The 56,917-nt window shown below is 69.0% G+C and carries 55 protein-coding genes (2 of these 55 only partly in view); 29 read left to right on the forward strand and 26 right to left on the reverse strand.

All coding sequences use genetic code 11. From position 1 onward, the window contains the following. The 5 genes from COA17_RS13470 to COA17_RS13490 all read left to right on the forward strand — a co-directional run. On the forward strand, positions 1–23 hold the final stretch of the coding sequence (locus COA17_RS13470; RefSeq protein WP_096613116.1) for a Crp/Fnr family transcriptional regulator. Its footprint begins 748 nt before the window's first position; the window shows 23 of its 771 coding nt (coding positions 749–771); the start codon falls outside the window, past its left edge; the stop codon is at positions 21–23. 85 nt (positions 24–108) lie between these two features. Further along, positions 109–948: a diacylglycerol/lipid kinase family protein gene (locus tag COA17_RS13475; protein ID WP_096613118.1), complete on the forward strand. Its 840-nt coding sequence runs from the start codon at positions 109–111 to the stop codon at positions 946–948. Further along, complete coding sequence (locus tag COA17_RS13480; protein WP_066491731.1) at positions 945–1,724, forward strand: metallophosphoesterase family protein; 780 nt, start codon at positions 945–947, stop codon at positions 1,722–1,724. Before COA17_RS13475 ends, COA17_RS13480 begins: the two co-directional genes overlap by 4 nt. Before the next feature lie 45 nt (positions 1,725–1,769). Beyond that, positions 1,770–4,076 (forward strand): ribonuclease R family protein, encoded by a 2,307-nt coding sequence (locus COA17_RS13485; protein WP_096613120.1) that lies wholly within the window; start codon positions 1,770–1,772, stop codon positions 4,074–4,076. A 20-nt stretch (positions 4,077–4,096) separates the two neighbouring features. Continuing rightward, entirely contained in the window at positions 4,097–4,402 is a 306-nt protein-coding gene (locus COA17_RS13490; protein WP_066491725.1) for a hypothetical protein, read from the forward strand. Positions 4,403–4,641: 239 nt separating this feature from the next. Here COA17_RS13490 and metK read toward each other — a convergent pair whose 3' ends face one another. Beyond that, the gene (gene metK, locus COA17_RS13495; RefSeq protein WP_066487201.1) at positions 4,642–5,859 is read right to left on the reverse strand and encodes a methionine adenosyltransferase; all 1,218 of its coding nucleotides are present in this window, start codon (positions 5,857–5,859) and stop codon (positions 4,642–4,644) included. 45 nt (positions 5,860–5,904) lie between these two features. Continuing rightward, entirely contained in the window at positions 5,905–7,458 is a 1,554-nt protein-coding gene (gene lnt / locus COA17_RS13500) for an apolipoprotein N-acyltransferase (protein ID WP_096613122.1), read from the reverse strand. 101 nt (positions 7,459–7,559) lie between these two features. Between lnt and COA17_RS13505 the strand changes: the two genes are divergently transcribed. After that, complete coding sequence (locus tag COA17_RS13505; RefSeq protein WP_096613124.1) at positions 7,560–7,991, forward strand: VOC family protein; 432 nt, start codon at positions 7,560–7,562, stop codon at positions 7,989–7,991. Then, on the forward strand, positions 7,988–8,290 hold the full coding sequence (locus tag COA17_RS13510; protein WP_066489258.1) for a polyhydroxyalkanoic acid system family protein: 303 nt from the start codon (positions 7,988–7,990) through the stop codon (positions 8,288–8,290). The genes COA17_RS13505 and COA17_RS13510 overlap by 4 nt, the downstream gene beginning before the upstream one ends. Before the next feature lie 137 nt (positions 8,291–8,427). Here the strand turns inward: COA17_RS13510 and COA17_RS13515 are convergent, their stop codons facing one another. Together COA17_RS13515 and COA17_RS13520 are read right to left on the reverse strand one after the other, a co-directional pair. After that, positions 8,428–9,756 (reverse strand): PQQ-dependent sugar dehydrogenase, encoded by a 1,329-nt coding sequence (locus COA17_RS13515; protein ID WP_096613126.1) that lies wholly within the window; start codon positions 9,754–9,756, stop codon positions 8,428–8,430. A gap of 207 nt (positions 9,757–9,963) precedes the next feature. Continuing rightward, positions 9,964–10,791, reverse strand: a complete 828-nt coding sequence (locus tag COA17_RS13520; protein WP_217991016.1) for a class I SAM-dependent methyltransferase — start codon at positions 10,789–10,791, stop codon at positions 9,964–9,966. Positions 10,792–10,870: 79 nt separating this feature from the next. Between COA17_RS13520 and COA17_RS13525 the strand changes: the two genes are divergently transcribed. The 3 genes from COA17_RS13525 (at position 10,871) to COA17_RS13535 (ending at position 12,781) form a co-directional block, all read left to right on the forward strand. Then, the gene (locus tag COA17_RS13525) at positions 10,871–11,290 is read left to right on the forward strand and encodes a helix-turn-helix domain-containing protein (protein ID WP_096613128.1); all 420 of its coding nucleotides are present in this window, start codon (positions 10,871–10,873) and stop codon (positions 11,288–11,290) included. A 226-nt stretch (positions 11,291–11,516) separates the two neighbouring features. Beyond that, complete coding sequence (locus tag COA17_RS13530; RefSeq protein WP_176484910.1) at positions 11,517–12,278, forward strand: helix-turn-helix domain-containing protein; 762 nt, start codon at positions 11,517–11,519, stop codon at positions 12,276–12,278. A 50-nt stretch (positions 12,279–12,328) separates the two neighbouring features. Further along, entirely contained in the window at positions 12,329–12,781 is a 453-nt protein-coding gene (locus tag COA17_RS13535; protein WP_176484911.1) for an SgcJ/EcaC family oxidoreductase, read from the forward strand. Positions 12,782–13,140: 359 nt separating this feature from the next. Here the strand turns inward: COA17_RS13535 and katG are convergent, their stop codons facing one another. The 16 genes from katG to COA17_RS13610 all read right to left on the reverse strand — a co-directional run bounded on the left by katG (position 13,141) and on the right by COA17_RS13610 (position 25,928). After that, on the reverse strand, positions 13,141–15,375 hold the full coding sequence (gene katG, locus COA17_RS13540; protein ID WP_096613130.1) for a catalase/peroxidase HPI: 2,235 nt from the start codon (positions 15,373–15,375) through the stop codon (positions 13,141–13,143). Between the two features lie 149 nt (positions 15,376–15,524). Beyond that, positions 15,525–16,436: a hemolysin family protein gene (locus tag COA17_RS13545; RefSeq protein ID WP_096613132.1), complete on the reverse strand. Its 912-nt coding sequence runs from the start codon at positions 16,434–16,436 to the stop codon at positions 15,525–15,527. A 10-nt stretch (positions 16,437–16,446) separates the two neighbouring features. After that, a complete protein-coding gene (gene ybeY, locus COA17_RS13550; RefSeq protein WP_096613134.1) occupies positions 16,447–16,959 on the reverse strand; it encodes an rRNA maturation RNase YbeY in 513 nt (170 codons plus the stop codon). Next, positions 16,956–17,084: a type II toxin-antitoxin system VapC family toxin gene (locus tag COA17_RS19060; protein WP_141397100.1), complete on the reverse strand. Its 129-nt coding sequence runs from the start codon at positions 17,082–17,084 to the stop codon at positions 16,956–16,958. The genes ybeY and COA17_RS19060 overlap by 4 nt, the downstream gene beginning before the upstream one ends. A gap of 85 nt (positions 17,085–17,169) precedes the next feature. Next, a complete protein-coding gene (locus COA17_RS13555; RefSeq protein ID WP_096613136.1) occupies positions 17,170–17,457 on the reverse strand; it encodes a hypothetical protein in 288 nt (95 codons plus the stop codon). A 1-nt stretch (position 17,458) separates the two neighbouring features. After that, positions 17,459–18,457: a PhoH family protein gene (locus tag COA17_RS13560; protein ID WP_066485794.1), complete on the reverse strand. Its 999-nt coding sequence runs from the start codon at positions 18,455–18,457 to the stop codon at positions 17,459–17,461. 169 nt (positions 18,458–18,626) lie between these two features. Continuing rightward, positions 18,627–19,484: an AsnC family protein gene (locus COA17_RS13565; RefSeq protein WP_070321585.1), complete on the reverse strand. Its 858-nt coding sequence runs from the start codon at positions 19,482–19,484 to the stop codon at positions 18,627–18,629. Positions 19,485–19,618: 134 nt separating this feature from the next. After that, on the reverse strand, positions 19,619–20,962 hold the full coding sequence (gene miaB / locus COA17_RS13570) for a tRNA (N6-isopentenyl adenosine(37)-C2)-methylthiotransferase MiaB (RefSeq protein ID WP_096613138.1): 1,344 nt from the start codon (positions 20,960–20,962) through the stop codon (positions 19,619–19,621). 49 nt (positions 20,963–21,011) lie between these two features. Further along, the gene (locus COA17_RS13575; RefSeq protein WP_066484598.1) at positions 21,012–21,449 is read right to left on the reverse strand and encodes a hypothetical protein; all 438 of its coding nucleotides are present in this window, start codon (positions 21,447–21,449) and stop codon (positions 21,012–21,014) included. Positions 21,450–21,486: 37 nt separating this feature from the next. Continuing rightward, positions 21,487–22,248, reverse strand: a complete 762-nt coding sequence (locus tag COA17_RS13580; protein ID WP_231738494.1) for a lysophospholipid acyltransferase family protein — start codon at positions 22,246–22,248, stop codon at positions 21,487–21,489. A 13-nt stretch (positions 22,249–22,261) separates the two neighbouring features. After that, positions 22,262–22,681, reverse strand: coding sequence for a Fur family transcriptional regulator (locus COA17_RS13585; protein WP_066484597.1), 420 nt, complete (start codon positions 22,679–22,681; stop codon positions 22,262–22,264). A 75-nt stretch (positions 22,682–22,756) separates the two neighbouring features. Then, positions 22,757–23,236, reverse strand: coding sequence for a ribosomal protein S18-alanine N-acetyltransferase (gene rimI, locus COA17_RS13590; protein WP_066484596.1), 480 nt, complete (start codon positions 23,234–23,236; stop codon positions 22,757–22,759). Next, positions 23,233–23,868 (reverse strand): tRNA (adenosine(37)-N6)-threonylcarbamoyltransferase complex dimerization subunit type 1 TsaB, encoded by a 636-nt coding sequence (tsaB, locus tag COA17_RS13595; RefSeq protein ID WP_096613140.1) that lies wholly within the window; start codon positions 23,866–23,868, stop codon positions 23,233–23,235. Before tsaB ends, rimI begins: the two co-directional genes overlap by 4 nt. Before the next feature lie 52 nt (positions 23,869–23,920). Next, positions 23,921–24,514, reverse strand: a complete 594-nt coding sequence (locus COA17_RS13600) for a malonic semialdehyde reductase (protein ID WP_096613142.1) — start codon at positions 24,512–24,514, stop codon at positions 23,921–23,923. A 49-nt stretch (positions 24,515–24,563) separates the two neighbouring features. Further along, positions 24,564–25,136, reverse strand: a complete 573-nt coding sequence (locus COA17_RS13605; protein ID WP_096613144.1) for a NifU family protein — start codon at positions 25,134–25,136, stop codon at positions 24,564–24,566. 75 nt (positions 25,137–25,211) lie between these two features. Further along, positions 25,212–25,928 carry an aspartyl/asparaginyl beta-hydroxylase domain-containing protein gene (locus COA17_RS13610; protein WP_096613216.1) on the reverse strand — a complete coding sequence of 239 codons (717 nt, stop codon included), beginning with the start codon at positions 25,926–25,928 and terminating at the stop codon, positions 25,212–25,214. A gap of 178 nt (positions 25,929–26,106) precedes the next feature. On the opposite strand from COA17_RS13610, the gene COA17_RS13615 reads away from it, so the two are divergent. Then, positions 26,107–28,992 carry a M16 family metallopeptidase gene (locus tag COA17_RS13615; RefSeq protein ID WP_096613218.1) on the forward strand — a complete coding sequence of 962 codons (2,886 nt, stop codon included), beginning with the start codon at positions 26,107–26,109 and terminating at the stop codon, positions 28,990–28,992. A 134-nt stretch (positions 28,993–29,126) separates the two neighbouring features. Here the strand turns inward: COA17_RS13615 and COA17_RS13620 are convergent, their stop codons facing one another. From COA17_RS13620 to COA17_RS13630, 3 genes are read right to left on the reverse strand one after another with little or no spacing between them, the layout of a single operon-like run. After that, positions 29,127–30,911: an AMP-dependent synthetase/ligase gene (locus COA17_RS13620; protein WP_096613146.1), complete on the reverse strand. Its 1,785-nt coding sequence runs from the start codon at positions 30,909–30,911 to the stop codon at positions 29,127–29,129. Positions 30,912–30,961: 50 nt separating this feature from the next. Next, positions 30,962–32,659 carry a gamma-glutamyltransferase gene (gene ggt, locus COA17_RS13625; protein ID WP_096613220.1) on the reverse strand — a complete coding sequence of 566 codons (1,698 nt, stop codon included), beginning with the start codon at positions 32,657–32,659 and terminating at the stop codon, positions 30,962–30,964. Between the two features lie 48 nt (positions 32,660–32,707). Further along, positions 32,708–33,730: a quinone-dependent dihydroorotate dehydrogenase gene (locus COA17_RS13630; protein ID WP_096613148.1), complete on the reverse strand. Its 1,023-nt coding sequence runs from the start codon at positions 33,728–33,730 to the stop codon at positions 32,708–32,710. Positions 33,731–34,039: 309 nt separating this feature from the next. Here COA17_RS13630 and COA17_RS13635 point away from each other — a divergent pair, with 309 nt between their 5' ends. From COA17_RS13635 to COA17_RS13705, 15 genes are all read left to right on the forward strand, one after another. Next, complete coding sequence (locus tag COA17_RS13635) at positions 34,040–34,480, forward strand: SUF system Fe-S cluster assembly regulator (protein WP_096613150.1); 441 nt, start codon at positions 34,040–34,042, stop codon at positions 34,478–34,480. A 1-nt stretch (position 34,481) separates the two neighbouring features. Continuing rightward, a complete protein-coding gene (gene sufB, locus COA17_RS13640) occupies positions 34,482–35,945 on the forward strand; it encodes a Fe-S cluster assembly protein SufB (protein ID WP_070321748.1) in 1,464 nt (487 codons plus the stop codon). Next, the gene (locus COA17_RS13645) at positions 35,942–36,178 is read left to right on the forward strand and encodes a hypothetical protein (protein ID WP_096613152.1); all 237 of its coding nucleotides are present in this window, start codon (positions 35,942–35,944) and stop codon (positions 36,176–36,178) included. The genes sufB and COA17_RS13645 overlap by 4 nt, the downstream gene beginning before the upstream one ends. A 4-nt stretch (positions 36,179–36,182) precedes the next feature. After that, on the forward strand, positions 36,183–36,926 hold the full coding sequence (gene sufC / locus COA17_RS13650; protein WP_096613154.1) for a Fe-S cluster assembly ATPase SufC: 744 nt from the start codon (positions 36,183–36,185) through the stop codon (positions 36,924–36,926). 226 nt (positions 36,927–37,152) lie between these two features. After that, positions 37,153–38,223 carry a SufD family Fe-S cluster assembly protein gene (locus tag COA17_RS13655; RefSeq protein WP_096613156.1) on the forward strand — a complete coding sequence of 357 codons (1,071 nt, stop codon included), beginning with the start codon at positions 37,153–37,155 and terminating at the stop codon, positions 38,221–38,223. Then, a complete protein-coding gene (locus tag COA17_RS13660; protein ID WP_070321749.1) occupies positions 38,220–39,431 on the forward strand; it encodes a cysteine desulfurase in 1,212 nt (403 codons plus the stop codon). The genes COA17_RS13655 and COA17_RS13660 overlap by 4 nt, the downstream gene beginning before the upstream one ends. Further along, positions 39,428–39,892, forward strand: coding sequence for an SUF system Fe-S cluster assembly protein (locus tag COA17_RS13665; protein WP_066484642.1), 465 nt, complete (start codon positions 39,428–39,430; stop codon positions 39,890–39,892). The genes COA17_RS13660 and COA17_RS13665 overlap by 4 nt, the downstream gene beginning before the upstream one ends. Then, positions 39,892–40,245, forward strand: coding sequence for a HesB/IscA family protein (locus tag COA17_RS13670; protein WP_066484640.1), 354 nt, complete (start codon positions 39,892–39,894; stop codon positions 40,243–40,245). The genes COA17_RS13665 and COA17_RS13670 overlap by 1 nt, the downstream gene beginning before the upstream one ends. Positions 40,246–40,386: 141 nt before the next feature. Continuing rightward, on the forward strand, positions 40,387–41,382 hold the full coding sequence (locus tag COA17_RS13675; RefSeq protein ID WP_176484912.1) for a YihY/virulence factor BrkB family protein: 996 nt from the start codon (positions 40,387–40,389) through the stop codon (positions 41,380–41,382). Positions 41,383–41,439: 57 nt separating this feature from the next. Next, positions 41,440–43,860 (forward strand): glycogen/starch/alpha-glucan phosphorylase, encoded by a 2,421-nt coding sequence (locus COA17_RS13680; RefSeq protein ID WP_176484913.1) that lies wholly within the window; start codon positions 41,440–41,442, stop codon positions 43,858–43,860. After that, positions 43,857–46,025 (forward strand): 1,4-alpha-glucan branching protein GlgB, encoded by a 2,169-nt coding sequence (gene glgB, locus COA17_RS13685; RefSeq protein WP_096613162.1) that lies wholly within the window; start codon positions 43,857–43,859, stop codon positions 46,023–46,025. The genes COA17_RS13680 and glgB overlap by 4 nt, the downstream gene beginning before the upstream one ends. A 17-nt stretch (positions 46,026–46,042) precedes the next feature. Then, positions 46,043–47,302: a glucose-1-phosphate adenylyltransferase gene (glgC, locus tag COA17_RS13690; RefSeq protein WP_096613164.1), complete on the forward strand. Its 1,260-nt coding sequence runs from the start codon at positions 46,043–46,045 to the stop codon at positions 47,300–47,302. A gap of 64 nt (positions 47,303–47,366) precedes the next feature. After that, positions 47,367–48,818, forward strand: coding sequence for a glycogen synthase GlgA (glgA, locus tag COA17_RS13695; protein ID WP_096613166.1), 1,452 nt, complete (start codon positions 47,367–47,369; stop codon positions 48,816–48,818). Beyond that, positions 48,815–50,434, forward strand: a complete 1,620-nt coding sequence (locus tag COA17_RS13700; RefSeq protein ID WP_096613168.1) for an alpha-D-glucose phosphate-specific phosphoglucomutase — start codon at positions 48,815–48,817, stop codon at positions 50,432–50,434. The genes glgA and COA17_RS13700 overlap by 4 nt, the downstream gene beginning before the upstream one ends. Beyond that, a complete protein-coding gene (locus tag COA17_RS13705; protein WP_096613170.1) occupies positions 50,431–52,161 on the forward strand; it encodes a glycogen debranching protein in 1,731 nt (576 codons plus the stop codon). The genes COA17_RS13700 and COA17_RS13705 overlap by 4 nt, the downstream gene beginning before the upstream one ends. Here COA17_RS13705 and COA17_RS19425 read toward each other — a convergent pair. Continuing rightward, positions 52,124–52,438 carry a PilZ domain-containing protein gene (locus tag COA17_RS19425; protein ID WP_176484914.1) on the reverse strand — a complete coding sequence of 105 codons (315 nt, stop codon included), beginning with the start codon at positions 52,436–52,438 and terminating at the stop codon, positions 52,124–52,126. The genes COA17_RS13705 and COA17_RS19425 overlap by 38 nt on opposite strands. A gap of 340 nt (positions 52,439–52,778) precedes the next feature. Here COA17_RS19425 and COA17_RS13715 point away from each other — a divergent pair, with 340 nt between their 5' ends. The 3 genes from COA17_RS13715 (at position 52,779) to COA17_RS13725 (ending at position 56,530) form a co-directional block, all read left to right on the forward strand. Next, entirely contained in the window at positions 52,779–53,258 is a 480-nt protein-coding gene (locus COA17_RS13715) for a hypothetical protein (protein WP_096613172.1), read from the forward strand. Between the two features lie 109 nt (positions 53,259–53,367). Continuing rightward, a complete protein-coding gene (locus COA17_RS13720) occupies positions 53,368–55,542 on the forward strand; it encodes a TonB-dependent hemoglobin/transferrin/lactoferrin family receptor (RefSeq protein WP_096613174.1) in 2,175 nt (724 codons plus the stop codon). A 13-nt stretch (positions 55,543–55,555) separates the two neighbouring features. Next, on the forward strand, positions 55,556–56,530 hold the full coding sequence (locus COA17_RS13725) for a DUF6607 family protein (protein ID WP_096613176.1): 975 nt from the start codon (positions 55,556–55,558) through the stop codon (positions 56,528–56,530). 115 nt (positions 56,531–56,645) lie between these two features. On the opposite strand, the gene COA17_RS20095 is transcribed toward COA17_RS13725, so the two are convergent. Then, positions 56,646–56,768 carry a hypothetical protein gene (locus COA17_RS20095; protein WP_281253328.1) on the reverse strand — a complete coding sequence of 41 codons (123 nt, stop codon included), beginning with the start codon at positions 56,766–56,768 and terminating at the stop codon, positions 56,646–56,648. Further along, on the reverse strand, positions 56,768–56,917 hold the final stretch of the coding sequence (locus COA17_RS19070; RefSeq protein ID WP_141397102.1) for a site-specific integrase. 1,098 nt of this gene lie beyond the right edge of the window; only the last 150 of its 1,248 coding nucleotides appear in the window; its start codon lies beyond the right edge, outside the window; it ends in the stop codon at positions 56,768–56,770. The genes COA17_RS20095 and COA17_RS19070 overlap by 1 nt, the downstream gene beginning before the upstream one ends.

A 56,917-nucleotide genomic window follows, 5' to 3' on the forward strand; every position in this document is an offset into this window, starting at 1 on the left:
CGATCGTGGCGCCGTCGGCGTAACGCAGGGGGCGGCGGCAGCGCCGCCTTTTCTGATCGGCGCGGGTCCGGCGGTGCAGCCGTTCCCGACCGCGCGCGTTGGGCGCGCATGACCCGTTTCTGGCTGATCGCCAACGCCCGCTCCGGTTCGGTGTCCGACACGACGCGGGAGGGCGTGGTCGCGGCGCTCGAGTCGCGCGGCGCGCTGGCAGGGCGCACCGACTTTCCGACCGAGCCATTGCCCGAACCGCGGGACCTGACCGCGGCGGGGGTCGATACCGTCGCGGTGCTGGCCGGTGACGGCACCATCAACGCGGCGGCGCGGCGCTACGCCGACTGGCCGGGCGCGCTGCTGATCCTGCCCGGTGGCACGATGAACCTGCTGGCGCGGGCGCTGCACGGCGATGCGGCGCCTGTGGCGATCGTCGAGCTGCTCGATCAGGCGCGGGCGGTCGATCTGCCGGTCATCGCCGCGGCGGAGCATCGCGCGTTCGTCGGCGTCATCCTCGGCCCGGCGACGGCATGGAACCGCGCACGCGAGCGCTGGCGCGCGGGCCGCTGGCGCGGCGCGTTGCGCGCGGTGCGCGCCGCCTGGCACCGCTCGCGCGGGCGCGGCATCGCGATCGAGGGGGTTGCCGGGCGCCCGCAGGCGGTGTTCGTCAGCGCCGGCGACGATGCGCTGCGGATCGCCGCGGTCGATGCGTCGGACGGGCGGATGCTCGCGGAACTCGGCTGGGAATGGCTGACCGGCGATTGGATCGCGGCGGGGGCGGTCACCAGTCTCCACCGCCCGACGATGCGGGTTCACGGCCGTCGCCCGGTCGCCGCCTTGTTCGACGGTGAACCCGCGCTCTTGCCAGCGGGCAGCGTTCTGCGCTTGGAACGATCGCGCCCGATGTTCCTTCAGACCCGCCCGATCCTGCTTCAGACCCGAAAGCCCGCCGCATGACCAAGCTGTTCCACGTAAGCGACGTCCATTTCGGCGCGGAAGACCCCGCGGCGATCGCGTGGTTCGCCGATTGCGTCGCCGGCGAGCGCCCCGATGCGGTGATCATGACCGGCGACCTGACGATGCGCGCCACCACGCGCGAGTTCGAGGCGGGCGGCGCGTGGTTGCGCAGCCTGGGCGTGCCGGTGACGCTGGAGGTCGGTAACCACGATTTGCCGTATTATTGGGACCCGATCCGCCGGCTGTTCGCGCCCTATTCGCGCTATGCCGCGGTCGAGAAGATGATCGAACGGCCGCTCGACGTCGACGGGATCACCGTCGTCCCGCTCAAGACCACCGCGCGCGCGCAATGGCGGTGGAACTGGTCGAAGGGGCGGGTCAGCCCCGGTTCGCTGCGCCGCGCGCTGGCGATCATCGCCGATGCGCCGAAGGATCACCTGATCTTCGTCGCCGGGCACCACCCGCTGATCGAGGGCGGGACGACCGGGACGGCGCGCACCCGCAACGGCGACGTCGCGCTGGCGGCGCTGGCGGATGCGGGCGCACATGCGGTGCTGTCGGGCCATGTCCACGATCCGTTCGACATCCCCTATGACCGCAACGGCTGGCGCGTGCGGATGATCGGCGCGGGCACGCTGTCGAAGCGGACGCGCGCCACCCCGCCCGCCTTCAATGAAATCCGCGTGACCGGCCGCACGTTCGAGACGTTCGTGCGCCATATGGGGGAGGCGTCGCACCCGATCAGCGGCTCGACCACCGCCGGGGCGACGGCATGACGGGGGCGGTGGCGTCGGCGCGCGCCATCGCCTATTGCCGCTGACGTGCCCAAGAAACCGCCGCCCGGCCTGCCCACGCGCCAGCAGATCCTCGATTTCATCGCCACGTCCGATGTCCCCGCCGGCAAGCGCGAGATCGCGCGCGCCTTCGCCCTGTCAGCGCAGGAGAAGATCGCGCTCAAGGCGCTGCTCAAGGACATGGCGGACGAAGGGTTGATCGACAGCGCCCCCGGCCGCGCCTTCCACGCGATGGGCGGCCTGCCCAAGGTGACGGTGCTGCGTATCGTCGACGTCGACGACGGCGGCAACGTCTGGGCCGCGCCGGAACGGTGGGACACCGACGTGCCCGCGCCGCGCATCCGCGTGCGCGAACGCAAACGCGGCGCGCTGGGCGTCGGCGAGCGCGTGCTGGCGCGCACCGAGGAAACCGGCGGCGGCTGGACCGCGCACCCGATGAAGGTGCTGAAACCCAGCGCCGAACAGATGATCGGCGTGCTGCGCGGCGACGGCGAGCGGATGTGGTTGCAGGCGGTCGACAAGAAGGAGCGGCGCGAAGTCGCCGTCTCCGATGCCGGCGGTGCGGATGCGGGCGAGCTGGTACTGGCGGAAAAGGCCGGGCGCCCGCCGCGGATCACCGCGCGGGTGGTGCAGCGGCTGGGCGATCCGTTCGCGCCGCGCAGTTTCTCACTGATCGCGATCCACCGGCTGGGCATCCCCGACGTCTTCGCCGCGGAGGCGCTGGAGGAAGCGGCGCGGGTCGCGCGCCAGCCGCTGGGCGCGGGCCGCGAGGATCTGACCCACCTGCCGATCGTCGCGATCGACCCGGCGGATGCGCGCGATCACGACGACGCCGTCTGGGCCGCGCCCGATGACGATCCCGCGAACGAGGGCGGGTGGAAGGCGATCGTCGCGATCGCCGACGTCAGTTTCTATGTCCGCCCCGGCAGCGCGCTGGACCGCGAGGCGCGCCGTCGCGGCAATTCGGTCTATTTCCCCGACCGCGTCGTGCCGATGCTGCCGGAAATCCTTTCCGCCGACGTGTGTTCGCTGAAGGAAGGGGAGGATCGCGCCGCGCTCGCCTGCCATCTGCAGGTGTCGAAGGCGGGGGCGCTCACGGCATGGCGCTTCACCCGCGCGACCGTCCGGCTGGCGGCGAACATAGCCTATGAGGACGCGCAGGCGGCGATCGACCGTCATGCGTCATCCCGGCGAACACCGGGATCTCCCCCCGCCACCGACACGCCCACGGCGCCCGATCCCGGTGTTCGCTGGGATGACGGGCTTGTCGACACGGCGCTCATCCCCCTGTGGGACTGCTGGCGCGCCCTCGCCAAGGCGCGCGATGCCCGTGCCCCGCTGGAACTCGACCTGCCCGAACGCCGCGTGGTGCTGGACGAGCAGGGCCGCATCATGTCGGTCGCCGCGCGCGAGCGGCTCGACGCGCATCGGCTGATCGAGGATTACATGATCGCCGCCAACGTCGCCGCCGCCAAGGCGCTGGAGGCGAAGAAGGCGCCGGTGATGTACCGCGTCCACGAACCCCCCGCGCGCGAGAAGCTGGTCGCGCTCAAGGATTATCTGGAGACGTTCGGCGTCCCCTTCGCGCTGGGGCAGGTGATCCGGCCCAAGACGTTCAACCATCTGATCGAGCGGGTCGGCGACGCCGATTTCCGGCCGGAAATCATGGAGCAGATTCTGCGTTCGCAGACGCAGGCCTATTATGCGCCCGCCAACCACGGCCATTTCGGGCTGGCGCTGGGCAGCTATGCGCATTTCACCTCGCCGATCCGCCGCTATGCCGACCTGATGGTGCACCGCGCTCTGGTGTCCGCTTATGCGCTGGGACCGGGCGGGCTTGGCGGGGACGAGGATTTCGAGCGCGTCGGCGAGACGATCAGCGCGCTGGAACGCCGCGCGATGGAGGCCGAGCGCGAGACGATCGACCGCTATGTCGCCGCCTTCCTGGCCGAGCGTGTCGGGCAGATCGTGCCGGTGCGGATCACCGGGGTGACCAATTTCGGCTTCTTCGCGACGGTCGAGGGGATGGGCGGCGACGGGTTGATGCCGGTGCGTGACCTGGGCGGCGAATATTTCCGCTTCGACGAGGGCGCCCGGCGGCTGGTGGGCGAAACCAGCGGCGAGGAATATGCGCAGGGCCAGCGGCTTGACCTGCGGCTGGCGGAGGCCAATCCGGTGTCGGGCGCGCTGCGCTTCGAACTGCCCGAGGGCCGCTACGGCACGCCCGCCGGCGGCGCGCGCGGCGGTACGCGGCGCAGCGAGGGCGCCAAGCCGCCCCGCGTGCTCAAGCGGCGCGGGCGGCCGGGCAACATCCACCATCAGGGGCGGAAATAGCGTAGAAGGAATCGCAGGCGATGTCGGGGACGGTGGTGGCGGCAATGGTGGCGCGCGCGCGCAAGCGCATCGAATGGCATTTCGTGTCGGCGGGCGCGACCCGCAAGGAAAGCGCGATCGCCTTCGAACGGCCGGCGGGGCGGCTGGAACGGCGCGTCTTCGACCGGATGGTGGCGTTCGGCGCGATCGAGAAGACCCCGGCGGGCACCTTCTGGCTGGTGGAAAAGCGGCTGGGCGATTTCCGCAAGGAATCGCTGGCGCGCGTGCTGGGCATCCTGGCGGTGGCGGGTTTCGCCGCCGCGGGCGCGATGCTGATCGGGGGGTAGGGGGCTGATCGGGGGTAGGGGCGGGCCGTCGTCCGGACCGGGTTCGTCACCCCAGCGCCGGCTGGGGTCTCCCCGTTGGGAAGCGCCACGCCGCCCCGGCAACAGACCCCGGCTTTCGCTGGGGTGACGATCATGGCTAGGACGGGCTGACGGTAGCGGATTCCCACCCACCGCAAAAGAAAGGCCTCCCCCGACACCCGCCGGGAGAGGCCTCATCCGCTATCGGAACGACAGGCCGATCAGGCGACCTTCGCCTTCAGCGCGTCGACCAGGTCGGTCTTTTCCCAGGTGAACAGGTCGCCCTCCGGCGTGCGGCCGAAATGGCCGTAGGCGGCGGTCTTCGAATAGATCGGGGCGTTGAGCTTCAGATGCTCGCGGATGCCCTTGGGCGTCAGGCGGACGAGCTGCGGCAGCGCCGCCTCCAGCTTCGCTTCCTCGACCGTGCCGGTGCCGTGCAGGTCGACATAGACCGACAGCGGCTCGGCGATGCCGATCGCATAGGACAGCTGGATCGTGCAGCGCTTGGCCAGCCCCGCCGCGACGACGTTCTTCGCCAGATAGCGCGCGACATAGGCGGCCGAGCGGTCGACCTTGGTCGGGTCCTTGCCGCTGAACGCGCCGCCGCCGTGCGGGGCCGCGCCGCCATAGGTATCGACGATGATCTTGCGGCCGGTCAGCCCGGCGTCGCCGTCCGGCCCGCCGATCTCGAACTGGCCGGTCGGATTGATGTAGATCTTCGTCGCATCGTCGATGAAGCCGTCCGGCAGCACGTCGGTGAACACGCCCATCACGTAATCGCGCAGCACCGCATATTTCGCGGCGTCGGCGTTCTCGCCCTTCTCGCAATAGCCGGGGGCGTGCTGGGTCGACACGACCAGCGCGGTCGCCTTCACTGGCACGCCGCCTTCGTACTGCAACGTCACCTGGCTCTTGGCGTCCGGCTCCAGGAACGGCGCGGCGCCCGAATGGCGGTCGGCAGCCATCCGCTCCAGGATCTTGTGGCTGTAATATAGCGTGGCGGGCATCAGGCCCGGCGTCTCGTCGGTCGCGTAACCGAACATGATGCCCTGGTCGCCCGCGCCCTCGTCCTTGTTGCCGCTTTCGTCGACGCCCATCGCGATATGCGCGGACTGGCCGTGCAGTTCGTTGAGGAAGCGGAATTCGTTCCAGTGGAAGCCCGACTGTTCGTAGCCGATGCGCTTCACGGTCGCGCGGACGGTCGCCTCGATCTCCGCCTCGATCCCCGGCGCCCACTGACCGTCCTCATACACGCCCTTGCCGCGGATCTCGCCCGCCAGCACGACCAGCTGGGTGGTCGTCAGCGTCTCGCACGCGACGCGCGCCTCGGGGTCCTTGGACAGGAACAGATCGACGATCGAATCGGAAATCTGGTCCGCCACCTTGTCCGGGTGACCTTCGGAAACGGACTCGGAGGTGAAGATGAACGACTGACGCATGGGCGCTCCGGCAGGTGATAACGATATAAAGATGCCTTTATGTCTCTATCGCGAGCGGCGGCGGATGGCAAATGCGATCGCCACCAGCATGGCACCGACGATCGCCGCCATCGCATTGCCCAGTTGCGCGAACGGCGTCGGCGCGCGCGCGGGCGGGATCGGTAGGTCGATCGCCCCGGCGCGATGGTGCGGCACCACGCCCAGCACCTCGCCGTCGGCGGAGATCACCGACGAATTGCTGTTGGGTGTGGCGCGCACGATCGGCAGCCCTTCCTCGATCGCGCGCAGCTGCGCCTGGCGCAGGAACTGCGGCGGACCCCAGGTGCCGAACCACGCCTCGTTCGACGGGTTGAAGATCAGCCGCGGGCGATGTGCGCGGTCGGTGACATGGCCGGAAAAGATGATCTCGTAACACACCTGTACCCCCAACGGGCCGAAGGTCGTCAGGTCCAGCGTGCGCGGGCCGGGGCCGGGGATGAAATCGATATCGCCCGGCACCAGCCGCGACAGCCCCAACGGGCGCAGCAGCCATGGCATCGGGAGATACTCGCCATAGGGGACCAGATGCGCCTTGTCGTAGCGCCAGCGGATGCGCCCGCGCGGGTCGATCAGGAACACCGAATTGGCCGCGCTCTCGACCTCGCCGGCGGAATCGAAATGCAGCGCGGTGCCCCCCGTCATCAACAGGTCGCGCGGCCCCAGCACCGACGCCATCCGCGCGCGTGTGGCATAGGGGCTGGTCGCGCCATAGATCCACGTCGGATAATCGTCCTCGATGAAGTCCCGGATCACGCCTTCGGGCCACAGCACCAGCCGCGGCGCGGCACCGGGGCGCCCCGACAGCCGGGTGAGCCGCGCGAGCATCATCGCCTGATCGCTCTCGCCGCGCTGGTCCTGCGCCACATTGGGCTGGACGGTGACGACGCGCGGGTCGGTCGGCCCGTCGCGCGTATCGGAATCGGGGACGTCGCCGACGCCGCGCACCACCTGCACCGCCAGCAGCGCGACCAGCGCGGCGGCCAGCGGCCAGCGCCGCCGCGTGACCAGCAGCAGGAGCGCGCCGGCGGTGACGACGAACAGCCCGGACAGCGCATAGGTGCCGATATCGCGCCCCAGCAGCGCGACGTCGTTGACGGGAAGCCCCAGCCAGATCACGCCCAGCGGATCCCAGGCATAGCCGGTGAACACCCAGCTGCGCAGCCATTCGGTCAGGATCCACGCCGCGCCGAACAGCAGCACAAACGCGGTGTCGATCGCGGGGCGCCGGAACCGCCACGCCAGCGCGGCGGCGATCGCGGGATAGACCGCCAGATACAGCGCCAGCGCCAGCGGCGCGACATAACCCAGTACCGGCGGCATCTTGTCCTGAAAGTCGAAAGCGTGCTGGAACCAATTGTCGTTGATCGTGAAATGCCCGACCCCGAACGCCCAGCCGCGCCACGCCGCGCCGCGCCACGTCGGCGCGTCGTGCACCAGCCACATCCACCCCGCCAGGCAGGCGAGCGTCAGCCACCACCAGTCCAGCGGGGCGAAGCCGCACGCGGCGGCGGCGCCCAGCAACAGGGCGGCAAGGGCGGGGTAGCGGCGGAGCACGGTCATCGGCGGGGGTGATGTCCTGATCGGGCGGCGCCGACAAGCCGGCGTCGCGGAAAGGTGTCGCAAGGGGTGACGTCCGCCTGGCGCAGGCGTATCACAACCGCATGACACTGCGCCCGTTCCATCTCGCCTTTCCCGTCCACGATCTGGCCGCCGCGCGCGATTTCTACACGCGCGTGCTCGGCTGTACGGAAGGGCGGTCGAGCGACCAGTGGATCGACTTTGATTTCGGCGGGCACCAGATCGTCGCGCACCTCGATCCGGCGGCGCGCGCGGTGGCGGTGGAAAATGCCGTGGACGGCCATCACGTGCCGGTCCCGCATTTCGGCATCGTGCTGACGATGGACGACTGGCAGGCGCTGGCCGCGCGGGTGGAGGCGGCGGGCGTGCCGTTCGGCATCGCGCCCTATGTGCGGTTCAAGGGGTTGCCGGGCGAGCAGGCGACGATGTTCTTTCGCGATCCCAGCGGCAACGCGCTGGAGTTCAAGGCGTTCGCCGACGACGCGATGTTGTTCGAAACGGAGACCCGCCGATGAGCCAGCCGATCGAAGTGGACCTGCCGCACCAGTTGGGCGTCGCGGCGGCGCGGCAGCGGATCGAGGGCGGGTTCGGCAAGCTGGCCGACTATGTCCCCGGCGGGCATGTCGCCGAACATCGCTGGGACGGCGACACGCTGCACTTCATCGTCGAGGGGATGGGCCAGCGGATCGCGGTCAGGCTGGAAGTCGCCGAACGCAACGTCCATGCGGTGTTCGACCTGCCCGGCTTCCTGGCGATGTTCGCCGAACCGCTGCGCCAGAAATTGCAGAAGGACGGGCCGAAGCTGCTGGAGTGACCCGTCATCCCGGCGCAGGCCGGGATCTTCCGGTTGTCGGAGGGTCGTTCACGTCGGAAAGACCCCAGCCTTCGCCGGGGTGACGGCGACCGAACGTCATCCCGGCGAAAGCTGGGATCTCCCCGTTGCGACGCCCCCTATTTCTCAGCGCTCACCCGCCAGATCGCGTTGCCGACGTCGTCCGCCACCAGCAGCGCGCCCGTCTTGTCGGTGATGACCCCCACCGGGCGGCCATGCGCCTTGCCGTCGGCGTCGACGAAGCCGGTCAGCACGTCGACCGGCTTCGATCCCGCGACCGGCCAGCCGGCCGGCGTGAACGGCACGAACACCACCTTGTAGCCCGACAGCGGCGAGCGGTTCCACGATCCATGCTCGCCGATGAACGCGCCGCGCACGAAACGGTCGCCCAGCCTGGCGTCGGCGGCAAAGGTCAGCCCCAGCGCGGCGACGTGCGGACCGAGCGCATAGTCGGGGCGCTTCGAATATTGCTGGAGCTCGGGGTTCTTCGGCTCGACGCGGTTGTCGACATAGCCGCCCCAATAATACCACGGCCAGCCGAAATGGTCGCCCAGTTCCACCGCGGTCAGATAATCGGGGACCAGGTCCGACCCCAGCATGTCGCGCTCGTTCACCACCGTCCACAGCCGGTTGGTGCCGGGCACCAATGCCATGCCGTTGGGGTTGCGCAGCCCGGCGGCGAAGACGCGATAGGTCTTCTCCTTGGGCCATACCTGCAGGATCGCGGCACGGTTGCGTTCGGCGGCCAGCCCGTTCTCGGCGATGTTCGACGACGAGCCGACCGACACGTACAGCGTCCTGCCGTCCTCCGCCGGGATGACGTTGCGCGCCCAGTGGTTGCCGCCGCCGGGCAGCTTGACGACCAGTTCGGGCTTCGCGGTGATCTTCGTGGCGCCCTCGGTATAGGGCACGCGTACCAGCGCATCGGTGTTGGCGATGTACAGCTGCCCGTCCAGCAACGCCATGCCGAACGGCGAGTTCAGCCCGGTCATGAACGGCGTCTTCAGCTCCGCCACGCCGTCGCCGTCGGCATCGCGCAGCAGCGTGATGCGGTTGGCGGACGGCACGCCCGCGCCGACCCGCCCCATCAGCACGCGCATCACCCAGCCGGTGATCCCGCCGCCCTTGCGCGGGGGCGAATTGGTCTCGGCGACCAGTACGTCGCCATTGGGCAGGCGGTACAGCCAGCGCGGATGGTCCAGCCCGGTCGCGAAGGCGGCGACGCGCAGCCCCGCGGCGGCGGTCGGGGTCTGCCCCTGTGCCCAGCCGATCGGCTTGGCGGTCTTCACCGTCGGGATCACCTGTTCGCGCGGCGCGGTGATGTCGGGCCGCGCCCCGGCGACCGCCGCTACGTCCTGCCGCGCCTTGTCCGGCCAGGCGAACCACGCGAAAACCGCGATCGCGATGACGAGGAGCAGGGCGAGCACCCGGAGGATGTGTTTGCGCATGGCGCAGGTCTACCGCGTCGCCGGGGCGGGGGCCATCCCCCCTCCCGACAATCGCTGTGCCGGGTCGCGGTAACGCCATCCGCTACCGGCTGCCGACGATGGGCAAATCCGGTCCGCGTGCGCCGCGCATGACGCCTTTCGCGATGGGCTGGGACAATGCCGCGGTTACCGTGCCCCACCGGATGGCGGTTCCCGAGCAATGGATGATTAATCGGGAGGGTTGCGCGCGCGCACCAACCAGCAAGCGCAATCGAAAGATGCCGCGCCATCGGTCACGAACCCGGCGAACGCTTCGTCAAGCGCGACCTCGACCGTGGCACGCAGCCCTTCTTCAAGGTCGGGAAGCGTCATGCCGACCCGCCCCATGCGCCGGACGTAGGTCGAAAGATCGCCGGCCGGCAAGCGGCACGGCACGTCGATCGGGCTGATGTCGATGGCATCCCATCCAGCGTCGCGAAGGATGTTCTCGACGCGCGCCGCATCCGCGAAGGCAAACTGACCCGGCGCATCGGAATCGGCCGGGGCTGTCCATCCGAGTAGCGGTGCCGCCGCCAACTCTCCTGCCATCATGAAGGGGTTCTCGGACCGGCTTCGCCAAACGACGCCGGTCAGCGTTCCGGCGGGACGGATGGCGCCCCGGATATTGGCAAAAGCGCTTGTGGGATCGTCGAAAAACATGACTCCAAAGCGGGAGATCACGGCGTCGAACGTATGCGGGGCAAAGTGATGCCGTTGCGCGTCGCCCTCCAGGAATTGCGCATTGGCCAGTCCCTCCGCTTCCGCCCTCCGCCGCGCCACGTTCAGCAGGGGGAGGGAAACATCGATCCCCGTGCAGCGACCCGCCCCGCGTCGCCGGGCGAACGCCAGCGTCGTCGCGCCCGTGCCGCAGCCGATATCCAGAACATCTCTGATCCGATCGGTCAGGGTGGCATCGATGATGATCTCCCCGAATGGAAGGAACAGGCGATCCAGGAGCGGCTGGAGATCCGCCCATGCGTGACCGCGCCGCGCGTTCCACACAGGCTCCTTATTCACCTTGCCGCTCCATCGCCGATCCTTGTGGACAGATGTGATTCGCGCCATCATGCCACCTCAAGTCAACTTGAGGTCAAGCATGTCGTTGATCGATATCGTCGAGGTCTGTCGTCGTACCGGCCTGAAGGCGTCGACATTGCGATATTACGAGGAGGTCGGGCTGATCGAGTCGCTTGGTCGGCGTGGTCTGCGCAGGCTCTTCGCTCCCGATGTCACGGATCGGCTGTCGGTGATCGCCCTGGGCCGCGCGGCGGGCTTGTCGCTGGCGGAGATCGGCGGGATGGTCGGAGCGGATGGCACCATCACGGTCGATCGCGCCCTGCTCGTCAAGAAAGCGGACGGAATCGATCAAACGATCAAGCGGTTGAAAGCGGTGCGCGATGGCTTGCGGCACGCGGCAGCCTGTCCTGCCGCCCAGCATGACGCTTGCCCCACTTTCCAGCGTCTTCGGACGGTCGCACTCGGCCGCATACGCCATGCGACATCCCGGCCGACCTGATGTTGTCGATAGGCCCGAACACGAGCCTCCATCGGGATGGCGATGGCGCACGGAATGCGGGGCGTCATCGCAGCGGGCCGTTTTTTCCGAAACCCGTTCGCAGATGGATTGTCCTCGAATGTCGACCGGAGATGAGGGATCGTGTCGAGCGGGGCGAGGTCCTCCCGCGGAGCAACATGCAATGAAGACCGGTTTCGTCCGCCCGGCATCGGATCTGATCGAGGTCGTGGCCGGCTTTCGCCAGCGCGTCTCGCTATCGTCTGCGCCACCGTTGACCCTGGCGCTTCCCGCACGCCCCGAGCTGTTCGTCGAATTCTATTTCGGCAATCCCTATCGGACCCGATCCGGTCATGCTCCGTCCACCGTGCTTGTCGGCCCCACGACGCGCTATCATACGGACATCGAGATCGCCGGGACGATCGATACCTTTACGATCAAGTTCCAGCCCAGCGGAGTGCACCGGCTTTTCGGTCTGCCGGGGCCGCTCCTGGTCGATATGGCGGAAGAGGCCGGCGCCGTTGAGGCGGGATTTCGCGACTTGCGCGAACGGTTGCAGGTTACGCCGCATTTCCCCCGCCGTATCGACATCGCGCAGGCTTGGCTGCGCACACGGATGCTGTCCGCGCGATCCCCGGATGTGATCGACCGGGCGGCCCGACTGATTCGACGATCGGCGGGATGCGTTCGTCTCGACCACTTGGCGGCACAATGCGCGATCGACCCGCGCAGCTTCCGCCGCCGGTTTGTCGAGGCGGTCGGCGTGTCCCCCAAGCTGTACAGCCGTATCTCCCGCTTCCATGCGGCGCTGGAGCTGAAGGGGCAACAGCCGACGCTGACGTGGACGCATGTATCGCAGCGGTTCGGCTATTTCGATCAGTCGCATCTGTTGCGCGACATGTCCGCCTTTGCCGACGGCATGGCGGTTCCCGGTCGATACCGGTCAAGAGACACGGATGCCGCTGCCGATATTTCCTATTCCGGCCGCTAGGCCGGTGTCATCCCTCTCCACGGCCGTCCCGCCGCATGGAGACCCGATCGATGCCCTCACCGTCCGCCACACCCGCCGATATCGTCGCATGGCTGGAGGCCCATTGCCGGGCGTGGAACGAGGATGACGTGCCCGGAATGTTCGCCACCGCCGCGCCGGATCTCCACTGGGTCAATGTGGTCGGCATGCACTGGCACGGGCGGGACGCATCGATCGCAGCGCATGTCGCCTTTTTTCGCCAGATGTTCGCGGGGGTGCCTTTGACGCTCGCGGCGATCGAAAGCGTGACGGCCGTCGATGTGAATGTGCGGGTCGTCGTCGTGCGATGGCAGGTCGGCGATTATGTCGTGCCGACCGGAGAGGTCATTGCCGGGGAGGAAAACCGTATGAGCCTGGTCTTCTCCGGTTCGGACGACGCGCTGCGGTTGCGGCACGTCGCCAATGTCCGCATCGATCCGATCGCCGCCCGGCACGACCCGGTGCACTCGATGAATGCGGGGTAAACCGCCATGCAGCGGGATACGGATTGGCGTCGCCCGCGCCCCATTCACCTTGGATCGTGACCCGCCTTCTGGTGTGGCGCAACGGGGTAGCGTCGGGGGGCCACGAAGGGCGCCATTCCCGGTACGCGCACGGCGCCCGCACCGCAAAGGAAACGCGCTGCCGCCCCCGTTTCGGGTGGCGACAGCGCGTGAGGGGTCGGGGAAGGCCGCCGGCGTGGGGGGCACGCCGACGACCCCCGGCCGGACAGCGTTCGGGCGACCCGAAGGGCTTGCCTGGCCGGTCAGCGAGGGAGGAACAGGCCGCCGACGCGGCGTCGGCCTATCCCTCCCAATTCGTCAATGACTTGCTAGCCGATCGATCAGCGCTTGGCCAGATCAAATCGGTCAGCGTCCATGACCTTGCACCATGCCGCGACGAAGTCGGTCACGAACTTTTCGTGGGCGTCGGCGCTGGCGTAGACCTCGACCAGCCCGCGCAGTTGCGAGTTCGAACCGAACACCAGATCGGTGCGGGTCGCCGTCCACTTCTTCTCGTCGGTGGCGCGATCGGTGCCGACATAGGTTTCGTCGCCCTCGCCATCCACCTGCTTCCACGCAATGCCCATGTCGAGCAGGTTGACGAAGAAGTCGGTGGTCAGCTGCCCGATGCGATCGGTCAGCACGCCGTGCTGCGAATCGCCGTGGTTGACGCCCAGCACGCGCAGCCCGCCGACCAGTGCGGTCATCGACGGCGCGCTCAGCCCCAGCAGCTGCGCACGGTCGAGCAGCAGCTCCTCGGTCGGCACGTTGAACCGCACCTGCAGGTAGTTGCGGAACCCGTCCGCCTTCGGCTCCAGCACGTCGAAGCCGGCGGCATCGGTCTGTTCCGCGGTCGCATCGGTGCGGCCGGGGGTGAAGGGCACGGTCACGTCATGCCCGGCATCCTTCGCCGCCTTCTCGATCCCGGCGGCACCGCCCAGCACGATCAGGTCGGCGATCGACACCTTCTTGCCGCCGGCGGCCGCGCCGTCGAACTCGGCCTTGACCTGTTCCAGCACCGACAGGACGCGCGCCAGCTTGGCCGGTTCGTTGACGTCCCAGTCCTTCTGCGGGGTCAGGCGGATGCGCGCGCCATTGGCGCCGCCGCGATGGTCGGACCCGCGATAGGTGCTGGCCGATGCCCAGGCAGTACGCACCAGATCGGCGACCGACAGGCCGGACCCGAGCAGCTTGGCCTTCAGCGCGGCAATATCCGCATCGTCGATCAGCGGGTGGTCGAGCGCGGGGATCGGATCCTGCCAGATCAGATCCTCGGCCGGCACGTCGGCGCCCAGGTAGCGCGCCTTCGGCCCCATGTCGCGGTGGCACAGCTTGAACCACGCGCGCGCGAAGGCATCGGCGAAGTAATCGGGGTCGGCCCGGAACTTCTCCATCACCTTGCGATATTCCGGGTCGACCTTCATCGCCATGTCGGCGGTGGTCATCATCGTCGGCACGCGGCGGTCGGGGCTGTGCGCGCCGGGCGCCAGCGTCTCGGCCGGGTTGCCGACCGGCTGCCACTGCTTGGCGCCCGCCGGGCTGCGCACCAGTTCGTACTCATGGTCGAGCAGCATGTCGAAATAGGACATGTCCCACTGGATCGGCGTCGGCGTCCATGCGCCCTCGATGCCGCTGGTGATCGTGTGATCGCCGAAGCCGCTTTCGTGCGTGGAATGCCAGCCAAGCCCCATCTGCGCGATGTCCGACCCTTCCGGCTCGGCACCCACCAGCGACGCGTCGCCCGCGCCGTGCGCCTTGCCGAACGTGTGGCCGCCCGCGGTCAGCGCGACGGTTTCCTCGTCGTTCATGCCCATCCGCGCGAACGTCTCGCGGATGTCGCGCGCCGACTGCGCCGCATCGGGGTTGCCGCCCGGCCCCTCGGGATTGACGTAGATGAGGCCCATCTGGATCGCGGCCAGCGGGCTTTCCAGCACCATCTCGCGGTCGGGCTGGATGCGGGTCTGGTTGTCGGCGTGGCCGACCCATTCCTCCTCGGTGCCCCAGTAGACGTCCTTCTCCGGCTCGTAATCGTCCTTGCGGCCGCCGCCGAAGCCGAACACCGGGCCGCCCATCGATTCGATCGCGACATTGCCGGTCAGGATGAACAGGTCCGCCCAGCTGAGCTTGCGGCCATATTTCTGCTTGATCGGCCACAGCAGCCGGCGCGCCTTGTCGAGGTTGGCGTTGTCCGGCCAGCTGTTGAGCGGGGCGAAGCGCTGTGCGCCCGAGGAGGCGCCGCCGCGCCCGTCGCCGGTGCGATAAGTGCCCGCCGAATGCCACGCCATGCGGATGAAGAACGGGCCGTAATGGCCGTAATCCGCCGGCCACCACGGCTGGCTGTCGGTCATCAGCGCGCGCAGGTCCGCCTTCACCGCCTCCAGGTCGAGCGACAGGAATTCCTTCGCATAGTCGAAATCGTCGCCCCACGGATTGCCGGTGACGCCGCGCTGGTGGAGGATGTCGAGCGGCAGCTGGTTGGGCCACCAGTCGCGGTTGGTGCGGCCCAGCAGCGACCGCAGCGCGCCCGGCTCCTTCATCGGGCAGCCCAGCGGGCTGCCATCGGCGATCTTGTCCATCGGGTCATCTCCTCTCAACCGCCGCCCGTTCCGGGCGATCGACGCGGACAATGTGCCCGCGCCTTCGTACGGATCAATGACAGGAAGCTAGATCAGACCCACTGATCGGGAAAATGCGAATTACTGGATGGTATGATCGACAGGAGCGATCAGATGCCCTCGTCGCTGGCCAGCGGGACCGGGGGGTGAAGCCGGACGCGGTTGATGCGGCGTTCGTCGGCATCCACCACCTCGATCCGCCAGCCGCTGGGATGGTCGATGCACGTCCCCGCCTCGGGCACGCGCCCCGCCAGCACCGCGGTCAGCCCGCCGATCGTGTCGACGTCGCTCTGCGCCTCGGCCAGCCGCATGTCGATCGCGCGGCCGACATCCTCCAGCTCGACGCGCGCATCCACGTCCCACGCGCCGTCGTCGAGCGGGACCATCAGCACCTCGGGCGCCTCGTCATGCTCGTCCTCGATCTCGCCGACGATCTCCTCGATCAGGTCCTCGATCGTGACCAGGCCTTCGGTGCCCGAATATTCGTCCAGCACCACCGCCAGGTGGATGCGCGACTGGCGCATGTCGGCCAGCAGGTCGAGCGCGCCGCGGCTCATGGGCACGTACAGCGGCTGGCGGATCAGCGCGGCGATGCTGTCAGGACGCTCGCCGCCGACCGCCATGATCGCGAACACGTCCTTGATGTGGACCATGCCGATGATGTGATCCAGATTGTCGCGATACACCGGCAGGCGGCTGACCCCCGCCTCGGCGAACACCTGCACCAGGTGGTCGAAGCTGGTGGCTTCCTCCACCGCGATCACGTCGGCGCGCGGCACGCCGACGTCGCCGGCATCGCGCTCCCCGAAATGCAGCAGATTGCGCACCATCTGCCGTTCCAGCGGGGTCAGGTCGCCCTTGGCATCGGGGGCGGGATCGTCCTCATGCTGGTCGATCACGTCCTCCAGCCGGTCGCGCAGCGTTTCCTCGTGCTGTTCGCCGAAGATCAGGTTGCGCAGTCCGGCCAGCAGGCCATTGTCATGGTGGTCGCCGTTGCCGGCGCTACTTCGGTCGTCGGCCATCGCCGTTCGTTCAGTCCTCGCGTATCTGATAGGGGTCGGCGATGCCCAGACCGGCCAGCGCGGCGCGCTCGATCTCCTCCATCGCATCCCCCTCGTCGTCGGTCAGGTGGTCATAGCCTAGCAGATGCAGCGTGCCATGCACCATCAGATGCGTCAGGTGACGGTCGACCGGGATGCCGCGCTCCGCCGCCTCCGCCGCGCACACCCCGTGAGCCATCACGATATCGCCCAGCAACACCTCGCCATCGTCCGAATTCTGCGTGACGGTGGCGATCAGGTCGGGCTGGACCATCGGGAAGGACAGGACGTTGGTCGGCTTGTCCTTGTCGCGATACTGGCGGTTGAGCGCATGGACCTCGTCGTCGCCGGTCAGCCGCACGCTGATCTCGACATGCGCGCGCGCGGTCAGCAGCGCGCCGTGCGGCGTCTGCGCGACCGCGGCACGCGCGGCGGCGGCGGCGATCTCCTCCCACGCGGCATCGGCGGGCCACGGATCCTCGCGGGTCAGTTCGATGTGGATCATTCGAGCGTGGCGTCCTTCAGGTCGGTGAGGGTGAAATCCTCGCCCTTGAACAATATCGTGTCGGCATGCCGGCGCGTGGACGCATAAGCGAAGCAGTCGCCCACGTTGAGTGCGGCGGGATGCACACCCTTGCCGTAGCGCGCGTGCGCGTCGATCGCCTCCGCGGCATCGCGATCATCGCCACGATCGCGGAAGCGTCGATGAAGACCGTCACTCGTCGTCGAGCGAATCGTGGAAGTGCTTGTCGGCCGCCAGCCCCGACGGCAACGGTAGCGGATGCTCGTTCCAGCAACGCCGCAACCATTCAGGCGCCGGACTGGCGAGCGAATGTCGGTGGGCGTGATCGCGGATCGCCAGTGCGACGATCTCCTGCATCGCCGTACCGCGTTCGTCCGCCAGCTGCGCGATCGCCCGCACGGTTTCCTCGTCGTCGATCAGCAACGGCGCCGACAGCGCCTGGCGTTCGGCGCGGGTCAGGTGCGGGTTGGGTGCGTTCATTTCAAGCCTCCTTCCCCTCATACGCCTCCACGATCCGGCCGACAATCGGATGGCGGACGACGTCGGCGGCGGTGAAGCGGCACAGCGATATGCCCTCCACCCCCTCCAGCCGCGTCGTCGCATCGGCCAAGCCGCTCGCGCCGACGCCGCCGGGCAGGTCGGTCTGGTTCGGATCGCCGCAGATGACCATGCGGCTGTTCTGGCCGAAGCGGGTCAGGAACATCTTCATCTGCGCGGGCGTGGTGTTCTGCGCCTCGTCCAGGATCACGAAGGCGTCGCCCAGCGTGCGGCCGCGCATGAACGCGATCGGCGCGATCTCGATCTCGCCCGATGCGATGCGGCGCTCCACCTGTTCGGCGGGCAGGCAGTCGTACAGCGCGTCGTACAGCGGGCGCAGGTACGGATCGACCTTCTCCTTCATGTCGCCCGGCAGGAAGCCCAGCCGCTCGCCCGCCTCCACCGCCGGGCGCGACAGGATCAGCCGCTGGACGCTGCCGGTGATCAGCTGCGCCACCGCCTGCGCCACCGCGATATAGGTCTTGCCCGTGCCGGCGGGGCCGAGCGCGAAGATCATGTCGTGGGTGGTCAGTTCGCGCATGTAATGCGCCTGCGCGGGGGTGCGCGGCACGATCGTCTTCTTGCGCGTGCGGATCATCACCGACGGCGCGGTCCCGCGCTCGGCGGAGATGATGCCGTCCAGCACCGGCTCGGCCGCCATCGCGATCGCGGCATCGACCAGCCCGGCATCGACCTCCTCGCCGCGCTGGATGCGCTGGTACAGGTCGTTCAGCACGTCGCGCGCCAGCGCCACCTGTTCGGCAGTGCCTTCCAGTCCGATGCGGTTACCGCGCGCGGTGATATAGACGCCCAGCCGGTTCTCCAGCGCCACCAGATGCTGGTCATACTGGCCGAACAGCTGGCTGAGCAGCTGCGGCCGGTCGAACAGCAGCTCGACACGCGAACGTTCGCCGGCGCGGGCGGGAAGGGGCTTGCGGCTCATGCGGTTCCTTGGTGGTTGGACGACGGGCGGTCGGACGATGCACGGCGGTGCGGGCCGCGGCGGCGGCGCGACGGGCGCGATTCGGGGCGGCGCACGGGCATCGGTGATCAGTGTGGCAGTCCCGGCGGCGGGGGAACAGCGCAAAAATCTGCGCGAACGCCGCTGCGGATCAATTCCCGAACGGGCGCGGCGGGCGACCGCGCAGATATGCCGATGCGATGTCGTGATACGGGAAGCCCTGCGCCCCCAGCGCGCCGAGTAGCCGCCGCAGATTCGCGTGGCTTTCCCCGCTCGCCGATCGCGCCTCTTCGGTGGCCAGCCACGTGTCGTTGACGCTGAGACCTCCCGGCCCGGCGACCAGCGGTCCTTCCACCAGCCGATCGACCCGGCGGCGCACGGTCGCGTCCGACAGCCCCAGTATCTGCGCGATCCGCGGCACGCGGATCGGCAGCCGCAGCTGCGACGGCAGCGGCTCGGCATCGGGGGTGGCGAACCGCCGTGCCAGCGTGGGATCGGCGACGATGCGCCGGTCGCTTGCGGCGAGCACGGTGGAGAAGATCACCAGGTCCAGCCGGTCGTGATGCGTCTGGTGGTTGGCGCGCGCCACCGACAGCATCAGATCGACCGAGGCGCGGACCCCGCTGTGCCAGTGATAGGGGCGCTGGGAAACGGGGAAGGCGGGCAGCGCGTCAATGCGCGCCATGTCCTCGATGAAGCGGACCAGCGCGTCATGGGCCAGCGCGCCGATCGAGGCATAGGGTTCGTCCTCCAGCGTTGCGATCGTCACGATGCCGCCGCGCCGGCGCGCGCACAGCCCCGCCTCCACCAGCGCCGCGACATGCCGCCGGGTCGTCTCGAACGGCAACCCCAGGCTGTCGGCCAGCGCCAGCACCGGGGTCGCCAGCCCGCCGTCCAGCGTGCGGCGCACCAGTAGGGTGTAGATCATGAACCGGTCGACCCGCCCGTCGAACAGCGGCAGCGCCGCCGACATGATCGACGTCTGCATTTCCGCCAGCAGCCGCGTCATCGCGCGAATCGGGGGAGTGGGGGCGAGCATGTGCCCAAAATAACTAATCTGTATTGAAAGCCATCCAGTGGCCCTCAAAACGGGTATACGAAAACCATCTATCGCCGGGCCGATCCCGCCCGACGATCGCGCCTCTATGCGACCGCCGCGACCGGTGGCGCGACCGTGCCCGCCAGCGAGTTGGGGCCCGCCTGGGCCAGCGTGACGCGCACCAGCTCGCCGGGCGCATGGTCGCCGACGATATGGACCGACTGGAGCCACGGCGACTTGCCCAGCCACTGCCCCGGCAGCTTGCCCGGCCGCTCGATCAGCACGTCGCACGACCGCCCCACCGACGCCGCGTTGAACGCCGCCTGATCGCGATTGAGCGCGGCCTGGAGCGCCTTGAGCCGTTCGTCCATCACCGCGGCGGGCACCTTATCCGGCATCGTCGCGGCGGGGGTGCCGGGGCGCGGCGAATACTTGAAGCTGAACGCCTGCGCATGGCCGACCGCGTCGACCAGGCTTAGCGTGTCGGCGAATTCGGCGTCGGTCTCCCCGGGGAAGCCGACGATGAAGTCGCCCGACAGCGCGATGTCCGGGCGCGCGGCGCGGATGCGGTCGATCAGCCGCAGATAGCCGTCGCGGGTGTGGCTGCGGTTCATCGCGCGCAGCACGCGGTCGTTGCCCGCCTGTACCGGCAGATGCAGGAACGGCATCAGGCTTTCGACGTCGCGATGCGCATCGATCAGTCCCTGCGCCATGTCGTTGGGGTGGCTGGTGGTATAGCGCAGGCGCACCAGCCCGGGGATCCGGTCCAGCGCGCGGATCAGGTCGTGCAGCCCGCGCCCGTCGCCTTCGGTCCAGGCGTTGACGTTCTGCCCCAGCAGCGTGATCTCGCGCGCGCCGGCATCGACCAGCGCCTTCGCCTCGTCGACGATCGCCGCGAACGGCCGGCTGACCTCGGCGCCGCGCGTGTAGGGGACGACGCAATAGGTGCAGAATTTGTCGCACCCCTCCTGCACCGTCAGGAACGCGCCCGGCGCCACCTTCCGCCGCGCGGGCAGCGCGCCGAACTTCGACGCGGCGGGCATGTCGGTGTCCAGCGCCGGCGAGCCGTCCGCGGCGCGCGCGACCAGTGCGGGCAGGTTGTGGTACGCCTGCGGCCCGACGACCACGTCCACCTTGGCGCGGCGCACGATCTCCTCGCCCTCCGCCTGCGCGACGCAGCCGGCGACCGCGATCATCGGCGCGGAGCGGCCATGCGCGCGCGCGTCCTTGCGCAGCCGGCCAATGTCCGAATAGACCTTCTCGGTCGCCTTCTCGCGGATGTGGCAGGTGTTGAGGACGACCAGATCGGCATCGCCCGGCGTTGCCGCCGCGGTCATCCCCTGCGCCGCCATCAATTCGCCCATGCGTTCCCCGTCATAGACGTTCATCTGGCAGCCGAACGACTTGACGTGAAAGGTCTTGGGCGGGGTGGCGGCGGGGGCGGACATGGCGCGCGGCCTTAGCCGATAAGTGCCCGCCGCGCCAACCCGCGCCGGATCAGCGGTAGAGGGCGGACACGTCCGTTTTCCACCCGCACAGCCCGATGACGCGGCGGTCGGTGACGATCGGCGCGGCGACCAGCCGCATCCACCGCACGCCCGCGTCGCGCAGCGCCACGTCGATCGTGAAGCCGCGGCAGTGGCGGATCGCATGGGCGCGCAGCCGCTCCATCGCGGCGCGCGACAGTTCCTCGTACCGCCACAGCGCGTGGGTGCGATCGGCCGCCGCGTCGGGCGCCATGCCAAACAGTTCGCGCACGCCGGGCGCCCAGGTCAGCTGCCCGCTGGCCAGATCGCAATGCCAGTGGCCGGTGGTGCCGGCGCCCGCCGCCACCCCGTCCGTGGCGGAATCCAGCAGCAGCCCCAGATCGAGACGGGCATCGCGCTCATAGAGCGGCCAGCTGTGGTGAAGCGGGAACGGTTCCTGCGGGGCCATATCCTGTCCTCGTCGGACATAATATGGATCAATAGGCTTAAGTGTGTGTTACCGCGCCGGAAAGATCCCCGCCTGCGGCCACGATCCGCTCGCGCGCCTCCGCGGCGATCGCCTTCCTTCCGCCGGTCGGGGCGAAGGGGGGCAGGAAATGCAGCGTCGCGGTGAAGGTGCCGCGACGGTTCAGCACGCGCGTGGCATGCGACTGGCCCGGCTCGTCGCCCACCCAGGCGAGTTCGTCGGTCGCCGCGCCATAGTCGATGCGCACCGGCTGGATCATCAGCCCGGGCGGCGGCGGGTCGATCGCCCCCAGCAGCGCTGCCTTGAACGGAAGCAGTTCGCGCCCGTCGCCGGTCGTCCCCTCGGGAAAGATCGTGATCGCCCAGCCATGCGCCAGCGCGTCGCGCAGCTCGGCCACCTGCCGCTCGATCCCCATGCGGTCGCCGCGGCGGACGAACAAGGTGCGGTTGAGCGTGCACAACCAGCCGACCAGCGGCGCCCCGCGCAATTCCGCCTTGGCGACGAACGCGCTGCCGGTCGCCCCGGCCAGCAGCAATATGTCCATCCAGCTCAGGTGGTTGGACAGGAAGATGACGTCGCGGCGCAGCGGCGTGCCGACGATCCGCGCGCGCGCGCCGAACAGGCGCGCGGCGCTGCCCAGGAACAGCCGCGGCCAGGGGGAGGGAAGGTGCAGCAGCCGCCACAGCCCGTGCACCGTCAGCGCCGCCGCCAGCAGCCCCACCAGCGCGGCCAGCCGGGCGATCGCGCGGGCCGAAAGCCGCGGTTCCGGGCGGGCCGTCAACCGCGCCTCACCGTCAGTCGCGGCGCAGCGCGACGCCGTACAACTCCATCCGGTGATCCACCAGGCGGAACCCCAGCCGCTCCGCGATCGCCTTTTGCAGCAGCTCCAGCTCGGGATCGACGAATTCGATCACCCGGCCGGTCTCCACGTCGATCAGGTGATCGTGATGCGCCTCAGGCGAGGGTTCGTAGCGCGCGCGCCCGTCGCCGAAATCGTGGCGGTCGAGGATCCCGGCCTCCTCGAACAATCGCACCGTGCGATAAACGGTGGCGATCGAGATGCCCGGGTCGATCGCGGAGGCGCGGGCATAGACCTTCTCCACGTCGGGATGGTCTTCGGCTTCGGACAGGACGCGCGCGATGACGCGGCGCTGTTCGGTGATGCGCAGTCCCTTTTCATGGCACAGCGCTTCGAGGTCGATCTTGCGGGGCATGGCCCCCATGTAGTGCGATCCGCTTGTTGCGAAAAGCGCTACCGACTCGCAATTGAGGCGAGCCGAACGATTCGCTCAATCCGCCAGCATCCGAACATAGGTATGCGCGTCGAACATCGCGCCGTCGCGCCCGCGATAATAATGGCGGCGCACCCCCGCCGGCGCGAAGCCGTGCGCGGCATACAGCGCGATCGCCGGATTGTTGGCGCGCACCTCCAGATGCAGCCTGGCGACCCCGCGCGCACGGCAGTCGGCAATCACCCCGCGCAGCAACGCGCCGCCGGCGCCCGCGCGGCGGTATGCCGGGTCGACCGCGATCAGCAGCAGCTCGGCCTCGTCCATGATCGCGCGGGTCAGCGCGAACCCCGCGGCGACCCCGTCGACGCGCGCCAGCGTCAGCCACACGCCCGGCATCGCCAGGATACCGATGCACTGGCTGCGGGTCCACGCCTCGCCATATTGCGGGTCGAACGCGGCGGCCATGATCCGGTCGACGGTATCGGCGTCGGCGGCCCCGGCGCTCGTCAGTTCGACCATCCGCGATCGCGTGCTCATGCCGGCACCACCCCGCCGGGCAGCTTGGCATCGGGCGCGCGACCGTAGAAGGGGGTCGCGGGCAGCGCGCGTTGATCGGCGGGCAGCAGCAACGCGTGGCGCGCATCGGGCAGCGCCTCGACGGTCGGGATCGCCGGATCGATCGCGGTCAGCCAGCGCGTCCCGCTGCCGATCGCGCGCCCGCCCGCGAGCGCGGCCAGCGCGGCGGCGGGGGCCAACGATCGGGGCGCGTCCAGCACGGCGAACGGGGCGGCAAATGCCTGCACGAACACCTCGCCATGCCCGCCCTCGGCCACCACGGTCAGCGTGTCGCCGTCGGCGCCGCCGTCCAGCGCGGCGGCGGCGACCAGTGCCAGCGCGCCATAGCCCGACACGCTCGCGCCCCAGCCCAGCGCCAGCCCGCGCGCCGCGGCGATGCCGACGCGGATGCCGGTGAAGCTGCCTGGTCCGACATCGACCAGGATATGGTCGGCACGCCCGCCATCGGGAAGCTCGGCGATCATCGGCACCAGCCGCTCGGCATGGCCGCGCCCGACGACCGCGTGCCGCGCGTCGATCAGCCGCCCGTCCTCGAACAGCGCGACGGAACAGGCGGCGGTGGCGGTGTCGATGCTCAGGATACGCGGCGGCATCGCATGCTCATGCCACGGGGCGCGCGCTTCGCAAGTCCCCGTGCGGGGTGCGTCACGCGATCCGGTTGAACTTCTCGAACGCCGGCCGCGGGCTGCGGTCGAAGATCGTCGCGGGATCGCCATAGCCCAGCGTCGAGATGAAGTTGGTGCGCACCGACGGCGTGTCGGCGAAGAACGCCTTGTCCACCGCACCCGCATCGAAGCCGGACATCGGCCCGGTATCCAGCCCCAGCGCCCGCGCCGCCATGATGAAATAGCCGCCCTGGAGCGAGGAGTTGCGGAACGCCGACGCCTCGCGCAGCTCGCGGTTGCCGTCGAACCAGCTCTTGGCGTCGGTGTGCGGGAACAGCTCGGGCAGATATTCGTGGAAATCCACGTCCATCGCGATGATCGCGGTGACGGGTGCGCCCAGGACCTTCGGCTTGTTGGCGTCGGAACATGCCGCCGCCAGCGTCGCCTTCGCCGCGTCCGATACGCACCACACGATCCGCGCGGGCAGCTGGTTGGCGGACGTCGGCCCCATCTTCATCAGGTCCCAGATCGCGTGCAGCTTGTCCTCGCCCACCGGTTCGTCGCGATAGCCGTTGTAGCTGCGCGCGGTGCGGAACAGCTGGTCGAGCGCGGCATCGTCAAGGGCACGGGACATGGCGGGGCAACCTTTCGTGAAGGGGGAAGGATCGGCAGGCGCGCGCCCGTCAGACCGCGCGGACCTCGGTCACTTCGGGGACATAATGGCGCAGCAACTGCTCGATGCCGTTCTTCAGCGTCGCGCTCGACGACGGACAGCCCGCGCACGCGCCCTGCATCCTCAGGTACACCTTGCCCTTGTCGAACCCGCGATAGACGATGTCGCCGCCGTCATTGGCGACAGCGGGGCGAACACGGGTTTCGATCAGGTCGCGGATCTGCGCGACGATATCGGCGTCGGCGGGATCGTCGACGATGCCGTCATCCTCCGCCGGCACCGCGAAATCGGCGGATGCGGCCCGGAACAGCGGCATCTGCGCGGTGAAATGATCCATCAGGATCGCCAGCACGTCGGGCTTCAGCATCGTCCATTCGACGCCGGGCGCGGCGGTCACTGACACGAAATCGCGGCCGAAGAACACGCCGGTGACGTCGCCCAGATCGAACAAGGCGGTCGCCAGCGGGCTGGCCTCCGCCTCTTCGGGGGTGGCGAAATCGCGCGTGCCCGCGTCCATGACGGTGCGGCCGGGCAGGAATTTCAGCGTGGCCGGATTGGGCGTGGCTTCGGTTTCGATCAGCATGGCCGCGATGTGGCGCGGGACGCGGCGCGGATCAAGCGTGCGGGCGGAAAGGAAGTGTTTCCGCCCGGCAAGCCGTCATGCCCCCGCGCGGCGCATCCACCGCAGCATCCGGTCCGCCACCCAGCGTCCCGGCTGGCGCAGCGGTCGCGCGAAACGGATCGCCAGGACGATGCGCGCGGCGCCGCTGTCGTTCCACATTTCGTGTTCGCACGTGTCGTCGAACACCAGCGTCTCGCCCTCCGCCCAGCGGACGATCCGGTCGTGCACGCGCATCCGCACGTCGCCGTCGCGCGGCACCGCCAGCCCCAGGTGACAGGTCAGCAGCGCCCGCGTCGGCCCGCGCCGCGGCGGAACATGCGCGCCCGGCGCCAGCGCCACGAACGCCGCTTCCTCCACCCCCGCGATCGCCGCGATCAGCGCGCGCGCCGCCGGCCGGTGCGCCAGCGCGGCGTCGACGGGCGCGCCGTGGCGCCACAGCACCGGTCCGGCATCGCCCTGCGCCTCCGTGCGGATCGCCCGCCAGTCGGCGCGCAATGCCGCGGTCCAGCCGAACCCGCGCATGTCCAGCACCGGATCGCCCGGCACCAGTGACCAGCCCGCGATCGGCCGGTCCATCAGCCGCGACATCCGCTCGGCAAGCCCCATTGGCCCAGGGGGAAGCGGCAGGGGCGCGGGGATCGGGGCCGCGACCGGCGCGGGGACGACCGCGCGCGGGCGCGGCGCGACCGGCGGCACGGCGACGGCGTCGTCGTCGCTCTGGTCACGCAGGCGTGCGGCGGCACCGTCTATCATCGCTTCCGTCCTCCGCTCGCCGGCACGGCCCGCCGGCATGGCGCCCGATGCGATGCCGCTACCGGCGCAACGCGACCAAAACATGGCGTCTTGCGGGCGATGTCATGGGGATCGGCGCTCGGCGCGCGCCGAGCGGAGCGATGTTGCCGCCGCCGGGGCGCGCGCCTACAAGATCGCCATGTCTTCGTACCCGCGCGCCTTCGCGACGCCGCTCACCGCCCTTCTCCTCCTGTCGGTCGCGCTGCCGGCGCCGGCGCAGCAATCGACGCATCGCGCCGCCGCCGCGGCGTCGACGGCGGCGCTGGCGGGGGTCGATACCTCGCCCTGGCTGTTCAAGGGGTCGGACATTCCGCCCGATCCCGAATGGTCGTTCGGGCGGCTGCCCAACGGTCTGCGCTACGCCGTGCGCCGCAACGGGGTGCCGCCGGGGCAGGTGGCGGTGCGCGTGCGGATCGATGCGGGATCGCTGTACGAGCGTGACGACGAACAGGGGTTCGCGCACCTGATCGAGCACCTCTCGTTCCGCGGCTCGAAATACGTGCCCGATGGCGAGGCGAAGCGGGTGTGGCAGCGCTTCGGCGCCACCTTCGGCTCGGATTCGAATGCGCAGACGACGCCGACGCAGACGGTCTACAAGCTCGACCTGCCCGGCGCGACCGAGGCGAAGCTGGACGAAAGCCTGCGCATCTTCTCCGGCATGATGGCCGAACCCGCGATCACCGCGGCCGGGCTGGCGGCGGAGCGCCCCGCGGTGCTCGCGGAACAGCGCGAAGCGCCGGGGCCGCAGGTGCGCTACGGCGATGCGATCCGCCAGACGTTCTTCGCCGGGCAGCCGCTGGCCGAACGCTCGCCGATCGGCACGATCAAGACGCTGGAGGCGGCGACCCCGCCCGCGGTGCTGGCGTTCCACCAGCGCTGGTACCGCCCCGACCGCGCGGTCGTCATCATCTCCGGCGATATCGATCCGAAGGTCGCCGCCGCGCTGGTCGTCAAGAATTTCGGCGGGTGGAAGGGCGTCGGCCCCAACCCCGCCGACCCCGATTTCGGCAAGCCCGACGGCAAGGAGCCGGCGACCCGGACGATCGCCGAACCCTCGCTGCCGCCGATCGTGGCGACCGCGGTGCTGCGCCCGTGGATCTATCGCGACGACACGATCATCTTCAACCAGAAGCGGCTGGTCGATTTCCTGGCGATCCGCCTCATCAACCGCCGGCTGGAAACGCGCGCGCGGGCGGGCGGCAGCTTCCTCCAGGCGTCGGTCAGCCTCGACGACGTGTCGCGCTCGGCCAACGGCACCTTCACCAACGTCATCCCGATCGGCGACGATTGGGAAGCCGCGCTGAAGGACGTGCGCGCGGTGATCGCCGACGCGATGGCCTCGCCCCCGACGCAGGGCGAGGTCGACCGCGAGCTGGCCGAATTCGACGCCGCGATGAAGAACGAGGTCGCCACCGCACGCGTCGAGGCGGGCGCCAAGCAGGCCGACGACATGGTCCAGGCGCTCGACATCCGCGAAACGGTGGCGGGGCCGAAAACCAGCTACGACATCCTCCAGGACGCGCGCGCCAAGGGGATGTTCACCCCCGCCGCGATGGTCGAATCGACCAGTCGGCTGTTCAAGGGCGACGCCACCCGCGCGCTGGTCAACACCCGCACCGCCGACGCGACCGCCGCGGCGAAGCTGGCGACCGCGCTGACCGCCGACGTTTCCGGACTGGCGGGCAAGCGCGCGCAGCAGGCGGCGGTCGATTTCTCGCGCGTGCCCAGGCTCGGCTCGCCGGGGAAGGTGGCCGCGCGCACCACCGTCGGCGATCCGGCGATGGAGCAGGTGACGTTCGCCAACGGCGTGCGCGCCCTGGTCTATTCCAATCCCTCCGAAACCGGACGCGTCTATCTGCGCGTGCGCTTCGGGCGCGGGTATCAGGCGCTGCCCGGCAACCGCCCGACCCCGGCGTGGGCGGGGGAAACCGCGCTGATCGCCAGCGGGATCGGCTCGCTCGACCAGGGCGATCTCGACCAGCTGACCACCGGGCGGCGGATGGGGCTGGATTTCGACATCACCGACGATGCCTTCCTGTTCGGGGCGCAGACGACGCCCGGCGACTATGCCGACAATCTGACGCTGATGGCCGCGAAGCTGGCCGCGCCGCGCTGGGATGCCGCGCCCGTGGCGCGCGCGCGTGCCGCGATGCTGGCGGGCTATCCGGGGTTCGACAGCTCGCCCGACGGCGTGCTGGCGCGCGATCTCGAAGGGCTGCTGCGCGACGGCGATCCGCGCTGGGGCATTCCGCCGCGCGCGCAGATCGAGGCGCTGAACGCGAAGGATTTCCGCAAGCTGTGGGAACCGTTGCTGGCGACCGGCCCGATCGAGGTCGACGTGTTCGGCGACGTGAAGACCGACGAGGCGATCGCCGCGGTCGCGAAGAGCTTCGGCGCGCTCAAGCCGCGCAAGCCCGATGCCACCGCGCCCGCGCCGGTGCGCTTCCCCGCGCATGTCGACACGCCGGTGATCCGCACCCATGACGGCGACGACAATCAGGCCGCGGCGGTGATCGCCTGGCCGACGTCGGGTGGCTCCGCCGATCATGCCGAACAGCGCCGGCTCGACGTGCTGGCGGCGGTGTTCGCCGACCGGCTGTTCGACCGGCTGCGCTCGGTCGCGGGCGCCAGCTACTCGCCCAGCGCGCAGAGCCAGTGGCCGGTCGGCCAGCCCGGCGGCGGCCGCCTGATCGCGATCGGCAAGGTCGCGCCCGACAAGGTGCCGCTGTTCTTCCAGCTTTCCCGCCAGATCGCCGCCGAGCTGGTCGCCACCCCGATCGGCGACGACGAACTGCGCCGCACGATCGTGCCGATGCTGCAATATATGGCGCGCGCCTCGTCCGGGAACCAGTTCTGGCTGATGCAGACGTCGGGCGGCGCCTTCGACCCCAAGCGGATCGAGGCGACGCAGAGCATCGTCGGCGACATGACCGGCATCACCCCCGCCACGCTACAGGAAACCGCCGCGCGCTACCTGCGCCCGGACAAGGACTGGACGATGGCGGTGGTGCCGAAGGGGAAATGAACGCCTGACAGCGTCGTGCCGGCTGGCGTCATGCCAGCGCAGGCTGGCATCTTTCGCGGCGTGTGGACCGGCAAGAGCGGCGGAAGGCCCCTGCCTGCGCAGGGGCGACGGGTCTCGCCTGTCCCCCGCCCCCATCACCCCCGATACAGCGCGTCCAGCCGGTTGCCGTACACGCCGCGCAGCACGTGGCGTCGGATCTTCAAACTCGGCGTCAATTGCTCGTTCTCGATCGTGAAGGCTTCGTCCGCCATGATCCAGCGGCGGACGCGTTCGATCACCGACAGGTCTTTGTTGGTGCGGTCCACCGCCGCCTGGATCGCGGCGCGATAGGCCGGGTCGTCGGCCAGCGCGGCGTCGTTCGTGCGGCCGTTAGCCTTCACCCATTCGGCGGTCCATTCGTCGTCGGGCACCAGCACCGCGACCATGTGCGGCTTGCGGTCGCCCGCGATCATCGCCTGCGCGATCTCCGGCTGGAGCGTCAGCATCCCCTCCACCTTCTGCGGCGCGACATTGTCGCCCTTGTCGTTGATGATGAGGTCTTTCTTGCGGTCGGTGATGCGGATGCGCCCGGCCGCGTCGATCTCGCCGATATCGCCGGTGTGGAGCCACCCGTCCTTCAGGACGCGCGCGGTCTCCGCCTCGTTGCGCCAGTATCCGTGCATCACCAGCTCGCCGCGCACCAGGATCTCGCCGTCCTCGGCGATCCGCACCTCGGTATCGGCCAGCGGCGGGCCGACCGAATCCATCGTCACCCCCGCGCTGGGGCGGTTGCAGGAGATCACCGGCGCCGCCTCCGTCTGGCCATAGCCTTGCAGGAAGGTGAGGCCCAGCGACTGGAAGAACAGCCCGACCTCGGGCGTCAGCGGCGCCCCGCCGGAGATCATCGCCTTCAGCCGCCCGCCGAACTTCCTCGCGATCTTCGGCTTGAAAAAGGTGTCGACCAGCAGTGCCTTGGGCCGGTCCGCCAGCCGCAGCCGGCCCGCATCGCGCTTCGCGCCCACGTCCAGCGCCGCCGTCAGCAACTGCGCGGGCATCCCGCCCTGCCGCTCGATCGTCTTGCTGATCCGCATGCGCAGCACCTCGAACAGCCGTGGCACGACGAACATGATCGTCGGGCGCACCTCCTCGATATTCGCCGCCAGTTTGTCGATCCCTTCGGCGTAATAGATCTGCCCGCCCATCCCGATCGGGAAATGCTGTCCGCCGGTATGTTCATAGGCATGACTGAGCGGCAGGAACGACAGGAACACCTCGTCCCCCCAGCCGAAATCCTCCGCCACCACCGCCGAACAGCCCGCGACATTATGCAGGATCGCGCCGTGATGCTGCATCACCCCGCGCGGCGCGCCGCCGGTGCCGCTGGTGTAGATGATGCACGCCAGGTCGTCGCGCGCGAACCCGGCCTGCGCGGCGACCTCGGCCGCGGTCGCCCGGTTGCTGGCGATCAGCGCATGCCAGTCGTGGACCTCGACCGGCACCTGTCCCAGCCGCATCGGCTCGATCCCAATCAGCATCTGCGGCCGGATCGACCGCAGGATCGCGGGCAGCAGCGTGCGCGCCAGCTTCGCGGTCGACACGATCACCGCCTTGGCGCCCGAATTCTCGATGATGTGCGCGTGGTCACGCTCGGTGTTGGTGGTATAGGTGGGGACGGTGACGCAGCCCGCGGCCATGATCGCCAGATCGGCCAGGCACCATTCCGGGCGGTTTTCGCTGACCAGCATCACGCGGTCGCCGCGCTCCAGCCCGATCGCCTGCAGCGCCGTCGCCAGCCGCGCGACCGTGTCCGCCGCCGCGCGCCAGCTGATCGGCTGCCACGCGCCGTCGTGCTTGCTCCACAGGAACGGCGCGTCGCCCTTCTCCTCGGCGCGCGTGAAGAACATCGTGACCAGGTTGGGAAAATGTTCGAGCCTGCGCATCGCCTCTCCTCGCGGCCCTGTATCCGGGCCGTCGTGCGTCGTCGTGGTCGTTACTGTTGCAGCGAATTGCCCGGGCTGCGCGGGTCGGCCGCGCCGATCCAGCGCCCGTCGGGCAGCCGCTCGGCGGCATTGGCCTTCAGCCCCAGCCGCCCCAGCGTGACATGCTGGCCGCGCGCCTCCAGCGGCGCCTTCATCGCCTCCAGCGTGGTGCCCTGTTCCAGCACCAGCCCGTCCTTGTCGAAGAACACCAGCCCCAGCGCGATCGCATCCTGCGCCGACAGGCCCCAGTCGAAATGCGCGATCAGCGCCTTGGCGATCTGCATGATGATCGTGCGCCCGCCCGCCGCGCCGATCGCGAACACCGGCTTTCCGCTGCGGTCGTAGACGATCGTCGGCGACATGCTCGACATCGGGCGCTTGCCCGGCTGGACGCGGTTGGCGACCAGGTCCCCGTCGGGGCCGACCGGCGCGTGGCTGAAATCGGTCAGTTCGTTGTTGAGGACATAGCCGTTGGCGGTCAGCTGGCTGCCGAACGCGCTTTCGACGGTGTTGGTCCAGCTGACGATATCGCCCGCGGTGTCGACCGCGACGAAATGCGTGGTGCCGCCCAGCTCGCCCGGCGTGGCGCGGGTGCGCGTCGGCGCGCCCGGCGGAATGCCCGGCTCGTAATGGCCGCGCGCCTTCGTGACGGAGATCAGCGCCGATCGCCGCTTCAGGTAGTCGCGGTCCAGCAGCCCGGCGACCGGCACGTCCACGAAATCGCGGTCCGCCTCGTACAGATCGCGGTCGGCATAAGCGAGCCGCATCGCCTCGCCGATCACCTGCCACGACCGCGCGTCGTCCTTGCCCCAGGTGGCCAGCGGGAAGCGTTCGACCATCGTCAGGATCTGCAGCACGCTCAGCCCGCCCGACGACGGCGGCCCCATGCCGCACACCGTCCAGCTGCGGTACGGGCCGCACACGCCGGGGCGATCCTTCGCGACATAGCCGGCCAGGTCGCCTTCGGTCAGCGGCACCGGGTTCTTCGGCGCGTTGGTGACCGCATCCGCGACCGCCTTCGCATTGTCGCCGGCGTAGAAGGCCTGCGGCCCCTCCGCGGCGATGCGGCGCAGGATCGCGGCCATCGCGGGGTTGCGGAACGTCTCCCCCTCCGCCAGCGGGCGGCCGTCGCGCCAGTAGAGCGCGCGCATCGCCGGGAAATCCTTCCACACCGGCGCCACCTGCTTCAGCGCGCCGGCCAACCGCGCGTTCACGACGAAGCCCTCGTCCGCCAGCTTGATCGCGGGGGCGAACAGCGCCGCCCATGGCAGCTTGCCCCATTTGGCGTGCGCGCGCTCCGCCAGCCGCAGCGATCCGGGGACGCCCACCGAATAGCCGCCGGGCCAGATCTCGATGAACGGACGGGGCTTGCCGTCCGCGCCCAGGAAGCGATCGGGGCGGGCGGCGGCGGGCGCCGTCTCGCGCCCGTCGATCGTGTCCAGCGCGCCGGTGGCGCCGCCGTGGTGGACGATGAACCCGCCCCCGCCGATCCCGCTCGACTGCGGCTCGACGACGTTCAGCGCCAGCAGCATCGCGATCGCGGCATCGGTGGCGCTGCCGCCCTGCCGCAATATCTCCTGCCCGGCGGCGGTCGCGCGCGGATCGGCGGCGGACACCACGCCCTGCGCCGCGGCGGGCGTGGCGGCGGCCGACAGCAGGGCGGCGGGCAGGGGGGCCAGGAACAGCGCGGCGGCGATCAGCTTCTTCATCGCCGCCGACCCTATCGCCGCGCCGTCGCCGCGCAAGCCGTAACGTCGCTACGCGCCGACCGCCGCCGCGACGCTCGCAAAGCCGTCGCGCGCCAGCAGCGCCGCCAGATCCTGCACGATCCGTCGCGGCAGCCCCGGTCCTTCGTAGACCAGCGCGGTATAGACCTGCACCAGGCTGGCGCCCGCGCGGATTCGGGCATAGGCCTCCGCGCCGCTGTCGATCCCGCCGACCGCGATCAGCGGCACCGCCGCGCCGGTCGCGCGGCGCATGTCGGCCAGCCGCGTGCGCGCCAGGTCGCGCAGCGGCGCGCCCGACAGGCCGCCGGTCTCGCCCGCGTCGCGCGCGTCGAGCGGCGGGCGCGACACGGTGGTGTTGCCCATCACCAGCGCATCGACCCGCGCATCGATCGCGGCGCGCGCGATGCCGTCGATCATCCCGGCATCCAGGTCGGGCGCGACCTTCAGGAACAGCGGCGTGGCCCCGCGCGCGGCCATGCACGCCGCCAGCAGCTCGGCCAGCGCCGCGCCCTGTTGCAGGTCGCGTAAGCCTGGGGTGTTGGGCGAACTGATGTTGATCGTGATGTAATCGGCGACCGGCGCGGCGGCGGTGACGCCCGCGACATAATCGGCGACGCGGTCGGTCGCATCCTTGTTGGCGCCGACGTTGATACCCAGCACGCCCGCCCGCCGCGCGGCGCCGGCCCGCGCGATCCCCGCGGCCAGCCCGCCGTTGTTGAAGCCCATGCGGTTGATGACCGCGCGATCCTCGACCAGCCGGAACAGCCGTGGCCTGGGATTGCCCGGCTGGGGGCGGGGGGTCAGCGTGCCGACCTCCACCGATCCGAAGCCGAGCGCGAACAGCCCGGTGATCGCGCGCGCATCCTTATCCAGCCCCGCCGCCAGCCCGACCGGGTTGGGAAAGTCGATCCCCGCCACCCGCGTCGGCAGCGCCATGGCGCGCGACGCCAGCGGCGTTCCGGTCGCGCCCCATGCAGACAGCGCGCGGATCGCGGCGACATGCGCGGTTTCGGGATCGATCGCGTGGATGGCACGTTGCAACAAGGACGGCATGAAAAACCTTTCGGATGATGCGTGCGCGGCGTCAATCGCGCAAAATTGTAAGAATTTACAGCCTGTCTGTCGTATCCATCCAATAATTTTGCGCGGCGATCCGGGTAAGGCCGGCGTGCGACCCGAAGGGCTTCCGATGGGAAACCCTTTATACTCAAAAGGCTCGGCCATCGGCCGGGCCTTTTTTTCGCGCCCTCTCCGCCGCTCCCCGCGCCACGCGGTTGATTTCGCGTGCGCGAGCGACCATCTCCCCAATCAGAACGAATCGGTCTGATTTGAGAGCGGTTCGCAACAGGTGCCCGCGAAGCCATGCGTTTGTCCAGTCTCACCGATTATGCCGTCGTGCTGCTCAGCGCCGCCGCGCGGCATTGCGGCGGGCTGGCGCGGATGAACGCGACGCGGCTGGCGGAGGAAACCGGCGTGCCGCTGCCCACCGCGCAGAAACTGGTCAGCCGGCTCGCCGCGGCGGGGCTGATCGATAGCACCCGCGGCACCGGCGGCGGCATCCGCCTGTCGCGCCCGCCAGCGACGATCACGCTGGCCGACATTGTCGAGGCGGTCGAGGGGCCGATCGCGATGACCGCCTGCGTCGATGCGGGCGACCATGACTGCGGCATCGCGGGCAATTGCCGCGTGAAGCCGCACTGGAATGCGGTCAACCGGGCGGTGCGCGACGCGCTCGCCGGGGTGACGCTGGCGACGCTGGCGGCGGAAGCCGCCGCGCCCGAGAAGATGAAGGTCGAGGCATAAGATGGCGACGAAGAACGCAGAGGCCCATGCGGCGGTCGCGAAGAAGTACGAATGGGGCTTCGCCACCGAGGTGGAGCAGGACTTCGCACCCAAGGGGCTGAGCGAGGATACCGTCCGCTATATCTCGGCCAAGAAGAACGAGCCGCAATGGATGCTCGACTGGCGGCTGAAGGCGTTCCGCCTGTGGCAGACGATGGAGGCGCCCGACTGGGCCAAGCTCAACGTGCCCCCGATCGACTATCAGGACGCCTATTACTACGCCGAGCCAAAGGCGAAGAAGACGATCGCGTCGCTGGACGAACTCGATCCCGAAATCCGCCGCACCTATGAGAAGCTCGGCATCCCGATCGCCGAGCAGGAAGTGCTCGCGGGGGTGGAGGGCGCGCGCCGCGTCGCGGTGGACGCGGTGTTCGACAGCGTCAGCGTCGCCACCACCTTCCGCAAGGAGCTGGAGGCCGCCGGCGTCATCTTCCGCTCGATCAGCGAGGCGATCCGCGAATATCCCGACCTGGTCCGCAAATGGCTGGGCAAGGTGGTGCCGCAGCACGACAATTACTTCGCGACGCTCAACTGCGCGGTCTTCTCCGACGGCACGTTCGTTTATGTGCCGAAGGGCGTGCGCTGCCCGATGGAATTGTCGACCTATTTTCGCATCAATGCCGAGAATACCGGCCAGTTCGAACGCACGCTGATCGTCGCCGACGAGGGCGCCTATGTCTCGTACCTGGAGGGCTGCACCGCACCGATGCGCGACGAGAACCAGCTCCACGCCGCAGTCGTCGAGCTGGTCGCGATGGACGATGCCGAGATCAAATATTCGACCGTCCAGAACTGGTATCCCGGCGACGAGAACGGCGTCGGCGGCATCTACAATTTCGTCACCAAGCGCGCGCTCTGTCAGGGCAGGAACAGCAAGGTGTCGTGGACGCAGGTCGAAACCGGCAGCGCGATCACCTGGAAATATCCGTCCTGCGTGCTGGCGGGCGATGGCTCGGTCGGCGAATTCTATTCGGTGGCGGTCACCAACAACCGCCAGCAGGCCGATACCGGCACCAAGATGATCCACCTGGGCAAGAACACCAAATCGACGATCGTGTCGAAGGGGATAAGCGCCGGTCGCTCCGACAACACCTATCGCGGCCTCGTGCGCGTCGCCCCGACCGCGGAGAACGTCCGCAACTTCACGCAATGCGACAGCCTGCTGCTCAGCGACCAGTGCGGCGCGCATACCGTGCCGTACATCGAGGTGAAGAACCCGTCCGCGCAGATCGAGCATGAGGCGACCACCAGCAAGATCAGCGAGGACCAGCTGTTCTACGCCATGTCGCGCGGTCTGGATGCCGAGGCGGCGGTCGCGCTGATCGTCAACGGCTTCGCGCGCGAGGTCTTGCAGCAACTCCCGATGGAGTTCGCGGTCGAGGCGCAGAAGCTGCTGGGGATTTCGCTTGAGGGGAGCGTGGGGTGATCGTTCTTGCCATCTACATTTTGTTCTTTGCTGCGGCAGCGGGCTTTATGTGGTGGCGGTTCTACGTATCGATCCGGGATCAGATCGCTACCGTTAAGTGGGCCAGATATCACCGATTGGGCGAACCGATCACCTACTGGCTCTCGACGTCGATGATGATGATTGGTGCTTTGCTGACTTCATCTATCGCATTGATTTTTGGATACGGCCTGCTCGCAGGCTTCATCGGATAATAAGATGCTCAAAATCGAAAACCTCCACGCCGAAATCGACGGCAAGGAAATCCTCAAGGGTCTCTCGCTCGAAGTGAACGCGGGCGAGATTCACGCGATCATGGGCCCGAACGGCGCCGGCAAGTCGACGCTCGGCTACGTCCTGGGCGGCCGCCCCGGCTATGAGGTGACCGCGGGTTCGATCACCTTCAACGGCGAGGATTTGCTGGACAAGGAACCGCACGAACGCGCCGCCGCGGGCGTGTTCCTCGGCTTCCAGTATCCGGTCGAGATCCCCGGCGTCTCGAACGTCCAGTTCCTGCGCGAGAGCCTCAACGCCCAGCGCGCGCAGCGCGACGAAAAGCCGCTGTCCGGCGCCGAATTCCTCAAGCTGGCGCGCGCGCAGGCCGATGCGCTCGGCCTTCAGCAGGACATGCTGAAGCGCCCCGTCAACGTCGGCTTCTCGGGCGGCGAGAAGAAGCGCAACGAGATGGTGCAGATGGGCATCATCGACCCCGCGTTCGCGATCCTCGACGAAACCGACTCCGGCCTCGACATCGACGCGCTGCGCATCGTCGGCGACGGCATCAACCGCATCATGCGGCGTCCCGACAAGGCGGTGTTGCTCATCACCCATTACCAGCGCCTGCTCGATTACGTGAAACCGGATCGCGTCCACGTGCTAGCCGACGGCCGCATCACCCGCTCGGGCGGGCCGGAACTGGCCTTGCAGCTGGAGCGCGAGGGATATGCCGAGGTGGCGGCGTGATGATGCGCACGCGACGCCGCGAAGCCGCGAAGGGTCTGGTTCACGCGGAGGCGCGGAGGCGCGGAGAAACCGTGCGCGCGGCAGCGCGCCCTCATCATCGCCACCATGGTGATGAAGAGCCGCTGGCGCGGCGGGGCGCAACACCTCCGCGTCTCCGCGCCTCCGCGTGCAAAACCCTTCTTCGTCGCGCTTTCGCGTCTTCGCGTGAAACCCGGGGCATCGCCGCATGACCGACGTCCTTGAGCTTCCCTCCACCCGCCACGAAGCATGGCGCTGGGCCGATACCGGCGGGATCGCCGCCGCCGCCGCGCTCGCGCCGGTCGCGCCGGCGAAGGCCGATTTCCTCGACCTGCCCGGCGCCAGGCTGCTGTTCGTCGACGGCGTGCTGGATGACGCCGCCAGCGACCTGCACCGCGTCCGCATCGGCGACCTGACCCCAGGCGACCACCCGCTCGGCCGCCGCGCGACGCACGGCTGGTCGCTCCACCTTGATGCCGGAGCGGTCGCCGACCCGGTGCAGGTCGTCCATGTCGCTACCGGCGGCGAAAACCATCTCGCCGCGCAGATCGTGCTCGCCGCCGACACCTCGGCGCAGCTGGTCGAAACCTTCGTCGGCGCGGGCTGGTCGAACCGGCAGACGCGCATCCGGCTGGGCCATGCCGCGCGGCTGATGCGCGCGGTGCGGATGACGCAGGACGCCGGCTTCGTCTCGCTGCGCGACGATGCGGAACTGGGGGAGGGCGCCAGCTATGTCGCGACCGTGCTGGGCGCGGGCGATCAGGGCGCGCGCGTCGATGCGGCGATCACGCTGGCCGGGGCGGGCGGCTACGCCGAGTTCGGCGGCGCGCTGCTGACCCGCGACGCGACGAAGCAGGAATGCGCCGTCCGCGTCCGCCACGCCGCCCCCAACGGCCAGTCGCACCAATTGTGGCGCGCGGTCGCCGCCGACACGTCGCAGGCCAGCCTTGCCGCCGCGGTCGAGGTGGCGCGCCATGCGCAGAAGACCGACGGCGAACAGTCGCTGCGCGGCCTGCTGCTGCAACGCACCGCGACGGTGAACCTGAAGCCGGAGCTGGAGATCTTCGCCGACGACGTGAAGTGCGCGCATGGCGCGACGGTCGGCGAACTGGATGCGCGCGCCTTGTTCTACATGGCCAGCCGCGGCATTCCCGCGCCGCGCGCCAAGGCGCTGCTGACCCGCGCCTTCGTCGCCGACGCGCTCGACCGGATCGCGGACGATACGGTGCGCGACGCCTTCGCCGCCGATGCCGACGCCTGGCTGGAGCGCGCCTTGTGAGCGGCGCCGCCGCCGAGGCACCGCTCGACGTGGTCGCGGATTTCCCCGCGATTCCGGACGGCTGGGCCTATCTCGACACCGCCGCCACCGCGCAGAAACCGCGCGCGGTGATCGACGCGATCGCGCGCGGCTACGACACCACCTATGCCACCGTGCATCGCGGTGTGTACCAGCGGTCGGCCGACATGACGCTCGCCTATGAGGCCGCGCGCGGCACCGTGGCGCGCTTCGTGGGCGCGCAGCCGGACGAGATCGTGTTCGTGCGCGGCGCGACGGAGGGGATCAACCTCGTCACGCACAGCTGGGCGGGGCAGCAGCTGAAGGCCGGCGATCGCATCCTGCTGTCGCAGCTGGAGCATCACAGCAACATCGTGCCGTGGCAGATGGTCGCCGAGCGCGTCGGCGCCGCGATCGACGTGGTGCCGCTGACCGACGATCATCGTATCGATCTCGACGCGATGGCCGCGATGATCCGGCCGGAACACAAACTGGTCGCGCTGGCGCATGTTTCGAACGTGCTGGGGTCGGTGCTCGACGTGACGCGCGCCTGCGCGATCGCGCATTCGGTCGGCGCACGCATCCTGATCGACGGCTGCCAGGCGGTCGCGCGGCTGCCGGTCGACGTCGCCGCGCTGGGGTGCGATTTCTACGTCTTCTCCGGGCACAAGCTCTACGGCCCGACCGGCATCGGCGTGCTGTGGGCGCGGCCCGAGCTGCTCGACGCGATGCCCCCCTATCAGGGCGGCGGGTCGATGATCGACCGCGTGTCGTTCGAAAAGACCAGCTACGCCCCCGCGCCGACCCGGTTCGAGGCGGGGACGCCGCATATCGTCGGCGCGCTCGGGCTGGCGGCGGCGGTGGATTATGTGACCGGCATCGGCCTGTCGCGCATCCACGCGCACGAAACCGCGCTGGTCGCCGATGCGCGCGCCGCGCTGTCGCGGATCAATTCGCTGCGGCTGTTCGGCCCGGCGGATTCGGCGGGGATCGTCTCCTTCGCGCTCCAGGGGGTGCATCCGCACGACATCGGCACCATCTTGGACGAACATCGCGTGGCGATCCGCGCCGGCCATCATTGCGCGCAGCCGCTGATGGGGGTGCTGGGGGTGGAGGCGACCGCGCGCGCCAGCTTCGGCGTCTATAACGGCCCTGCCGATATCGATGCGCTGGCCGCGGGCATGGAACGGGTAGTGAGGATTTTCGGATGAGCGACCCCATCAAGGTCGAGGAAGTGGACACCGTCGCCGCGCCGCCCCGCGCGCGCGTCGAGGATGCGGCCGAGGCGCCGGCGGTGCGCGAGCGCGACTATCTGTCCGGCTTCCTGGCGCAGAAACCCGCGTCGGACGGCGCGCCCCACGAACCGGGCGGCGCGCTGTACGAAGGCGTGATCGACGCGCTGAAGGACATTTTCGATCCCGAGATCCCGGTCAACATCTACGACCTGGGGCTGATCTACGGCGTCGAGGTGACCGATGCCGGCCACGCCGTCGTTACCATGACGCTGACGACGCCGCACTGCCCGGTCGCCGAATCCATGCCGGGCGAGGTGGAGATGCGCGTCGCCGCGGTGCCCGGCATCGCCTTCGCCGACGTCAACCTCGTCTGGGACCCGCCCTGGGATCCGCAGAAGATGTCGGACGATGCCAAGCTCGAACTGGGGATGCTCTGATGGCCACCGTCGCCCGCCCGCGCCCCGCGGCGCTGAACCTCACCCCCACCGCCGAGGCGCGCATCGCCGAGCTGATGGGCAAGGCGCCCGACGGCGCGATCGGCGTCAAGCTGTCGACCCCGCGCCGCGGCTGTTCCGGCCTTGCCTATTCGGTCGACTACGTGACCGAGGCCAAGCCGTTCGACGAGGTGATCGAGACCCCCGGCGGCACCTTGTACGTCGACGGCGCCTCGATTCTGTACCTGATCGGATCGACGATGAACTGGGTGGAGGACGATTTCACCGCCGGCTTCGTCTTCGACAATCCCAATGCCAAGGGCGCGTGCGGCTGCGGGGAAAGCTTCACCGTCTGATCTGCTTCGTCCGTCATGCCAGCGCGGGCTGGCATCTTCGGCGATGGCGCGGCGCAGGAGCCGCGGGAGGCCCCGGCCTGCGCTGGGGCGACGATGAACAAGCATGCCGGACCCCTGCCGCCGCTCCCGCGTTCTCCCGTCATGCGGGCAAATCTCTCCTCCACCGATTTCTGGCGTGAATTCCGGCGCGACTGGTGGGGGACGCTGCGGCGCGCCTACACCGCGTCGAACGACGACAATCTCGGGCTGATCGCGGCGGGCACCGCCTTCTACGCTTTTTCCTCGATCGCGCCGATCCTGGCGGCATCGGTGCTCAGCTACGGCCTGATCGCCGATGCGCAGACGGTGCAGGCGAATATCCGCACGCTGTTCGACCTGCTGCCCGCGGATGCCGCGCGGCTGATCGGTCAGCAGATGGACATGGTCGTCTCCGGCAGCGAGGGGAAGAAGGGCCTCGGCCTCGTCATCGCGCTGGCGATCGCGATCTACGGCGGCAGCCGCGCCGCCACCGCGATGATGACCGCGCTCAACGTCGCCTATGAGGCGAAGGAGAAGCGCAACTACCTCGTCTGGATGCTCACCGCCTTCGCGGTGGTGGCGGGCGGGGTGGTGCTGATGCTGATCGGCGTCAGTTCCAGCACGGTCACCGCCTTCCTCGGCAATCTCATCCCCGGCACGCCCGCGATCGTGCGCACCGCGATCGGGCTGTGCACCTATCTGTTGATGGCGGCGGTGGCGGTGACGGGCGCGTCGCTGCTGTTCCGCTTCGCCCCTTATCGCCCGCGCGCGCGGCTGCGCTGGGGCACGCCCGGCGCGGTGCTGGCGACGGTCGTGTGGCTGGCGGCGACCACCGGGTTCAGCGTCTATGTGGTCAATTTCGGCAATTACGGCGCCACCTACGGGTCGCTGGGGGCGATCGTGGTGCTGCTGACATGGCTGTGGCTCAGCGCCTATGCCTTCCTGCTGGGCGCCGCGCTGGACGTGCAGCTGTACCGCGCCTGTCATGCGGCCCCTCCTGCCGAGCCCGCACCTCCCGCCGCGGCCCCGCCGGCCACGACGCATACCGGGCCGATCGCCGCCACCGGCCTTGCCATCCTGGGCCTCGCGCTGTTCGCGTGGCGCTCGGGCAACAGGTGACAAGCGCGGCGCGCTGCGGCTAGGCTCCCGCGCGACATCGCCGCTGGGGGGACGATCTTGACCGCTACGAACGACACCGCGCGTGGGCCGCTGGCGCACGCCATCGTCGATACCTTGGTCCATCGCATCGGCAAGGACGAACATGCCGCGCTGCCGCACGACTGGCTCGCCGCGACGATCCTGACCGTCCGTAACGAGATCATCGAACGCTGGATGGATTCGACCCGCGCCGCGCATGCAGCGGGGGCCAAGCGCGTTTATTACCTCAGCCTCGAATTCCTGATCGGGCGGCTGTTGCGCGACGCGCTCGCCAATCTGGCGCGACGTGACGAGGTGGCCGAGGCGCTGGCGCAGCTGGGCGTCGCGCTGCCGGAGCTGGAGGAGATCGAAAGCGACGCCGCGCTCGGCAACGGCGGGCTGGGGCGGCTGGCGGCGTGCTTCATGGAAAGCCTCGCGACGCTCGATCTGCCCGCCTACGGCTACGGCATCCGCTACGTGAACGGCATGTTCCGGCAGCGGATCGACGACGGCTGGCAGACCGAACTGCCCGAAACCTGGCTGGCGCACGGCAACCCGTGGGAATTCGAACGCCGCGAAAGCGCCTATTTCGTCGGCTTCGGCGGGGAGGTGATCGGCACCGAACAGGGCGTGGTGCAATGGGTCCCGGCCGAGGCGGTGGAGGCGGTGGCGGTCGACACGCCGGTCGTCGGGTGGCGCGCGCGCCGCGTCAACACGCTGCGGCTGTGGACCGCGATCAGCCTCGACCCGTTCAAGCTGGAGGCCTTCAACCGCGGCGATTTCCAGGGCGCGCTGGCGGATCAGCTGCGCGCCGAAACGCTGGTGCGCGTCCTCTATCCCAATGATTCCACCGCCGCCGGGCAGGAATTGCGGCTGCGGCAGGAATATTTCTTCTCCTCCGCCTCGATCCAGGACATCGTCCGTCGGCACGTCCAGTATTTCGGCGACATCCGCACGCTGCCGGACAAGGCGGCGATCCAGCTCAACGATACCCATCCGGCGGTGTCGGTCGCGGAGCTGATGCGGCTGCTGATCGACCACCACGACCTGTCGTTCGACGAAGCGTGGGGGATCACCCAGAAGACGTTCGGCTACACCAACCACACGCTGCTGCCGGAGGCGCTGGAAAGCTGGCCGCTGCCGCTGTTCGAACGGCTGCTGCCGCGCCACATGCAGCTGGTCTACGCCATCAACGCCCGCCTGCTGCGCGAGGCGCGCAAGGCCGATGGCGTGGACGACCGCGCGATCGCCGCGATCAGCCTGATCGACGAGGGCGGGGAACGTCGCGTGCGCATGGCCAACCTCGCCTTTGCCGGGGCGCACAGCGTCAACGGCGTCGCGGCGCTGCATACGCAGCTGATGAAAAGCACCGTCTTCGCCGACCTGCACCGCCTGTATCCCGACCGGATCAACAACAAGACCAACGGCATCACCCCGCGCCGCTGGTTGCAGGAATGCAATCCGGGGCTGACCGCGCTGGTGCGCGAGGCGATCGGCGACGGCTTTTCCGACGATGCGCTGAAACTGACAGCGCTGGTGCCGATGGCCGACGATGCGGCGTTCCGCGAACGCTTCGCCGCGATCAAGCGCGCGAACAAGGTGGCGCTGGCGCACTACCTGCGCGACGCCATGGGGCTGCGGCTCGATCCCGACGCGATGTTCGACGTGCAGATCAAGCGGATCCACGAATACAAGCGCCAGCTGCTCAACATCATCGAGACGGTGGCGCTGTACGACCAGATCCGCAGCCATCCCGAGCGCGACTGGGTGCCGCGCGTGAAGCTGTTCGCGGGGAAGGCCGCGTCCAGCTATCACAATGCCAAGCTCATCATCAAACTGGCCAATGACGTCGCCCGCCGCGTCAATTCCGACCCGTCGATCGACGGGCTGCTGAAAGTCGCGTTCGTCCCCAATTACAACGTCAGCCTGGCCGAGCGGATGGTGCCCGCGGCCGACCTGTCCGAACAGATCTCCACCGCCGGGATGGAGGCGTCGGGCACCGGCAACATGAAGTTCGCGCTCAACGGCGCGCTGACGATCGGCACGCTCGACGGCGCCAATATCGAGATCAAGGACCATGTCGGCGACGACCATATCGTCATCTTCGGCCTGACCGCGGACGAGGTCGCGGCCAAGCGCGCCGACGGCTATCGCCCGCGCGAGGTGATCGAGGGGTCGAAAGAATTGTCGCAGGCGGTGAACGCTATCGCTTCCGGTGTGTTCTCCCCGGATGACGCCAACCGCTACCGCGATCTGATGGCCGGACTGTACGACAGCGACTGGTTCATGGTCGCCGCCGATTTCGATTCGTACACCGCGGCGCAGCGGCAGGTCGACGCGCGCTGGGCGGACCGCGACGGCTGGCGTCGCTCGACCATCCTCAACGTCGCGAACATGGGCTGGTTCTCGTCCGATCGCACCATTGCCGAATATGCGCGCGAGATCTGGGGCGTGATGTGAAGCCCCCCGCGGCCGCGATCAGGGCGCTGCTGGACGGGACCAGCGACGATCCGTTCGCCTTGTTGGGGCCGCATGAGGGGCCGGCGGGATTGTTCGTGCGGGCGTGGATACCCGGCGCCGATACGGTGACCGCGCATGGCCTGTCGGGCGCGCCGCTCGGTACGCTCGACCGCGTCGACGATGCCGGCCTGTTCGAAGGGGTGATCGACGGCCCGCGCCAGCCGCTGCGCTATCGTGCGCAGGGCGGCGGCGTCGAATGGTGTGTCGGCGATCCGTACAGCTACGGCCCGGTGCTGGGGCCGGTCGACGATTTCCTGATGAACGAGGGGACGCACACCCGGCTGTACGACAAGCTGGGCGCGCATTTGATCGAGCATGAGGGCGCCGCCGGGGTGCATTTCGCGGTCTGGGCGCCGAATGCGCGGCGCGTCGCGCTGGTCGGCGACTTCAACGACTGGGACGCGCGCCGGCACATCATGCGGCGGCGCGGCGATACCGGCGTGTGGGAAATCTTCCTGCCCGATATCGGCGCGGGGCGGGCGTACAAGTATTCGATCATCGGCCCGGACGGGACGCTCCAGCCGCTCAAGGCCGATCCGTTCGCCTTCGCCACCGAATTGCGGCCGAAGACCGCGTCGGTGACCGCCGCGCCGCTGGCGCACGAATGGGGCGATGCCGCGCACCGCGCGGCCTGGGCCGCGGTCGATCCGCGCCGCGTTCCGATCAGCATCTACGAAGTGCATGCCGGGTCGTGGGACCGCGACGAGAACGGCTGGTTCCTGTCGTGGGACCAGCTGGCGGAACGGCTGATCCCCTATGTCGTGTCGATGGGGTTTACCCATATCGAATTCATGCCGGTGTCCGAACACCCCTATGACCCCAGCTGGGGCTATCAGACGACCGGCCTCTACGCGCCCAGCGCGCGCTTCGGCGATGTGGAGGGGTTCGCGCGCTTCGTCGACGGCGCGCATCGCGCCGGGCTGGGCGTGCTGATCGACTGGGTGCCCGCGCATTTCCCGGTCGATGCGCACGGCCTGTCGCGGTTCGACGGCACCGCGCTGTACGAACACGAAGACCCGCGGCTCGGCTTCCACCCCGACTGGAACACCGCGATCTACAATTTCGGGCGGCGCGAGGTGGCGGCGTTCCTGGCCAACAACGCGCTGTTCTGGGCGGATCGCTATCATGTCGACGGTCTGCGCGTCGATGCGGTCGCCTCGATGCTGTACCGCGACTATTCGCGTAACCCCGGCGAATGGATCCCCAACGAGGGCGGCGGGCGCGAGAATTGGGAGGCGGTAGACTTCCTGCGCCAGACCAACCGCGCCGTGTACGCGCAGCATCCCGGCGTGTTCACCGTCGCGGAGGAATCGACCAGCTGGCCGGGCGTGACGACGCTCGCCTTCGACGAGGGCCCGCGCGAGAGCTTGGGCTTCGGGTTCAAGTGGAACATGGGCTGGATGCACGACACGCTCCAGTACATGGCGCGCGAACCGGTCCACCGCCGCCATCACCATCACGAAATCACCTTCGGGCTGGTCTATGCCTTCACCGAGAATTTCGTGCTGCCGCTCAGCCATGACGAGGTGGTGCACGGCAAGGGTTCGCTGCTGACCAAGATGTCGGGCGACGACTGGCAGCAGTTCGCCAACCTGCGCGCTTATTATGCGCTGATGTGGGGTTATCCCGGCAAGAAGCTGCTGTTCATGGGGCAGGAATTCGCGCAGCGCCGCGAATGGAGCGAGGAGCGCGCGCTCGACTGGCACCTCACTCGCTCGGCTGCGCACGACGGGGTGCGCAAGCTGGTGCGCGACCTCAACCACCTCTACCGCACCCGCCCCGCGCTCCACGCGCGCGACTGCGAAGGCGAAGGGTTCGAGTGGCTGATCGCCGACGATGCCGACCAGTCGGTGTTCGCCTGGCTGCGCCGCGCGCCCGGCGCCGCGCCCGTCGCGGTGGTGGTCAACATGACCCCGGTGGCGCGGATGCCCTACCGTGTGCCGCTGCCCCACGACGGCCGCTGGCGCGAGATACTCAACACCGACGCGCACGATTACTGGGGCTCGGGCCTTGGCAATCTGGGCGGCGTGGTGGCCAGCGACGGGGGGGCGCATGTGACGCTGCCCGCGCTCGGCACGGTAATGCTGGAATTTGAACCGGCGTGACGATGGGGAGAGGCGACGTGGACGAACGACGGGGTCAGCCGCTAGCACGCGACGCGATGGCCTATGTGCTGGCAGGCGGACGCGGCAGCCGGCTGAAGGAGCTGACCGATACCCGAGCGAAGCCGGCGGTCTATTTCGGCGGCAAGAGCCGGATCATCGACTTCGCGCTGTCGAACGCGCTCAATTCCGGGATCCGCCGCATCGGCGTGGCGACCCAGTACAAGGCGCATTCACTGATCCGCCACCTGCAGCGCGGCTGGAACTTCCTGCGCCCGGAACGCAACGAAAGCTTCGACATCCTGCCCGCCAGCCAGCGGATCAGCGAGTTCCAATGGTACGAAGGCACCGCCGACGCGGTGTACCAGAACATCGACATCATCGAGGATATCGCGCCGGAGTACATGGTCATCCTGGCCGGCGACCATATCTACAAGATGGATTACGAGATCATGCTGCGCCAGCATGTCGACAGCGGCGCCGACGTCACCGTCGCGTGCATGGAGGTGCCGCGGATGGAGGCGGTGGCGTTCGGCGTGATGCATGTCGACGCGAACGACCGGATCGTCGATTTCGTCGAGAAACCCGCCGATCCCCCCGCGATCCCCGGCCAGCCCGACGTCGCGCTCGCCAGCCTGGGCATCTACGTCTTCCACACCCGCACGCTGATCGAGGAACTGCGCCGCGACGCCGCCGACCCCAGGTCGAGCCGCGATTTCGGCAAGGACATCATCCCGCATCTGGTGACGGGCGCGAAGGCGGTCGCGCACCGCTTCTCCGCCAGCTGCGTCCGCTCGCCCGAGGAACCCGCCGCCTATTGGCGCGACGTCGGCACCGTCGATGCCTATTGGGAAGCGAACATCGACCTGACCGACGTCGTGCCGCAGCTCGATCTCTACGACCGCGAATGGCCGCTGTGGACCTATGCCGAGCTGACTCCGCCCGCCAAGTTCGTCCATGACGAGGACGGGCGCCGCGGGCAGGCGGTGTCCAGCCTGATCTCCGGCGACTGCATCATCTCCGGCGCCAACATCCATCGCAGCCTGGTGTCGACCGGCACCCGCGCGCGCAGCTTCTCCTCGCTCGATGAGGCGGTCGTGCTGCCCTATTGCAAGATCGGGCGCGGTGCGCGGCTGTCGCGCGTCGTGATCGATCGCGGCGTGGTGATCCCCGACGGGCTGGTGGTGGGCGAGGATGCGGAGCTGGACGCGCGCCGTTTCCGCCGCACCGACAAGGGCATCTCGCTCATCACCCAGCCGATGATCGACGCGCTGGGATGACGATGCGGTGCCCCGTGCGCATCGCCGCCGGTTCGTGCCCCGCCGCTGGCGGCGGTCGCGCGCGATGACCATCGCGGCGCTTTCGGTCGCGTCGGAGGCCTATCCGCTGGTCAAGACCGGCGGTCTGGCCGATGTCGTCGGCGCGCTTCCCGCCGCGCTCGCCCCGCACGACGTGGCGGTGACGACGCTGCTGCCCGGCTATCCCGCGGTGCTGCGTTCGCTCGACAAGCCGCGCGCGATCCACCGCTGGCCCGACCTGCTCGGCACGCCCGCTCGGCTGCTGGCGGGCACGCTCGACGGCACGCACCCGCTGCTGGTGCTGGAAGCGCCCGTGCTGTTCGCGCGCGACGGCGGCCTGTACACCGATGCGCTGGGGCGCGACTGGGACGACAATTGGCGTCGCTTCGCCGCGCTGTCGCGCGCCGCCGCCGATCTGGCGTCCGGCGCGGTCAGGGGGCGGCGGTTCGATATCCTCCACGCGCACGACTGGCAGGCCGCGCTCTCCGCCGCCTATCTGCGCTACGCCCCCGGTCCCGGCACCCCCGCGCGCACGGTGGTGACGGTTCACAATATTGCCTTTCAGGGCCGCTACGATGCCGCGGTGTTCGCCGATCTCGCTCTTCCGGCCGAAGCCTTTGCGATCGATGGCGTCGAATATTACGGCGGCGTCGGCCTGCTGAAGGGCGGGCTGGAAAGCGCCGACGCGATCACCACCGTCAGCCCCACCTATGCGCGCGAAATCCTCGACCCGGCGTTCGGCATGGGGCTGGAGGGGCTGGTCGCCGCGCATGCCGCACGCGTCACCGGTATCGTCAACGGCATCGATCCGGCGGTGTGGAACCCCGCGACCGACGCGGCACTGGCCGCGCGCTACACCGATCGCACGCTGCCGCGCCGCGCCGCGAACAAGCGCGCGGTGGAGGCGCAGTTCGCGCTGGACGCCGGTGACGGCCCGCTGTTCACCGTCATCAGCCGGCTGACCTGGCAAAAGGGCATGGACGTGCTGGCCGAATGCCTCGACGCGCTGGTCGCGGCGGGCGGGCGGCTGGCGCTGCTCGGTTCGGGCGACGCGGCGCTCGAACATGCCTTTCGCCTTGCCGCGGATCGCCATCCGGGGCGCATCGGCGTGCGCATCGGCTATGACGAACCCGTGTCGCATCTGTTGCAGGGCGGGGCCGACGCGATCCTGATCCCGTCGCGCTTCGAACCGTGCGGGCTGACCCAGCTCTATGGCCTGGCCTATGGCTGCGTGCCGGTCGTCGCGCGCACCGGCGGGCTCGCCGATACCGTGATCGACGCGAACGAGGCCGCGCTCGACGCCGGCGTCGCGACCGGGATACAGTTCAACCATGTGTCGCGCGACGAACTCCATACCGCGATCGCGCGCACCATCGCGCTTCACGCCACGCCGGATCGCTGGGCGATGATCCAGCGGCGCGGGATGCGCAGCGACTTTTCCTGGGCGAAGAGCGGCCTGCGCTACGCCCAACTCTACCGGGGGCTTTGCACTGCATGATCCGTACCGTCCCGACCCAGCCGTTCGGCGATCAGAAGCCGGGCACGTCCGGCCTGCGCAAGAAGGTGAAGGTCTTCCAGCAGCCGAACTATGCCGAAAACTTCATCCAGTCGGTGTTCGACGTGGTGGAGGGGAAGCAGGGCGCGACGCTGGTGATCGGCGGCGACGGGCGCTACCTCAACCGCACCGTCATCCAGACCGCGATCCGCATGGCCGCCGCCGCCGGCTTCGCGCGCGTGGTGGTGGGCCAGGGGGGCATATTGTCCACTCCGGCCGCCTCGCACCTGATCCGGCGGCGCGGCGCGCTGGGCGGGCTGGTACTGTCGGCCAGCCACAATCCGGGCGGCCCGGACGAGGATTTCGGGATCAAGTATAACGTCGCCAACGGCGGCCCAGCGCCCGAAAAGGTGACCGAGGCGATCCACGCGCGCACGCTGTCGATCACGCAATGGCACGCCGCCAGCGGCCCCGACCTCGACCTCGACACGCCGGGCGAGGTGACGGTGGAGGGAATGACGGTCGAGATCGTCGATCCTGTCGCGGATTATGCCGATCTCATGGAAACGCTGTTCGATTTCGACGCGATCCGCGCCGCCGGGCTGACCGTCGCGTTCGACGCGATGAGCGCGGTGACCGGCCCCTATGCCATCGAGATTCTCGAACGCCGATTGGGTTTCGCGCCCGGCACGGTGCGCAATGGTACCCCGCTGGAGGATTTCGGCGGGCACCACCCCGACCCGAATCTGGTCCATGCGCGCGACCTGTACGATCTGATGATGTCCGCCGACGCGCCGGATTTCGGTGCCGCGTCGGACGGCGACGGCGATCGCAACCTCATCATCGGGCGCGGGCGGTTCGTCACCCCGTCGGACAGTCTGGCGATGCTGGCGGCCAATGCGCATCTCGCCCCCGGCTATGCCGCCGGGCTGAAGGGGATCGCGCGCTCGATGCCGACCAGCGCCGCCGCCGATCGCGTCGCCGCCGCGCTGGGCATCCCCGCATTCGAGACGCCGACCGGGTGGAAATTCTTCGGCAACCTGCTTGACGCCGGCATGGCGACGATCTGCGGCGAGGAAAGCGCGGGCACCGGCAGCGACCACGTCCGCGAAAAGGACGGCCTGTGGGCGGTGCTGCTGTGGCTCAACATCCTTGCCGCAACCGGCAAGAGCGTCGATGAGATCGCGCGCGACCACTGGGCGCGCTTCGGCCGCAATTATTACGCCCGCCACGATTACGAGGGCGTGGACAGCGCCGCCGCCGACGCGCTGATCGCCGCGTTGCGCGCCGATCTGCCGGCGCTGCCGGGGCGGCGCTTCGGCCCGCTCACCGTCGCCGCTGCGGACGATTTCGCCTATCGCGATCCCACCGATGAGTCGATCAGCGCCAATCAGGGCGTGCGCGTATTGTTCGACGGCGGCAGCCGCGTCGTCTTCCGCCTGTCGGGCACAGGCACCAGCGGCGCGACGCTGCGCGTCTATCTGGAACGCTATGAGCCGGCGGACGGCTATCTCGATACCGACACCGGCACGATGCTGGCCGATATCGTCGCCGCGGCGGAGGAGATCGCCGGGATCGCGCGCCACACCGGCCGCACCCGTCCCGACGTGGTGACGTGACCGCGACGCTCGCGGGCGACGCCGTCGTCTTTTCGGTGCGCAGCCCGCGCGCCGACGCCGTCTGGCTGTGCCTGTTCGACGACGACGGGGAACGCCGTATCGCGATGGCGCGCGACGGCGACGACTGGCGTGTCACGGTCGCCGGTATCGGGGAGGGCGCGCGCTACGGCTATCGCGCCGATGGCCCGCCACCGTTCGACGTGGCCAAGCTGCTCGTCGATCCCGAAGCCGTCACGCTCGACCGTCCGTTCGCCTATGATCCGCGCCTGGGTGTCGTCGGTCAGGATACCGCCGCGCTGGTGCCGCGCGCGATCGTCACCGCCCCGCTGCCCGCGCTCGATCTGCCGCCATTGTTCGAACCGGGCGGGGTGATCTACGAACTCAACGTCCGCGGTTTCACGATGCGGCATCCCGACGTGCCTGCGGCGCAGCGCGGGACGATCGCCGCACTGGCGCATCCCGCGGTGATCGCGCATCTGCGTCATATCGGCGTCGACGCGGTCGAACTGATGCCGGTCGTCGCGTGGATCGACGAACGCCACCTGCCGCCGCTCGGCCTGTCGAACGCCTGGGGCTACAATCCGGTCGTGCCGATGGCGCTCGATCCGCGGCTGGCGCCTGGCGGCATCGCGGAACTGCGCGCGACGGTCGCGGCGCTGCGCGCTGCCGGGATCGGGGTGATCCTCGACCTCGTCTTCAACCATACCGGCGAAAGCGACCTGATGGGGCCGACGCTGGCGCTGCGCGGGCTGGACGATGCCATGTACGCGCGCGCGCCCGACGGCACGCTCATCAACGATGCCGGGACCGGCAATACGCTCGATTTCGCGAACCCGGCGGTGCGGCGGCTGTTCTTGGCGTCGCTGCGCCATTTCGTGACGCAGGCGGGGGTCGACGGCTTCCGCTTCGATCTGGCGACGGTGCTGGCGCGCGGGCCGGGGTTCGACGCGGCCGCGCCGGTCTTCGCGGAGATCGCCGCCGATCCGCTGCTGTCGCGCCGCGTGATGATCGCCGAGCCATGGGATACCGGGCCGGGCGGCTACCAGTTGGGTGCCTTTCCCGACGGCTGGCTGGAATGGAACGACCGCTTCCGCGACGACGTCCGCCGCTTCTGGCGCGGCGACGGCGGGGCGGGGGCGCTGGCGACGCGGATCGCCGGGTCCAGCGACATCTTCGGCGCCGACCGCACCCGCAGCGTCAATTTCGTCGCCGCGCACGACGGCTTCACGCTGGCCGATACCGTCCGCTACGCCGATCGCCGCAACCACGCCAATGGCGAGGACAATCGCGACGGCCATCATGGCGAGCTGTGCTGGATCAGCCCCGATCCCGACGCGGACGCCCGCGCGCTGCTGGCGACGCTGTTTGCCGCGCGCGGTACGGTCCTTTTGTGTGCCGGGGACGAATTCGGGCGCACGCAGCGCGGCAACAACAACGCCTATGCGCAGGACAATGACGTCACCTGGCTCGACTGGACGGGCCGAAACCGCGATCTGGAGGCGTTCGTGGCGCATTTGTCCGCGCTTCGTCGCGGTGCGTCCCCGCTACGCACCGCCGCGATTCGTCACGATCTGTCGTGGTTTTCCCTCGACGGGACGCCGCTTTTGGACGCCGACTGGGCGTGCGCACCGGGTTTCGTGATGCAGCTGGACGACGTGCGCGTGACGGTCGATCGCCCCGCGCGGACGGTCACGATCGCGGACGGGCGTCCCGCGTCGCCTCGCTGACGCGCAATAATTCGGCGTCCGTCAACGGCTTGGCGAACTCGCACCCGAACATCTCGCCATCGCCCCACACGATCCGCGCATGCCGGATCAGCTCGCCGGGCAGCGACAGGTTCAACACCGACCCCACCCGCAACGCCACCCCCGCCCGCACCCGCACCCCCAGATGCGACACGTCCACCACCGTCACCGGCAACGCCACCCGCGCCACCGCCCGGCAATCCGCCGCCAACCGCATGTCGGCCCGCTGTTCGTGATCGTCGATCTTCGCCTGTGCCATGCCGCCCACGATAGCCGACGGGGGTAAAAAAGACGTGAGCGGCGTGCCGGGAAGATATTTGTTTCGAAACAACGTCGGAATTGCCATTCACCGCGATTTTGGAGGGCTGTTAAGCCCGTCTGATTAAGGCTGCTGCTGTCAAACGGGCCATGTCGGGTCCGTCATCTCCCCGGGAATAGGCAGCGCTTTCAAAGCGGATCGGTTCGCGGTTCTGCGACCACCAGGCCAGCCTTCGTCATTCCATCTCGGCGACTGGGATGCGGTCCGGGTCTACCCATTCCATTGCCCCCTCGATCTCCCCTTTGGTGATGGGACGGAGTTCGAATGGGAGGACGATCCCATGCCGCGCTTCGGGAACTATGACCTGATGACCGCGCAGGATGCTGCCTTCGCCCTATGGGTGAAAGAGGCACGGCCACGCTTCACCAACCTCTCGATGCATGTCGGGATGCTGCGGGACCTGCCACGCCATGCCGACGAAAAGACGTGGCAATGGACCGACGACGCCTATGCAAGGGTTGCGGGGCAGACCGGTGCGGACCTGCCCGACGACGATCTGTCGCGGCTGATCGACCGGAATTACGACATTCTCCTGGACGATGGACGCTGCCGGATCTGGTGGCACTGGGCGGGCAATCCCTTCGAGGATGACGTCGTTGCCGCCTGTTGTTCCTGCTGGTCGGCCGGCACGTCACGGACACATGGCTGCAACCCGTCAGCTGCGGGCGCACCTGTTCGACTGGCGCGCACTTCCGTTGTTTGCATCGCCCACCCCGGCGATCCGATATCTTGTGCCGCGCTCGACCCTGATCGCAACTGACACCGAACTAAGCGGTTGGCATAATGAGACGCATTCGCATATTCTGATTGCCGATCCTCAAGCGCTCCCTTATTGCGACTGATAGTCGATAGCCAATGGGGGGTGGGTCATGTTTCGGACGCTGGCGGCGCTGGCAGCGCTTGGGGATCCGGCGAGTGGGGGCGAAGAACAAATCGAGCAGCGCGATATCGTCGTGACCGCGACACGTGCGCCGATCGAGGCGCAGGACGCGCCGGTCACCGTCTCGGTCAAGGACGCAGACGAGATCGCCGACGAACTTGCCACCGACATCAAGGATCTGGTCCGCTTCGAGCCCGGCATCAGCGTGCGGCGCGCGCCGACCCGGTTCGGCGCGGCGATGGGATCGACCGGACGCGCGGGAAATGAAGGCTTCGTCGTTCGCGGTATCGGCGGCAACCGCGTGCTGATCCAGGTCGACGGGGTGCGCGTTCCCTATGGGTTCAGCTTCGGGGCACAGGATGTCGGGCGCGGCGATTATGTCGATCTCGGCCTCATCAAGTCGGTCGAGTTCCTGCGCGGACCCGCCTCGGCGCTGTACGGCAGCGACGGGCTGGCAGGCGCGGTCAGCTTCACGACCAGCGATCCGGCCGACATTCCGGGGGCCAGGACCTTCGGCGGGTCGCTGCGGACCCAGTATAATTCGGCCGACGACGAGTTCACCCAGTCGGCGGTGGTGGCAGGGCAAACGGGCGCGGTGTCGGCGATGCTGGCCTATACCCGCCGCGATTTTTCCGAGCTGAAGAACAAGGGCGACGTCGAGGGCACCGGCGTCACCCGCACTGCGCCCAATCCGCAGGACGGACAGGCCAATGCGTTGATGGGCAAGCTGGTCTGGGACGTCGCGCCCGGCCAACGCCTTCGCGCCACCGGCGAATATCTCGACAACCGGGTGGCGACCGACGTGCTGACCGGCATCAACGCCAGCGTGGCGGGATTGCAGGCGCGCGATACCGGCAAGCGCTGGCGCGGCGCGCTCGACTGGACCTATGACGGCGCCGGGCTCGTCCAGTTCGCGCGGGCGGCGGTCTATGTTCAGGACGCCGAGAACCGCCAGTTCAGCGCGGAGGATCGCCGCACGCTGGCCGATCGTACCCGGCTGAACACGCTGGAGAACCGGGTCTATGGCGGCTCGGGCGAGGTGCGGCTGGGCTTCGCCACGGGCGGGATCACCCATCGGCTGGTGACGGGGGCCGATGTCAGCGTGCTACGCCAGCGGGGCGTGCGCGACGGCACGGTGCCGCCGGCGGGCGAGACTTTCCCGACCCGTGCATTCCCCAGCACCGACTTTACCCTGGCGGGCGCGTTCGTCGGCGACGAGATCGGCATCGGCCCGCTGACCCTGCACCCCGCGCTGCGCTACGACTGGTATCGCCTGTCGCCGGACAAGGACCCGTTGTTGCCGCAATTCACCGGCGCGGGGCAGTCCGCCGACCGGGTCAGCCCGCGCATCGGCGCGGTGCTGGCGCTCGCGCCGACGGTGCGGCTGTTCGCCAGCTATGCCCGTGGCTTCCGCGCGCCGGAGCCGGGGCAGATCAACCAGTTCTTCTCCAACCTCGCCTTCGGCTACACCTCGGCCCCCAACCCGAATTTGCGGCCCGAAACCAGCGAGGCGATCGAGGCGGGCCTGCGCCTGAACAGCGACGCGGTGGACCTGTCGACCAGCGTCTTCCGTGCCGATTACCGTGACTTCATCAGCCAGGAGGTGGTGAGCGGCGCCTTCACCCCGACCAATCCGGCCGTGTACCAGTTCATCAATCTGGACCGCGCCAAGGTGAAGGGCGCCGAGGCGCGACTGGATGCGCGCGCGGGCAACGGCCTGACCGGACAGCTCGCCGTCTCCTATGCCAAGGGCGACCAGATCGCGCCCGACGGCACGACCACGCCGTTGTCGACGGTCGATCCGCTCAAGCTGGTGATGGGCGTGGGGTGGCGCGAGCCGGGAGCCGGCCGCTTCGGCGGACAGCTCATCATGACGCACAGCGCGCGCAAGGCGGCCCAGGACACGACCGGCCTGTGTTCCAGCACCTGTTTCCGGCCCGACGCCTTCACCATCCTCGACGCCACCGTCTTCGCCCGGCTGACGGATGCGCTGACGTTGCGCGCAGGCGTCTTCAACCTGACCAACGCCACCTATGCGTGGTGGTCCGACGTGCGCGGCCTGTCGGTGCCGCGTCCCCTGCCGACCGGCGCAGCCGATGTGCCCCCGGTCGCCTTCACCCAGCCGGGCCGCAACGCCAGCGCCTCGCTCACCTTCCGCTTCTGACAGGACAGACATCATGAAGAATCCCTCGATGCTGATCGTCGCGGCGCTCGCGCTGCTGCCCATGCCCGCGTTCGCCGATGGCCCGGTCAAGCAGACCGCCGCCGCGGCGCAGGCGGCGAAGGCCGCCGACCGCGCCGAGATCTTGGCGATGGCGGGCAACTACAAGGTGCGCTTCGACATGCAGGAAACGACGCCGTGGGTGGCGGGCTATACGCCGCTGGAGCGCAAGATTTCCGGCGGGAACGAGGTGGTGCGCGTGATCGAGGACACGCCCGATCACATCGCACTTCAGCACCTGCTGGTCGTCGAGCATGACGGCAAATCCCATGTCATCAAGCATTGGCGACAGGACTGGGACTATCAGCCCGCCCGCGTGCTGATTTATGCTGGCCAAGGCAAATGGGTTTGGGAGACGGTGCCGGAGCGGATGCGCGCCGGGCGCTGGTCGCAGACCGTCTATCAGGTCGACGACAGCCCACGCTACGCCGGATGGGGCCAGTTCGAGACGCAGGCGGGTGTCCGCCGCTGGCGGTCGAATTGGACGTGGCGCCCGCTGGCGCGCCGCGATGCGGTACGCCATCCGGTCTACGACCGCTATTATTCGATTAACCGCCACCAGCCGACGCCGACCGGCTGGATTCATTGGCAGGACAATACCAAGATGGCGCTGAAGGACAGCAAGCCCGTGCCCATCGTCCAAGAGTCGGTGCTCAACACCTATGAACGGTTCGACGGCTATGACGTAAAGGCCGCTGACGATTACTGGGCGAAGACCAGCGACTATTGGGCGGCGGTGCGCGTCGCATGGACCCGGGTAGCGGACACCAAGGGCGGCATCGCAATCCCGGAGGAAGCGGAAACCGGCACCGTGATCAGCGCCCGCCTGCTGGCGATCGCCGACGATATTCAGGCGGGCAAGATCACCACCGCCGCCGGATCGGCAGAGGCGCAAGCCCTGATCGCTGGGCGTACTGCCCCGATCGGGTGACGGGCGCACCTGATCGCGCGCGGTAATCCGTTTTCGTCTGGATGCGGCGTGGCATCGCGATCGTGCCGATCGTGATGCCACGCCTTCATGGGAAGCGGCGCCGAGGCGGCGACCGTCACGCCTTCTTACGGGACGCGCATCCCACCGACGACCCGGTCCGCGAACGCTCTTCCAGCGGCAGCAGGGCGAGCGGCGCGCGCGCGAGATGCGCCGTGACGTTCGGCGTCGCCTCGCACATCAGCACGAGCCGCTTTTCCAGGATCGCGGCACCGCCTTTGGCGAACCACGCCTTATTGTAGTTGCGCGGACCCGTGCCCTTGCGCGCATGGCCCATGATATCGTTGACGTGGATCTGCTTGGCGCGCAAATCCTCCAGCGCACCCCCAC

Origin of the sequence: Sphingomonas ginsenosidimutans, assembly GCF_002374835.1 — a bacterium.
Lineage (GTDB): Bacteria > Pseudomonadota > Alphaproteobacteria > Sphingomonadales > Sphingomonadaceae > Sphingomonas > Sphingomonas ginsenosidimutans.

What these genes read in the sequence shown, in the direction of transcription:
- lnt (WP_096613122.1), bottom strand. Translation starts at nt 7,458, where the DNA reads ATGACCGTGCTCCGCCGCTACCCCGCCCTTGCCGCCCTGTTGCTGGGC.
- COA17_RS20095 (WP_281253328.1), bottom strand. Translation starts at nt 56,768, where the DNA reads ATGTGCGAGGCGACGCCGAACGTCACGGCGCATCTCGCGCGCGCGCCG.
- COA17_RS13505 (WP_096613124.1), top strand. Translation starts at nt 7,560, where the DNA reads ATGACACTGCGCCCGTTCCATCTCGCCTTTCCCGTCCACGATCTGGCC.
- tsaB (WP_096613140.1), bottom strand. Translation starts at nt 23,868, where the DNA reads ATGCCGCCGCGTATCCTGAGCATCGACACCGCCACCGCCGCCTGTTCC.
- COA17_RS13720 (WP_096613174.1), top strand. Translation starts at nt 53,368, where the DNA reads ATGTTTCGGACGCTGGCGGCGCTGGCAGCGCTTGGGGATCCGGCGAGT.
- miaB (WP_096613138.1), bottom strand. Translation starts at nt 20,962, where the DNA reads ATGTCCGCCCCCGCCGCCACCCCGCCCAAGACCTTTCACGTCAAGTCG.
- COA17_RS13655 (WP_096613156.1), top strand. Translation starts at nt 37,153, where the DNA reads ATGACCGACGTCCTTGAGCTTCCCTCCACCCGCCACGAAGCATGGCGC.
- rimI (WP_066484596.1), bottom strand. Translation starts at nt 23,236, where the DNA reads ATGAGCACGCGATCGCGGATGGTCGAACTGACGAGCGCCGGGGCCGCC.
- COA17_RS13715 (WP_096613172.1), top strand. Translation starts at nt 52,779, where the DNA reads ATGCCGCGCTTCGGGAACTATGACCTGATGACCGCGCAGGATGCTGCC.
- COA17_RS13610 (WP_096613216.1), bottom strand. Translation starts at nt 25,928, where the DNA reads ATGATAGACGGTGCCGCCGCACGCCTGCGTGACCAGAGCGACGACGAC.
- sufB (WP_070321748.1), top strand. Translation starts at nt 34,482, where the DNA reads ATGGCGACGAAGAACGCAGAGGCCCATGCGGCGGTCGCGAAGAAGTAC.
- COA17_RS13475 (WP_096613118.1), top strand. Translation starts at nt 109, where the DNA reads ATGACCCGTTTCTGGCTGATCGCCAACGCCCGCTCCGGTTCGGTGTCC.
- ggt (WP_096613220.1), bottom strand. Translation starts at nt 32,659, where the DNA reads ATGAAGAAGCTGATCGCCGCCGCGCTGTTCCTGGCCCCCCTGCCCGCC.
- COA17_RS13700 (WP_096613168.1), top strand. Translation starts at nt 48,815, where the DNA reads ATGATCCGTACCGTCCCGACCCAGCCGTTCGGCGATCAGAAGCCGGGC.
- COA17_RS13605 (WP_096613144.1), bottom strand. Translation starts at nt 25,136, where the DNA reads ATGCTGATCGAAACCGAAGCCACGCCCAATCCGGCCACGCTGAAATTC.
- COA17_RS13665 (WP_066484642.1), top strand. Translation starts at nt 39,428, where the DNA reads ATGAGCGACCCCATCAAGGTCGAGGAAGTGGACACCGTCGCCGCGCCG.
- katG (WP_096613130.1), bottom strand. Translation starts at nt 15,375, where the DNA reads ATGGACAAGATCGCCGATGGCAGCCCGCTGGGCTGCCCGATGAAGGAG.
- COA17_RS13620 (WP_096613146.1), bottom strand. Translation starts at nt 30,911, where the DNA reads ATGCGCAGGCTCGAACATTTTCCCAACCTGGTCACGATGTTCTTCACG.
- COA17_RS13535 (WP_176484911.1), top strand. Translation starts at nt 12,329, where the DNA reads ATGCCCTCACCGTCCGCCACACCCGCCGATATCGTCGCATGGCTGGAG.
- ybeY (WP_096613134.1), bottom strand. Translation starts at nt 16,959, where the DNA reads ATGATCCACATCGAACTGACCCGCGAGGATCCGTGGCCCGCCGATGCC.
- COA17_RS13585 (WP_066484597.1), bottom strand. Translation starts at nt 22,681, where the DNA reads ATGCCCCGCAAGATCGACCTCGAAGCGCTGTGCCATGAAAAGGGACTG.
- COA17_RS13515 (WP_096613126.1), bottom strand. Translation starts at nt 9,756, where the DNA reads ATGCGCAAACACATCCTCCGGGTGCTCGCCCTGCTCCTCGTCATCGCG.
- COA17_RS13670 (WP_066484640.1), top strand. Translation starts at nt 39,892, where the DNA reads ATGGCCACCGTCGCCCGCCCGCGCCCCGCGGCGCTGAACCTCACCCCC.
- COA17_RS13575 (WP_066484598.1), bottom strand. Translation starts at nt 21,449, where the DNA reads ATGGCCCCGCAGGAACCGTTCCCGCTTCACCACAGCTGGCCGCTCTAT.
- glgA (WP_096613166.1), top strand. Translation starts at nt 47,367, where the DNA reads ATGACCATCGCGGCGCTTTCGGTCGCGTCGGAGGCCTATCCGCTGGTC.
- COA17_RS13560 (WP_066485794.1), bottom strand. Translation starts at nt 18,457, where the DNA reads ATGAGCCGCAAGCCCCTTCCCGCCCGCGCCGGCGAACGTTCGCGTGTC.
- COA17_RS13545 (WP_096613132.1), bottom strand. Translation starts at nt 16,436, where the DNA reads ATGGCCGACGACCGAAGTAGCGCCGGCAACGGCGACCACCATGACAAT.
- COA17_RS13490 (WP_066491725.1), top strand. Translation starts at nt 4,097, where the DNA reads ATGTCGGGGACGGTGGTGGCGGCAATGGTGGCGCGCGCGCGCAAGCGC.
- COA17_RS13630 (WP_096613148.1), bottom strand. Translation starts at nt 33,730, where the DNA reads ATGCCGTCCTTGTTGCAACGTGCCATCCACGCGATCGATCCCGAAACC.
- sufC (WP_096613154.1), top strand. Translation starts at nt 36,183, where the DNA reads ATGCTCAAAATCGAAAACCTCCACGCCGAAATCGACGGCAAGGAAATC.
- COA17_RS13555 (WP_096613136.1), bottom strand. Translation starts at nt 17,457, where the DNA reads ATGAACGCACCCAACCCGCACCTGACCCGCGCCGAACGCCAGGCGCTG.
- COA17_RS13675 (WP_176484912.1), top strand. Translation starts at nt 40,387, where the DNA reads ATGCGGGCAAATCTCTCCTCCACCGATTTCTGGCGTGAATTCCGGCGC.
- COA17_RS19425 (WP_176484914.1), bottom strand. Translation starts at nt 52,438, where the DNA reads ATGGCACAGGCGAAGATCGACGATCACGAACAGCGGGCCGACATGCGG.
- COA17_RS13615 (WP_096613218.1), top strand. Translation starts at nt 26,107, where the DNA reads ATGTCTTCGTACCCGCGCGCCTTCGCGACGCCGCTCACCGCCCTTCTC.
- COA17_RS13565 (WP_070321585.1), bottom strand. Translation starts at nt 19,484, where the DNA reads ATGACGCGGCTGCTGGCGGAAATGCAGACGTCGATCATGTCGGCGGCG.
- metK (WP_066487201.1), bottom strand. Translation starts at nt 5,859, where the DNA reads ATGCGTCAGTCGTTCATCTTCACCTCCGAGTCCGTTTCCGAAGGTCAC.
- COA17_RS13480 (WP_066491731.1), top strand. Translation starts at nt 945, where the DNA reads ATGACCAAGCTGTTCCACGTAAGCGACGTCCATTTCGGCGCGGAAGAC.
- COA17_RS13725 (WP_096613176.1), top strand. Translation starts at nt 55,556, where the DNA reads ATGAAGAATCCCTCGATGCTGATCGTCGCGGCGCTCGCGCTGCTGCCC.
- COA17_RS13525 (WP_096613128.1), top strand. Translation starts at nt 10,871, where the DNA reads ATGTCGTTGATCGATATCGTCGAGGTCTGTCGTCGTACCGGCCTGAAG.
- COA17_RS13600 (WP_096613142.1), bottom strand. Translation starts at nt 24,514, where the DNA reads ATGTCCCGTGCCCTTGACGATGCCGCGCTCGACCAGCTGTTCCGCACC.
- COA17_RS13510 (WP_066489258.1), top strand. Translation starts at nt 7,988, where the DNA reads ATGAGCCAGCCGATCGAAGTGGACCTGCCGCACCAGTTGGGCGTCGCG.
- COA17_RS13635 (WP_096613150.1), top strand. Translation starts at nt 34,040, where the DNA reads ATGCGTTTGTCCAGTCTCACCGATTATGCCGTCGTGCTGCTCAGCGCC.